The sequence below is a fragment of the Fructilactobacillus sp. X2R6C1 genome (genome assembly GCF_059901295.1).
The window spans coordinates 1-57,671 of sequence record NZ_JBWXUZ010000006.1 but is presented as its reverse complement, the minus strand read 5'-3'; the positions used below and the strand labels follow the sequence as shown (position 1 = coordinate 57,671).

General features: G+C 38.9%; 59 protein-coding genes, 1 other RNA gene and 1 other annotated feature (1 of these 61 running past the window's edge). Of the genes, 53 read left to right on the top strand and 7 right to left on the bottom strand.

Annotated features, from left to right (window positions below; genetic code table 11):
• Positions 1-124 carry the 3' portion of a 2,3-bisphosphoglycerate-dependent phosphoglycerate mutase gene (locus tag AC6UDF_RS06990; RefSeq protein ID WP_500724167.1) on the top strand. It extends 548 nt beyond the left edge of the window, so only the last 124 of its 672 coding nucleotides appear in the window; its start codon lies off the left edge, out of view; it ends in the stop codon at positions 122-124.
• Positions 125-215: 91 nt separating this feature from the next.
• Here the strand turns inward: AC6UDF_RS06990 and rpiA are convergent, their stop codons facing one another.
• Positions 216-905 carry a ribose-5-phosphate isomerase RpiA gene (rpiA, locus tag AC6UDF_RS06985; RefSeq protein ID WP_500696793.1) on the bottom strand — a complete coding sequence of 230 codons (690 nt, stop codon included), beginning with the start codon at positions 903-905 and terminating at the stop codon, positions 216-218.
• A 157-nt stretch (positions 906-1,062) separates the two neighbouring features.
• Here rpiA and AC6UDF_RS06980 point away from each other — a divergent pair, with 157 nt between their 5' ends.
• The 14 genes from AC6UDF_RS06980 to mprF all read left to right on the top strand — a co-directional run bounded on the left by AC6UDF_RS06980 (position 1,063) and on the right by mprF (position 12,661).
• Entirely contained in the window at positions 1,063-1,599 is a 537-nt protein-coding gene (locus AC6UDF_RS06980; RefSeq protein ID WP_500699879.1) for a dCTP deaminase/dUTPase family protein, read from the top strand.
• 15 nt (positions 1,600-1,614) lie between these two features.
• The gene (gene radA, locus AC6UDF_RS06975; protein WP_500699878.1) at positions 1,615-2,997 is read left to right on the top strand and encodes a DNA repair protein RadA; all 1,383 of its coding nucleotides are present in this window, start codon (positions 1,615-1,617) and stop codon (positions 2,995-2,997) included.
• An 87-nt stretch (positions 2,998-3,084) separates the two neighbouring features.
• Entirely contained in the window at positions 3,085-4,494 is a 1,410-nt protein-coding gene (gene cysS, locus AC6UDF_RS06970; protein ID WP_500724165.1) for a cysteine--tRNA ligase, read from the top strand.
• Between the two features lie 4 nt (positions 4,495-4,498).
• On the top strand, positions 4,499-4,924 hold the full coding sequence (locus AC6UDF_RS06965) for a Mini-ribonuclease 3 (protein ID WP_500696797.1): 426 nt from the start codon (positions 4,499-4,501) through the stop codon (positions 4,922-4,924).
• Positions 4,914-5,666 (top strand): 23S rRNA (guanosine(2251)-2'-O)-methyltransferase RlmB, encoded by a 753-nt coding sequence (gene rlmB, locus AC6UDF_RS06960; RefSeq protein ID WP_500701487.1) that lies wholly within the window; start codon positions 4,914-4,916, stop codon positions 5,664-5,666. The genes AC6UDF_RS06965 and rlmB overlap by 11 nt, the downstream gene beginning before the upstream one ends.
• 192 nt (positions 5,667-5,858) lie before the next feature.
• Positions 5,859-6,440, top strand: a complete 582-nt coding sequence (locus AC6UDF_RS06955; RefSeq protein ID WP_500709496.1) for a sigma-70 family RNA polymerase sigma factor — start codon at positions 5,859-5,861, stop codon at positions 6,438-6,440.
• A 48-nt stretch (positions 6,441-6,488) separates the two neighbouring features.
• Positions 6,489-6,638, top strand: a complete 150-nt coding sequence (rpmG, locus tag AC6UDF_RS06950) for a 50S ribosomal protein L33 (protein ID WP_500694478.1) — start codon at positions 6,489-6,491, stop codon at positions 6,636-6,638.
• Positions 6,639-6,652: 14 nt separating this feature from the next.
• Complete coding sequence (secE, locus tag AC6UDF_RS06945; protein ID WP_500694477.1) at positions 6,653-6,832, top strand: preprotein translocase subunit SecE; 180 nt, start codon at positions 6,653-6,655, stop codon at positions 6,830-6,832.
• A 102-nt stretch (positions 6,833-6,934) separates the two neighbouring features.
• Complete coding sequence (gene nusG, locus AC6UDF_RS06940; RefSeq protein WP_500696800.1) at positions 6,935-7,495, top strand: transcription termination/antitermination protein NusG; 561 nt, start codon at positions 6,935-6,937, stop codon at positions 7,493-7,495.
• Between the two features lie 124 nt (positions 7,496-7,619).
• Positions 7,620-8,045: a 50S ribosomal protein L11 gene (rplK, locus tag AC6UDF_RS06935; RefSeq protein ID WP_010021774.1), complete on the top strand. Its 426-nt coding sequence runs from the start codon at positions 7,620-7,622 to the stop codon at positions 8,043-8,045.
• Positions 8,046-8,136: 91 nt separating this feature from the next.
• A complete protein-coding gene (gene rplA / locus AC6UDF_RS06930; protein WP_500696148.1) occupies positions 8,137-8,829 on the top strand; it encodes a 50S ribosomal protein L1 in 693 nt (230 codons plus the stop codon).
• Positions 8,830-8,885: 56 nt separating this feature from the next.
• Positions 8,886-9,002, top strand: a sequence feature (ribosomal protein L10 leader region).
• 26 nt (positions 9,003-9,028) lie between these two features.
• Positions 9,029-9,547, top strand: coding sequence for a 50S ribosomal protein L10 (gene rplJ, locus AC6UDF_RS06925; RefSeq protein ID WP_500694474.1), 519 nt, complete (start codon positions 9,029-9,031; stop codon positions 9,545-9,547).
• Positions 9,548-9,585: 38 nt separating this feature from the next.
• Positions 9,586-9,951 carry a 50S ribosomal protein L7/L12 gene (gene rplL / locus AC6UDF_RS06920; RefSeq protein ID WP_500694473.1) on the top strand — a complete coding sequence of 122 codons (366 nt, stop codon included), beginning with the start codon at positions 9,586-9,588 and terminating at the stop codon, positions 9,949-9,951.
• A 124-nt stretch (positions 9,952-10,075) separates the two neighbouring features.
• On the top strand, positions 10,076-12,661 hold the full coding sequence (mprF, locus tag AC6UDF_RS06915) for a bifunctional lysylphosphatidylglycerol flippase/synthetase MprF (protein ID WP_500724163.1): 2,586 nt from the start codon (positions 10,076-10,078) through the stop codon (positions 12,659-12,661).
• Positions 12,662-12,708: 47 nt separating this feature from the next.
• On the opposite strand, the gene nrdF is transcribed toward mprF, so the two are convergent.
• From nrdF to nrdH, 3 genes are all read right to left on the bottom strand, one after another.
• A complete protein-coding gene (gene nrdF / locus AC6UDF_RS06910) occupies positions 12,709-13,716 on the bottom strand; it encodes a class 1b ribonucleoside-diphosphate reductase subunit beta (protein ID WP_500694471.1) in 1,008 nt (335 codons plus the stop codon).
• A gap of 17 nt (positions 13,717-13,733) precedes the next feature.
• Positions 13,734-15,899, bottom strand: a complete 2,166-nt coding sequence (nrdE, locus tag AC6UDF_RS06905; RefSeq protein WP_500694470.1) for a class 1b ribonucleoside-diphosphate reductase subunit alpha — start codon at positions 15,897-15,899, stop codon at positions 13,734-13,736.
• Between the two features lie 79 nt (positions 15,900-15,978).
• Positions 15,979-16,209, bottom strand: a complete 231-nt coding sequence (nrdH, locus tag AC6UDF_RS06900) for a glutaredoxin-like protein NrdH (RefSeq protein WP_500694469.1) — start codon at positions 16,207-16,209, stop codon at positions 15,979-15,981.
• A 159-nt stretch (positions 16,210-16,368) separates the two neighbouring features.
• On the opposite strand from nrdH, the gene AC6UDF_RS06895 reads away from it, so the two are divergent.
• The 20 genes from AC6UDF_RS06895 to kimA all read left to right on the top strand — a co-directional run bounded on the left by AC6UDF_RS06895 (position 16,369) and on the right by kimA (position 32,057).
• The gene (locus AC6UDF_RS06895) at positions 16,369-16,983 is read left to right on the top strand and encodes a class I SAM-dependent methyltransferase (protein ID WP_500724161.1); all 615 of its coding nucleotides are present in this window, start codon (positions 16,369-16,371) and stop codon (positions 16,981-16,983) included.
• Positions 16,976-17,437, top strand: coding sequence for a tRNA adenosine(34) deaminase TadA (gene tadA, locus AC6UDF_RS06890; RefSeq protein WP_500694467.1), 462 nt, complete (start codon positions 16,976-16,978; stop codon positions 17,435-17,437). Before AC6UDF_RS06895 ends, tadA begins: the two co-directional genes overlap by 8 nt.
• A gap of 50 nt (positions 17,438-17,487) precedes the next feature.
• An RNA gene (gene ffs / locus AC6UDF_RS06885) (signal recognition particle sRNA small type) lies at positions 17,488-17,574 on the top strand.
• A gap of 132 nt (positions 17,575-17,706) precedes the next feature.
• Complete coding sequence (gene dnaX / locus AC6UDF_RS06880; RefSeq protein ID WP_500694466.1) at positions 17,707-19,506, top strand: DNA polymerase III subunit gamma/tau; 1,800 nt, start codon at positions 17,707-17,709, stop codon at positions 19,504-19,506.
• Between the two features lie 14 nt (positions 19,507-19,520).
• Entirely contained in the window at positions 19,521-19,838 is a 318-nt protein-coding gene (locus AC6UDF_RS06875) for a YbaB/EbfC family nucleoid-associated protein (protein WP_500694501.1), read from the top strand.
• A 14-nt stretch (positions 19,839-19,852) separates the two neighbouring features.
• Positions 19,853-20,452 (top strand): recombination mediator RecR, encoded by a 600-nt coding sequence (recR, locus tag AC6UDF_RS06870; protein WP_500694465.1) that lies wholly within the window; start codon positions 19,853-19,855, stop codon positions 20,450-20,452.
• A gap of 37 nt (positions 20,453-20,489) precedes the next feature.
• Positions 20,490-20,708 carry a YaaL family protein gene (locus AC6UDF_RS06865; protein ID WP_500694464.1) on the top strand — a complete coding sequence of 73 codons (219 nt, stop codon included), beginning with the start codon at positions 20,490-20,492 and terminating at the stop codon, positions 20,706-20,708.
• 97 nt (positions 20,709-20,805) lie between these two features.
• Positions 20,806-21,456, top strand: coding sequence for a dTMP kinase (tmk, locus tag AC6UDF_RS06860; protein ID WP_500694463.1), 651 nt, complete (start codon positions 20,806-20,808; stop codon positions 21,454-21,456).
• Positions 21,457-21,467: 11 nt separating this feature from the next.
• Positions 21,468-21,794: a cyclic di-AMP receptor DarA gene (gene darA, locus AC6UDF_RS06855; RefSeq protein ID WP_500694462.1), complete on the top strand. Its 327-nt coding sequence runs from the start codon at positions 21,468-21,470 to the stop codon at positions 21,792-21,794.
• A gap of 12 nt (positions 21,795-21,806) precedes the next feature.
• Entirely contained in the window at positions 21,807-22,847 is a 1,041-nt protein-coding gene (holB, locus tag AC6UDF_RS06850; protein WP_500694461.1) for a DNA polymerase III subunit delta', read from the top strand.
• Positions 22,844-23,170, top strand: coding sequence for a DNA replication initiation control protein YabA (locus tag AC6UDF_RS06845; RefSeq protein ID WP_500694460.1), 327 nt, complete (start codon positions 22,844-22,846; stop codon positions 23,168-23,170). Before holB ends, AC6UDF_RS06845 begins: the two co-directional genes overlap by 4 nt.
• 5 nt (positions 23,171-23,175) lie before the next feature.
• Entirely contained in the window at positions 23,176-24,057 is an 882-nt protein-coding gene (gene rsmI, locus AC6UDF_RS06840) for a 16S rRNA (cytidine(1402)-2'-O)-methyltransferase (protein ID WP_500694459.1), read from the top strand.
• Positions 24,058-24,073: 16 nt separating this feature from the next.
• Positions 24,074-24,841, top strand: a complete 768-nt coding sequence (locus AC6UDF_RS06835) for an acyl-[acyl-carrier-protein] thioesterase (protein WP_500724159.1) — start codon at positions 24,074-24,076, stop codon at positions 24,839-24,841.
• 1 nt (position 24,842) lies between these two features.
• The gene (gene tsaB, locus AC6UDF_RS06830; protein ID WP_500694457.1) at positions 24,843-25,568 is read left to right on the top strand and encodes a tRNA (adenosine(37)-N6)-threonylcarbamoyltransferase complex dimerization subunit type 1 TsaB; all 726 of its coding nucleotides are present in this window, start codon (positions 24,843-24,845) and stop codon (positions 25,566-25,568) included.
• Positions 25,552-26,148 carry a ribosomal protein S18-alanine N-acetyltransferase gene (gene rimI / locus AC6UDF_RS06825; RefSeq protein WP_500694456.1) on the top strand — a complete coding sequence of 199 codons (597 nt, stop codon included), beginning with the start codon at positions 25,552-25,554 and terminating at the stop codon, positions 26,146-26,148. The genes tsaB and rimI overlap by 17 nt, the downstream gene beginning before the upstream one ends.
• 20 nt (positions 26,149-26,168) lie before the next feature.
• Positions 26,169-27,197, top strand: coding sequence for a tRNA (adenosine(37)-N6)-threonylcarbamoyltransferase complex transferase subunit TsaD (tsaD, locus tag AC6UDF_RS06820; protein WP_500724157.1), 1,029 nt, complete (start codon positions 26,169-26,171; stop codon positions 27,195-27,197).
• 151 nt (positions 27,198-27,348) lie between these two features.
• On the top strand, positions 27,349-27,984 hold the full coding sequence (locus AC6UDF_RS06815; protein ID WP_010021811.1) for a redox-sensing transcriptional repressor Rex: 636 nt from the start codon (positions 27,349-27,351) through the stop codon (positions 27,982-27,984).
• Positions 27,985-28,128: 144 nt separating this feature from the next.
• A complete protein-coding gene (groES, locus tag AC6UDF_RS06810) occupies positions 28,129-28,413 on the top strand; it encodes a co-chaperone GroES (RefSeq protein WP_500694454.1) in 285 nt (94 codons plus the stop codon).
• A gap of 33 nt (positions 28,414-28,446) precedes the next feature.
• Complete coding sequence (gene groL / locus AC6UDF_RS06805) at positions 28,447-30,072, top strand: chaperonin GroEL (RefSeq protein WP_500694453.1); 1,626 nt, start codon at positions 28,447-28,449, stop codon at positions 30,070-30,072.
• A gap of 149 nt (positions 30,073-30,221) precedes the next feature.
• Positions 30,222-32,057, top strand: a complete 1,836-nt coding sequence (kimA, locus tag AC6UDF_RS06800; protein WP_500724155.1) for a potassium transporter KimA — start codon at positions 30,222-30,224, stop codon at positions 32,055-32,057.
• A gap of 53 nt (positions 32,058-32,110) precedes the next feature.
• Here kimA and lrgB read toward each other — a convergent pair whose 3' ends face one another.
• Together lrgB and AC6UDF_RS06790 are read right to left on the bottom strand one after the other, a co-directional pair.
• On the bottom strand, positions 32,111-32,848 hold the full coding sequence (lrgB, locus tag AC6UDF_RS06795) for an antiholin-like protein LrgB (protein WP_500696128.1): 738 nt from the start codon (positions 32,846-32,848) through the stop codon (positions 32,111-32,113).
• Positions 32,849-32,854: 6 nt separating this feature from the next.
• The gene (locus AC6UDF_RS06790; RefSeq protein ID WP_500696812.1) at positions 32,855-33,277 is read right to left on the bottom strand and encodes a CidA/LrgA family protein; all 423 of its coding nucleotides are present in this window, start codon (positions 33,275-33,277) and stop codon (positions 32,855-32,857) included.
• 203 nt (positions 33,278-33,480) lie between these two features.
• Here AC6UDF_RS06790 and AC6UDF_RS06785 point away from each other — a divergent pair, with 203 nt between their 5' ends.
• Positions 33,481-34,632, top strand: coding sequence for a glycosyltransferase family 4 protein (locus AC6UDF_RS06785; protein WP_500696127.1), 1,152 nt, complete (start codon positions 33,481-33,483; stop codon positions 34,630-34,632).
• A 29-nt stretch (positions 34,633-34,661) separates the two neighbouring features.
• On the opposite strand, the gene AC6UDF_RS06780 is transcribed toward AC6UDF_RS06785, so the two are convergent.
• The gene (locus AC6UDF_RS06780; protein ID WP_500724152.1) at positions 34,662-35,294 is read right to left on the bottom strand and encodes a YigZ family protein; all 633 of its coding nucleotides are present in this window, start codon (positions 35,292-35,294) and stop codon (positions 34,662-34,664) included.
• 46 nt (positions 35,295-35,340) lie between these two features.
• On the opposite strand from AC6UDF_RS06780, the gene AC6UDF_RS06775 reads away from it, so the two are divergent.
• From AC6UDF_RS06775 to AC6UDF_RS06695, 17 genes are all read left to right on the top strand, one after another.
• Positions 35,341-36,681 carry an ATP-dependent helicase ComFA gene (locus AC6UDF_RS06775; protein WP_500724150.1) on the top strand — a complete coding sequence of 447 codons (1,341 nt, stop codon included), beginning with the start codon at positions 35,341-35,343 and terminating at the stop codon, positions 36,679-36,681.
• Positions 36,682-36,763: 82 nt separating this feature from the next.
• Entirely contained in the window at positions 36,764-37,363 is a 600-nt protein-coding gene (locus AC6UDF_RS06770; RefSeq protein WP_500724148.1) for a ComF family protein, read from the top strand.
• An 88-nt stretch (positions 37,364-37,451) separates the two neighbouring features.
• Positions 37,452-37,985, top strand: a complete 534-nt coding sequence (hpf, locus tag AC6UDF_RS06765) for a ribosome hibernation-promoting factor, HPF/YfiA family (protein ID WP_500724146.1) — start codon at positions 37,452-37,454, stop codon at positions 37,983-37,985.
• Positions 37,986-38,117: 132 nt separating this feature from the next.
• Positions 38,118-40,484, top strand: coding sequence for a preprotein translocase subunit SecA (gene secA / locus AC6UDF_RS06760; protein ID WP_500694444.1), 2,367 nt, complete (start codon positions 38,118-38,120; stop codon positions 40,482-40,484).
• Positions 40,485-40,536: 52 nt separating this feature from the next.
• Positions 40,537-41,653, top strand: a protein-coding gene (gene prfB / locus AC6UDF_RS06755; RefSeq protein ID WP_500694443.1) for a peptide chain release factor 2 whose coding sequence is annotated in 2 segments (ribosomal slippage) — positions 40,537-40,608 and positions 40,610-41,653 — 1,116 coding nt in all. Because the reading frame shifts where the segments join, the coding sequence is not laid out codon by codon here.
• A gap of 18 nt (positions 41,654-41,671) precedes the next feature.
• On the top strand, positions 41,672-42,829 hold the full coding sequence (locus tag AC6UDF_RS06750) for a PDZ domain-containing protein (RefSeq protein ID WP_500694442.1): 1,158 nt from the start codon (positions 41,672-41,674) through the stop codon (positions 42,827-42,829).
• Between the two features lie 116 nt (positions 42,830-42,945).
• The gene (gene hprK, locus AC6UDF_RS06745; RefSeq protein ID WP_500694441.1) at positions 42,946-43,962 is read left to right on the top strand and encodes an HPr(Ser) kinase/phosphatase; all 1,017 of its coding nucleotides are present in this window, start codon (positions 42,946-42,948) and stop codon (positions 43,960-43,962) included.
• A gap of 11 nt (positions 43,963-43,973) precedes the next feature.
• Positions 43,974-44,786, top strand: coding sequence for a prolipoprotein diacylglyceryl transferase (gene lgt / locus AC6UDF_RS06740; protein WP_500694440.1), 813 nt, complete (start codon positions 43,974-43,976; stop codon positions 44,784-44,786).
• Positions 44,787-44,812: 26 nt separating this feature from the next.
• Positions 44,813-45,829 (top strand): NAD(P)H-dependent glycerol-3-phosphate dehydrogenase, encoded by a 1,017-nt coding sequence (locus AC6UDF_RS06735; protein ID WP_500706801.1) that lies wholly within the window; start codon positions 44,813-44,815, stop codon positions 45,827-45,829.
• 23 nt (positions 45,830-45,852) lie between these two features.
• Positions 45,853-46,752: a UTP--glucose-1-phosphate uridylyltransferase GalU gene (galU, locus tag AC6UDF_RS06730; protein WP_500694438.1), complete on the top strand. Its 900-nt coding sequence runs from the start codon at positions 45,853-45,855 to the stop codon at positions 46,750-46,752.
• A gap of 118 nt (positions 46,753-46,870) precedes the next feature.
• On the top strand, positions 46,871-47,380 hold the full coding sequence (locus tag AC6UDF_RS06725) for a thiol peroxidase (RefSeq protein ID WP_500694437.1): 510 nt from the start codon (positions 46,871-46,873) through the stop codon (positions 47,378-47,380).
• 16 nt (positions 47,381-47,396) lie between these two features.
• Entirely contained in the window at positions 47,397-48,329 is a 933-nt protein-coding gene (trxB, locus tag AC6UDF_RS06720) for a thioredoxin-disulfide reductase (RefSeq protein ID WP_500694436.1), read from the top strand.
• A gap of 152 nt (positions 48,330-48,481) precedes the next feature.
• Positions 48,482-50,497: an excinuclease ABC subunit UvrB gene (uvrB, locus tag AC6UDF_RS06715; RefSeq protein WP_500694435.1), complete on the top strand. Its 2,016-nt coding sequence runs from the start codon at positions 48,482-48,484 to the stop codon at positions 50,495-50,497.
• A 9-nt stretch (positions 50,498-50,506) separates the two neighbouring features.
• Positions 50,507-53,368 carry an excinuclease ABC subunit UvrA gene (gene uvrA, locus AC6UDF_RS06710; protein ID WP_500696823.1) on the top strand — a complete coding sequence of 954 codons (2,862 nt, stop codon included), beginning with the start codon at positions 50,507-50,509 and terminating at the stop codon, positions 53,366-53,368.
• A 50-nt stretch (positions 53,369-53,418) separates the two neighbouring features.
• Positions 53,419-53,958, top strand: coding sequence for an HdeD family acid-resistance protein (locus AC6UDF_RS06705; RefSeq protein WP_500694433.1), 540 nt, complete (start codon positions 53,419-53,421; stop codon positions 53,956-53,958).
• 148 nt (positions 53,959-54,106) lie between these two features.
• A complete protein-coding gene (locus AC6UDF_RS06700) occupies positions 54,107-54,376 on the top strand; it encodes a CsbD family protein (protein WP_500694432.1) in 270 nt (89 codons plus the stop codon).
• A gap of 773 nt (positions 54,377-55,149) precedes the next feature.
• The coding region (locus AC6UDF_RS06695; protein WP_500694431.1) for a mucin-binding protein at positions 55,150-57,671 on the top strand (2,522 nt) is incomplete at its 3' end.

Here is a 57,671-nt window from a genome sequence, read left to right as displayed (position 1 = left end):
AATTAAATATTTAGAAAATATCAGTGATAAAGGAATTGATGGCGTGGAAGTTAAAAACGGGAAGCCGATCATTTATACCTTTGACCCAGATTTAGATATTTTAGATAAGACCTACCTTAAATAACAAAAGGACGAAAACTCAATCAAAGTTTTCGTCCTTTTGTTATTTAGATTTTGATGATAGTTGCGTAGTTATTTTTGGGTCGGTTAAATCATTAGCGAGCTTCAATTGTTTCCGGTCCGTCGGGATGTTCTACGATAATGGTATTTACGATGTTCAAGAACAGCCCATGTTCCACAATTCCTGTCATACTATCAAGTTTTTTGCCCAGTTGAACGGGAGTCGTGATTTCAGGTAAGCCTAAGTCAATAATGTAGTCACCAGAATCGGTTGTTAATTTCCCTCCATTCGTGCTTTGACGAAATTTCGGATGAAGTCCCATCCGATTGAGACGACGATATAGTTGGCCACTGCCATAAGGGATTACTTCAAGCGGAAGTGGAAAATTGAGTTTTTTAACCATCTTACTTTCGTCAACAATCCACATGTTACGATCAGAATTAATGGCAACGATTTTTTCCATCAGGTGAGCGGCTCCACCGCCTTTAATTCCCTGAAAATTTTTGTCAATTTGATCGGCCCCATCAATGGTTAAATCAATGTGGTCGACTTCGTCAACATCCTTAGTAGTGATGCCTAAGCTTTCCGCGTGACGCTTAGTTTTACTGGAAGTGGGCACACCGATAATATCTAGATGTTCATTTTTGATGCGCTCTCCCAGTGCGTCTACCATGTACTTGATGGTGGTACCAGATCCAAGACCCAGTACCATCCCATCCTTAACGTGCTTAACAGCTTCTTTTCCAACGTGTTTCTTTAATTCTCGCTGATCTGCTGAATTCATTTGATTGTTCCCCTTCAAATTAAGTCGTTACTTTTAGTAACTTGACCACTATTATTAATTTTCAATGGTCTTTATGATTTTGTCAAGCAATGTCAAAATTTAAGAAATACTGGTAAAATAATAGTAGGAATTTTTGAGAATAAAGGGGTATTAGAAGATGCAAAGAGGCTTTGAGATTGTTTCAAAATATCAGAATGACGGCTTGACTTTGCCAAAACGAGCAACTGAAAAGGCTGCCGGATATGACTTTGCCAGTGCCGTTGACATGGTTATTCCGTCAATCTGGAAAACTGGTTTAATTCGGTCATTTGGTATCATTAAGGCTAGAAGAAAGTTAGATCAACAAGACATCATGGATTCAGAGAATGCTTTAAAGCCCTTTTTGGTTCCAACGGGAATTAAGGCTTACATGCAGCCAAATGAAGTGTTGATAATCGCGAATCGCTCAAGTAATCCTTTAAAACGAAACTTGGTAATTCCAAACGGGATCGGTGTTATTGACGCTGATTATTACAATAATGAAAGTAATGAGGGTGAAATTTTTGTCCAGATTCTAAACTTTGGAATCGTCGACCGTAAGATTAAAAAAGGTGATCGAATTGGACAAGGAATCTTTATGCCTTATTTACTTGCGGATCAAGATGAGGGACCAAAGCTGACTCGAAATGGGGGATTTGGTTCTTCTGGCAAATAGTTAGGAAATGATTTAATGGCTAAAGCAAAAACGCAATATGTTTGTTCCAACTGTGGATATATATCACCACGATATCTAGGTCGTTGTCCTAACTGTGGTGAATGGAACACGATGGTTGAACAAACGGTCCAAAAAAATGATACCAAAAAGGCGAACGTGAGTCGGGTTTCACTGAGCGGGACTAAGTCGCAACCCCAGCTAATTAGACAAGTTAGCGCTGAAAGTGCTCCGAGGATTCAGGTTGATTCAAATGAACTGAATCGGGTGCTTGGCGGAGGCGTGGTTCCAGGTTCACTGGTCCTAATCGGTGGTGATCCGGGGATTGGTAAGTCAACGTTACTTCTCCAAGTCTCCGGTCAATTAGCAGCCTCAGGACAAAAGGTACTGTACGTCTCAGGAGAAGAGAGTGCCGATCAAATTAAGATGAGAGCTGATCGCCTCAATGTTTCTGAAAAAGGGAACTTATACCTTTATCCAGAAACGGATATGACTTCAATCAGGAAGGCAATTGAAGAAGTGAAGCCGGACACCGTTATCATTGACTCCGTTCAAACCATGCAAGAAGATGAGATCCCGTCTGCGATTGGGTCTGTTACGCAGGTTCGAGGCGTTACCTCGGATTTAATGAACATCGCAAAAACCAATGGTATCACCATTTTCTTGGTGGGACACGTTACTAAGGGTGGTACTCTTGCCGGCCCAAAGACTTTAGAGCACATGGTTGACACCGTTCTTTATTTTGAAGGGGACAAACATCATTCTTATCGATTACTACGCGCCGTTAAAAACCGATTTGGATCTACGAATGAGCTCGGAATTTTTCAAATGGATGAAGATGGGCTAAAAGAAGTCAAGAATCCATCTGAGATTTTTTTAGAGGAGCGTTTGAAGAACGCTACCGGATCAGCAATTGTGGTAGCAATGGAAGGAACTCGTCCGATTCTGGTTGAACTTCAAGCCTTAATTGTTCCCTCGGTTTTTGGGAATGCGCAAAGAACTGCGTCTGGACTGGATCGAAATCGTGTTTCACTGATTATGGCGGTTCTTGAGAAACGGGCTGGATTGATGTTACAAAACCAGGATGCTTATTTAAAAGCTGCTGGTGGGGTCAAACTTAATGAACCAGCCATTGATTTGGCAATGGCAATTAGCATTGCGTCAAGTTATGAGAATATTGGAACCGATCCAAAAGAGTGTTACATTGGTGAACTTGGTTTGACTGGTGAGATTAGAAGGGTCAATCGAATTGAGCAACGCGTTATTGAGGCCCAGAAACTAGGTTTTAAGCGCGTATTGGTTCCTAAATATAATCTAAAGGGATGGACTCCACCTAAAAATATTCAGGTCATAGGAGTTTCAACCATTACCGAAGCTCTCAAAACAGCATTAAAAAAGTAAAATATTTTCATTTCAATTGGTCTAGTTCATAATGAACTGAAGGGTTAATTATGATGTTAATATTGAACAATCATTAGGAGGTTGGACATGTTAAAAGTTTATAATTCACTTACAAATGAAAAAGAAAAGTTTGAACCAATCACACCGGGTGTGGTTAACATGTACGTCTGTGGTCCAACTGTTTATAACTATATTCACATTGGCAATGCGCGAAGTGTAGTGGCATTTGATACCATTCGTCGTTATCTTGAATATTGTGGTTATAAGGTGAATTATGTGTCTAATTTTACCGATGTTGATGATAAAATGATTAACGAAGCCAAAAAAGAGGGAACCACGGTTTCTAAATTAGCCGATAAATACATTAAGGCTTTTATGGAAGATACGAAAGCGTTAAACGTGCAACCTGCAACCGTGAATCCGCGTGCCACGGATAATATTAAGGACATTATTACCTTTGTTTCTGACTTAATTAAAAAGGGATATGCTTATAACGTTGACGGGACGGTTTACTATCGGGCTCGTAAGTTTAAATCTTATGGCTTACTAGGACACGAAAACATCGATGACCTTGAGAGTGGTGCAAGTGAGCACGTTTCAAGTGAAGAATTAGCCCAAAAAGAAGACCCGATTGATTTTGCACTTTGGAAAAAAGCTAAACCAGACGAAATTTCCTGGGATTCTCCGTGGGGAAAAGGCCGTCCCGGTTGGCACATTGAGTGCTCGGTAATGTCAACTAAGTACCTTGGTAACACCTTTGACATTCACGGTGGTGGGATTGATTTAGAGTTCCCTCATCATGAAAATGAACGGGCACAGAGCGAGGCCAAAACGGGTCAAAAGTTTGTTAATTACTGGCTTCACAATGGTTTTGTGACCGTCGGTGATGAAGACGAGAAGATGAGCAAATCTAAAGGGAACTTTGTTACGGTTCATGATTTGCTTAAGAAAGATAATCCTCAAGCCTTGCGTTTTCTCATTTCGACCACTCAGTATCGCCGTCCAATTCGTTTTAGCCAGCAGGGAGTTGATGAAGCTGCCACCAATCTGCAAAAAATACAGACGGCTTACGATAATTTGAACTATCGGTTAAAAGACGCTGATCCTTATAACGATCCGAAATTAGACCAAGAGATTCGTCAAATTCAGGCTGATTTTCAGGATGCCATGGATGATGACTTTAACGTTCAAAATGGGATTGCCAAGGTCTATGAGCTGGCTAAGCTTGGAAACGTTTATGCGGAACGACCAGTGGTTTTTAAGGATTCGATTAAGTTACTTATGAAACGGTTAGAACAGTTGTCCGCTATCTTTGGAATTAAACTACAAAGTAGTGAGTTAAATGACGACAAAGTTAAGAAATTAATTAAGCAAAGAAACGATGCGCGAGCTAACAAGCAGTTTGCTAGAAGTGATGAAATTCGGGATGAATTAAAAAATAAGGGTATTATTTTAGAAGACACACCACAGGGGACCCGATTCAGAAGGGAAAATTAGTTTAATGAGTGAAGCGGACGATAATATTCAATATCGACAGTTAAATGGTATTGTACTAGCTTATTTAGGTGATGCGGTTTATGAGGTATACGTGAGACGGCATTTGATTGACGAGGGCATCGCTAGGCCAAATCAATTGCAGCATTTTGCTACTAAATATGTGTCAGCCAAGGCTCAGGCCGGACTGATTGCTTTGATGAATCAGGATGCAATCTTAAGTGATGAAGAAGAGTACTTTTTTAAACGGGGACGTAACGCCAAGAGCTATACTCACGCCAAGAATACGAGTGTTGTTACCTATCGGATTTCCACTGGCTTTGAAGCCCTCTTTGGTTTCCTGTCCCTTAGTGGCCAAGATAAAAGACTCAATGAACTGGCGCAGTGGTGCATTGATCAAGTTGATTCTGGGAGGGTTGAGTATGAGAGATAATGAAGATTTTATTATTGGGAGACACCCGGCAGTCTCAGCACTGCGCAATGAAAATCAAGAAATTAACAAGGTATTTTTACAAAATGGAGTCAGTCAAGAAGATGACACCATTAAGGCGGTTATTCGTTTGGCCAAGGGTCGTCATTTAGTAATTTCTAAGGTGCCAAAGCAAAAGTTAGACTTGATGTCAGACCACCAGAATCATCAGGGAGTCATGTTATCAATTGCATCCTTTAATTATGCATCGATTGATGATTTATTTAAAAATGCTGAATCAAAGGGTGAACCACCATACTTCATTGTTCTGGATAACATTGCCGATCCTCATAATTTGGGGTCAATTATTAGAACCGCAGATGCTGCCGGCGTTCATGGGGTGATCATTCCCAAGCGTCGTGCTGTTGGATTAACATCAACGGTAGCGAAAACCTCTGCGGGGGCAATTGAACGTGTTCCGGTCGCCAGAGTAACTAACTTGGTCAACACCGTTAAAGAATTAAAAGAACGTGGGTTGTGGGTCTTTGGTACTGATATGAAAGGAACTGATTATCGGCGCTGGGATGCTAAAAGTCCGAGTGCTCTTATCGTTGGCAGTGAAGGTAAGGGGATTTCGCCTTTACTTAAAAAACAGGTTGATGAAACACTTACCATTCCAATGGTGGGGGATATTCAGAGCTTGAATGCGTCGGTTGCTGCCGGATTAGTTATGTATCAAGGTTTTAACTCGCGCCATCCTTTATAATGAAATGACTGAACTAAAGAACAATGCCAGCACATTGTTCTTTTTTATTGGGCCGTTTAATATCGTAAATTCGATATTAAAAATTGGTTAGCAGATAATATCACATATCGAACGTTTGTTCGCTTGTTTGAGCTCAACTCGTTTCGATACGATACTAAGTGTTAATTAATTGATTAAGAGGAGGGCCAATTGATGAATAAAGAAGAGAAACGGGCTAAAGAATTAGAAATGGTTGAGGATGCAAAAAAGAACGATGTCGGTTTCATCAAATTGTTTAAAAAATATGCGCCAATTTATCTAAAGTTGTGGAACGATTTCTACTTATCAGGTATGGAACTCTCAGATTGGAAACAGGAAGCGGCCATTGTGCTTAGTCGAACAATTATTAGGTATGATGCCAGTCGTAAGGTTACCTTTGGCAGTTACTATAAAGTTAACTTAAAAAACCGCTTATATGATATTTTAAGAAAAAAGCGAGCTCAAAAGCGCGTGCCCGATTCTAAAAAAGCTTCTCTTAGTGCGTATTTTCAATTTTATTCTGATACCATTGCCGATATTCATGCTGCCAGTCCAGAACGAGTTCTTTCAACGTATGAGAACTTACAAGGCTTGATGAAAAGGAGTTCAGTAGTTGAGAGAATGGTGATTATTCGTTCGCTTGAGAATTATTCGTTTGAAAAAATGGCCCAGGTTTCTGATGTGAATGTTGTGAAGTTGAAAAATGCGATTGCACGTTGTCGGCAGAAGTACTATAGATTTAATAAAATTGACTAACGTTGAAATTGATGATACGATTAGTTAGTTATTAAGGAGGTGCAGCTTATGGCACAGAAAAAGGTAGCATTAGCTTGTTCTGTATGTGGTTCAAGAAACTACACCATTTCCAGCAATCCGAATCGCGTCAAACGATTGGAAGTAAAGAAATTTTGTAAGCATTGTGGAAAATATACGTTGCACCGAGAAACTCGTTAAGAGGGGAATTTTACATGAAACGATTATGGAACTTTTTTAAGAGCGTTATTGCAGAGATGAAGGTGGTTGTTTGGCCGAACGCTAAGCAAACTAGAACCGATACTTCAATCGTTATCTGGACTACCATCTTTTTTGCAATCTTTCTTGGTGTAATTGATTGGGCAATTCAAACCATTTTGAAGTTACTAGCCTAAACTAGATTAGTGTGATAATTTCTGTTATAGTTAGTTTGATGATAAGAACTTCGTTTACGCGAGGTTTTTTTATTTTGCTTTAAGTTAAAGGAGATAATCATTGTGGTAGAGACTGCAGAAAAGCAATGGTATGTATTACATACATACTCTGGCTATGAAAACAAAGTTAAAATGAATCTTGAATCTAGAAAAGAATCCATGGGAATGGAAGACTATATTTTTGACATTGTTGTTCCAGAAACCGAAGAACACGAGGTTAAAAACGGTAAAGAGAAAGTGGTTATGAACAAGACCTTCCCAGGATACGTGCTGGTTCAAATGGTAATGACTGATAGAGCCTGGTATGTCGTTCGAAATACTCCCGGAGTGACTGGATTTATTGGTTCTCACGGTCAAGGTTCAAAGCCCAATCCGTTGTTACCCGAAGAGGTTGAAAACGTTATGTCAACGATTGGGGTAAAGAAGCGAGTTAAACCATTGGATAGCCGGGTTGGTGATACGGTTACCATCGTTGAGGGAGCCTTTAAGGGACTTTCTGGCAAGATCACTGAGATTGACAACACTAAGGGTAAACTCAAGGTTAATATTGACATGTTTGGTAGAGAGACTAGTACTGAACTGGAATTTGACCAAGTTAAGCCCCTAGAAGCCGATTCTGAGTAAAATATTCATTGTCACGTTTCAATAAACGTGGTATATTTAACTAGTATGCGTATTGCATAAATTAACGTGGGAGAAGAAATTTTGATCTTCATTTACCACACACGGACTTAAGGAGGTATGTCTCGTGGCTAAAAAAGTAGCTAATGTAGTTAAACTACAAATACCTGCGGGTAAAGCAACACCCGCTCCTCCAGTTGGACCTGCTTTAGGTCAAGCTGGAATTAATATTATGGGATTCACTAAGGAATTTAATGCACGTACTGCTGATCAAGCAGGAATGCTGATTCCAGTTGTGATTACTGTTTACGAAGATCGTTCATTTGACTTTGTAACCAAGACCCCTCCAGCTGCTGTCCTATTAAAGAAAGCCGCTGGTGTTGAACACGGTTCCGGTGAACCTAACACTAACAAGGTCGCAAAAGTTACCAAAGACCAAGTTAAGCAGATTGCCGAAACCAAAATGCAAGATCTAAACGCAGCTGATGTAGAAGCAGCTATGCGCATGGTTGAAGGTACGGCACGTAGTATGGGATTCACCGTTGAAGGTTAATTTCACTATGCCCGGACAGCACAATGTCGAAAGATAATGTGCTAGTGGGAGGAAATTCCGTTATAACCACAATTGCAAGGAGGAAGACACAATGGCTCGTAAGAGAGGTAAGAAGTACGAAGATGCTTCAAAGCAAATTGACAAGAGTAAAAAATACGCTGCTCAAGATGCTGTAGAATTAGTTCAAAAATTAGATTCAGTAAACTTTGATGACACTATCAGAGTTGTTTATAAATTAAACGTTGATACTAAACAAGCTGATCAACAATTACGTGGTGCCGTGGTTTTACCTAATGGTACTGGTAAAGATCAAACAGTTGTAGTATTTGCCAAGGGTGAAAAGGCTCAAGATGCTAAGAACGCAGGTGCCGATTTTGTCGGTGATGACGACTTAGCTCAAAAAATTCAAGACGGATGGCTCGACTTTGATGTCGCAATTGCTACTCCTGACATGATGGCTCAAGTTGGTCGTTTAGGTCGTGTTCTTGGACCTAAGGGATTAATGCCAAACCCTAAGACTGGAACTGTTACCATGGATGTTTCAAAAGCGGTTTCTGATGCTAAGGCCGGTAAGGTTACTTACAGAACTGATCGTGATGGAAATGTCGCAGTTTCAATCGGTAAAGATTCATTTGACGCAGACAAGTTGGCCGAAAACCTTAACACCATCAACGATGTGATTGTTAAGAATCGTCCAGCATCTGTTCGTGGAACTTACATTAGTAACATCTCAGTTTCATCAACAATGGGACCTGGTGTCTCAGTTGATCCTGAATCATTTTAGTTACTAACTAATTAAATAATCCCTAATTGACTAATTTTTATCATTATGATAGATTATTAGTTGAATATGATTCGCCTAAGACTCAGGTGGTTTTTGACCTTAATTATGCCTGCCGAGGAGTAATACACTCTTTCTCTATGTTTTGGCGAACATAGGGATTTTTTATTAAGTCCCAAAATACATTGGGAGGTGAAATAATATGCCAAAAAAAGAAGTTATTGATACTAAAGCCAAAAAGGTTGATGAAGTTGCTGACCAATTTCAAAAAGCTGTATCAGCAATTGTTGTTGATTACCGAGGTTTAAGTGTTGCTCAAGATACTGATTTACGTAAACAATTGCGTGATAATGATGTCTCAATGAGTGTTATTAAAAATAAAATTTTAGAGCGTGCTGCTGATAAAGCAGACGTTAAGGATTTGAAAGATACTTTTGTTGGACCTACTGCTATTGCATTTTCTGATGAAGACCCAGTTGCTCCAGCCAAGATTTTGAAGAACTTCGCTGATGATAATCCTGAACTTGAAATCAAGGGTGGAATTATCGAAGGAAAGATCGCTTCACTTGATGAAATCAATGAATTTGCTGCTCTACCAAGCCGTGAAGAATTGCTTTCAACTCTTGCTAACATCTTGAAAGATCCTATCCGTAAGGTTGCTTATGCTGTTAATGCCGTTGTTGATAAAGATGACAATGGTGACGATAGTGATGCAGCTTAATAAAAATAGATTAAATGTCCTAATAGGAGGAAATTAAAATGGCTTTTGATAAAGATAATATTATTGCTCAATTAAAAGAAGCTTCAATCACTGATTTAAACGACTTGGTTAAGTCAATCGAAGATGAATTTGATGTTTCTGCTGCTGCTCCAGTTGCAGCTGCAGGTGCTGCTGGTGGTGAAGGTGCTGCTAAGGATTCATACGACGTTGAACTTACTGAAGCAGGTCAAGAAAAGATTAAGGTTATCAAGGCAGTTAGAGATATCACTGGTCTTGGTTTGAAAGACGCTAAAGACTTAGTTGATGGCGCTCCTAAAGCTATTAAAGAAGGCGCTTCAGAATCAGATGCTAACGACATCAAGGACAAGCTTGAAGCCGTTGGTGCTACTGTAACTCTTAAGTAGTCGATGACTAAAAAGAACGTGCAAAAGCACGTTCTTTTTTTTGCCTTAATATTGTTTAAATAAAGTTGTTTTATGTCATAAAAATTGAGAGAATGAAGTTAGCCGATTTTTTGGGGGTTAACAATTGAAAAAAGCATTAAATAAAGTTATAGATTTCTATAACAAATATTCTGCCTGGATTAAGGGGATTTTTGTCACCCTGGTCCTTGTGTTTGTTGTTTACGAGGCGACCCACGTACTTTCTGAGATTAACGGAAAGGAAATGCGAGCGAGCCTTGCGTCACAGTCACCAACAACGTTAATTATTTTAACGATTTTAGGATTTGTGGCTGTGTTACCAATGTTAATATATGATTTTACCATTACGGAGTTTCTGCCTGGCAAGTTTAAACCGTCCTACATCGTCAAGAGCGGGTGGATCGTTAACACATTTACTAATATTGCTGGGTTTGGTGGCTTTCTTGGTGCTAGTTTGAGAGCCATGTTTTACAGTAAAAATGCTAGTAAGAAACAGGTATTATATGCCATTTCTAAGATTGCCTTGTTCTTACTGGCAGGACTTTCCACCTATTGTTTGGTTTCGTTAGTTTTGATCTTTGGATTTGGCATTGGATATCAGTATGCAAAGGATTGGATTTGGTTAGTAGGTGGAGGAGTTTATTTTCCAGTGATTTTCCTAGTTACTAGATTCAGTAATTCTGAGTTTTTTAGTGATTTGACCTTAAAACGGGAGTTTCAACTGATCCTCGGTTCCTGCCTCGAATGGGGGAGCTGTGCCATGTTGTTTTTAATTATTGGATACTTCATGAAACTTAACATTAACCTTTGGGACGTTTTCCCCATTTTTATTGCTGCTAATGTTTTTGGAGTTGTCTCAATGCTTCCGGGTGGTCTTGGGTCGTTTGATACGATGATGATTGGTAGCCTGAGTTTACTTGGGGTGTCACCGACAATTGCTGCCGTGTGGGTGCTATTGTACCGAATTTTCTACTATTTTCTCCCGTTTTTCGTGGGGGCCTTTCTCTTTTTCCACGAAATGGGAGCACGAATTAACAATTTTCTGGATGATATTCCGAAAACGATTGTTCACAGGTCGGCTCAGTTGATCATTACGATTTTTATGTACTTTTCGGGAATCATGATGATTTTGTATGCGACTATTCCTAATTTGGCTCTTGTTAATCCACTCTATTTATCACTGGCACCATACACGCTGTTCTTTTTAGGACAGTTGTCGAACGTGATTATTGGAATTTTACTAATTGGATTAGCACGTGGGGTAGGATCAAGAGTCCACAAAGCTTTCTGGCCGACCGTTATCATTTTGTTGTTTGCCATTGCTAACACCCTGTGGAAAGAGGACTTTCCACTAAAACTAACGTTACTGTTAGGATTTATCATTATTTGTTTGTGGTTATCAAGAAAGGGCATGTATCGGCAAAAACTCACGTACTCGTGGGGAAATGCAATTTTTGACGGCATCATTTTTATTGGAACTTTCTTAATGTATTCCATCATCGGAATCTACATGAGTAATCATAACTTGTCTAGTAGACACGCTCCCATCAAAATGATGAATGTGTATCTTTTACCATCTGAACAGGTCTGGTTAACCGGATTTGTGGGCATTATCATTGCCTTTATTATCCTGTTTATGTTGTACAAGTACTTAACGTACGCTCGCATCCCATGGTTGAATCAACCCTTTGATGAAGTTAGAATTCGCAATGTTATTCGCAAATTTGGTGGAAACGAAGTTAGTCACTTAGTCTTCTTGCGTGATAAAAAGGTTTACTTCTATGCTGAAGATAGTGAAGACGAAGTCATTTTCATGTATAAACAGAAGGCGAATAAGTTAATTGTGATGGGTGAACCAATTGGAAATCAGGATAAATTAGATCCAGCGATTGACCAGTTCATGAGTGATGCTGATAAAGCCGATTTCTCCCTGGTATTTTACGAAGTTGGAGAATCACTAACAATGCTACTTCACGAAAAAGGCTTTGACTTTATTAAAGCTGGAGAGGAAGGTCACGTTGATTTAACGGATTTTTCGCTTACCGGTAAGCGACATCGAGGTGAACGGGCGTTAATGCACAAGTTCGATCGGGAAGGCTATCATTTTGAGGTTTTAGATCCACCATTTTCTAAAGAACAGATGGGTGAATTTAAACGAATTTCTGATGAGTGGCTCAATGGACGTGATGAAAAGGGCTTCTCTCTGGGCTTCTTTGATCCATATTACTTAAACCAGGCTCCAATTGCGGTCATTCGCGATAAAAATGATGCGATTGTAGCTTTTGCTAACATCATGCCAACGGGTGATCGAGTGATGACTTCGGTTGACTTAATGCGGTCGGGAAATGATGCTCCGTCTGGAATTATGGATGGAATCTTCATTCATCTCTTCAGGTATTCAAAGGATGAGGGTTACAAGTGGTTTAACTTAGGAATGGCACCCCTAGCTAATGTGGGTGAATCAAAATTTAGTTTTATTAACGAAAAAATTGCTCACTTAATTTATCAGTATGGTGATGCGTTCTATAGCTTTCAAGGATTGCGGTCTTATAAGCAGAAATACGTCGATAACTGGGTGTCTAAGTACTTCGTATACCGTAAGGATAATTCATTGGTATTCACGATGCTACAGCTCTTATCGGTGGTTAGTGAACGTCCCACGATTGAAAATGTTGAAGAAAATATGCCATAAAAAAGAGGTTTCAGAATTAATTCTGAAACCTCTTTTTAGTTGAACAATTATTTTGGGTTCTTTTTATTACCAATATCGTAGTCGGAATCGCTCATTGCTTCAACGTTACCAAGTCGATAACCGTTACCGACTTGGGAGAAGAAGTCATGATTGACCGTAGCGGTGGAGATTCCGTTCATAACGATTGGGTTAACGTCTGCTTCAGTATCAGGGAACATTGGATCTTGTCCTAGATTCATGAGGGCCTTATTGGCGTTATATCTAATGAAAGTTAAAACATCTTCAGACCATCCCACTTGGTCGTAAAGCAAATGGGTGTACTTTTCCTCATTTTGATAAAGGTCGTACAAGAAGTTATACATCCAATCCTTTAAATCATTTTGTTCATTTTCACCTAATTGGTTGAACTGAACTTGGAATTTATAGCCAATGTATGTTCCGTGGACCGATTCGTCACGAATAATTAATTTAATGATTTCAGCAACGTTTGGAAGCTCGTTATGACCGAGGTACCAGATGGGAGTATAGAATCCAGAGTAGAAAAGAAAAGTTTCAAGGAACACACTAGAAATTTTCTTTTTTAATGGATGACCATCGTCATGGTATAACGAATAGATCTTTTTCGTTTTGTTTTGGAGGAATTCTTCTGTATCACTCCAATGAAAGATTTCATCAATTTCATCAGGGGTGTTTAAAGTTGAAAAAATGGATGAATAGCTTTTGGCGTGAACGGATTCCATAAACTGAATGTTATTTAAAACCGCAATTTCATGTTGGGTAACAGCATCATTTCTAAGGGCGGCCATTCCGTCTTGAGACTGTAAGGTATCCAGTAAAGTTAAGCCACCAAAAACGTGACCAACAATCCATTTATGATCATCGTCAAGCGAACGCCAATCCTTTAAATCATTTGACAAAGGAATTCTGGTATCAAGCCAGAACTGTTCGGTTAGTTTTTCCCAGGTGGCTTTATCAATCTCGTCGCCAATGGAATTCCAATTAATGGCCTTGTAGTTTCCCTGTAACTTTCCGGTTAAAACTTTATTAATGTCCATAAATTCCCTCCTAAAGATTAAATTACACAGCTTTCACACTCGTTAGCACCAACTTCAGTGTTGTCATCGGTAAATGTCCGAACATAGTAGAGCGATTTAATTCCCTTTTTGTAGGCGTAATTGCGAAGGATCGTTAAATCTCTGGTGGACATTTTGTTACTTCGACTGTCTTTCCATTCGTATAGCCCTTCAGGAATGGTTGAGCGCATGAAGAGAGTCAAACTCATTCCCTGATCGACGTGTTTTTGAGCGGCGGCGTAAACGTCAATCACCTTTCGCATGTCCGTGTCGTAAGCTGATTCGTAGTAAGGAATGGTGTCATTAGAAAGGTAGGGGGCCGGATAGTAAATTGTTCCGATTTTGGACTCTTGTCTGGCTTCAATTTTTTGAACAATCGGGTGCAGACTAGCGGTAGCATCACCGATGTAAGCGGTGGAACCGTTTGGAGCAACTGCCATTCGGTTTTGATGGTACAAACCATATTCCATGATTGACTTCTTTAAATCTTCCCAATCTTTTTCAGTTGGAATAAAGACGCCATCAAACAATGACTTGACTTTTTTGGAAGTTGGCGCCCAACTTTTATTTACGTATTGATCAAAATAAGAACCGTCAGCGTACTTACTCTTGTCGAAGTTATGAAAGACCTTACCGCGATCCTTGGCCATTTGATTTGAGGCCTTTAAGGTCCAGTAATTTAATAACATGAAATAGGTGCTGGTAAATTCAATGGATTCTTTTGAACCATAATACATATGATTTTTAGCAAAATAAGAGTGAAGACCCATAGCTCCTAAACCAATTGAGTGACTTAATTCATTGCCACGTCTGACTGATGGAACAACGTTAATTGATGAATGATCGGTCACAAAAGTTAGAGCTTTGACCATGGCTTCGACTGATTTACCGAAGTCGGGAGAAGCCATCAAATTGACAACGTTCGTTGACCCTAAATTACAAGAAACATCGGTTCCAAGCTGTTCGTAATTTTGTTCATCATCAACAATTGATGGGGTTTGGACTTGCATAATTTCAGTACATAAGTTACTCATGACGATTTTTCCATCAACTGGATTATCGCGATTGGCGGTGTCGATATTGATAATGTATGGGTAGCCGGACTCTTGTTGTAACTTACCAATTTCTGTTTCTAGTTCACGTGCCCTGATCTTCTTTTTGCGAATATTCTTGTTGTTGACCATGTTGTCGTATTCTTTAGTGATATCGACGTAAGAAAAGGGAACGCCATACTCACGTTCAACGTCGTACGGACTAAATAAGTACATATCTTCATTGTTTTTAGCTAGTTCATAGAATTTATCTGGGACAACTACACCCAGGGAAAGAGTGTTAACCCGAATTTTTTCGTCGGCATTTTCCTTTTTAACCCCTAAGAACTCGATGATGTCGGGATGGAAGACACTTAAATAAACAACCCCAGCACCGTTTCTTTGGCCTAATTGATTAGAATAGGTAAAACTATCCTCTAGTAACTTCATTACTGGAAGAACGCCGCTAGCTGCTCCTTGAATGTGTTTAATAGGGTCGCCGGCCGCTCTAAGGTTAGAAAGGTTGATCCCAACTCCACCACCAATTTTGGATAATTGAAGGGCCGAATTAATGGTACGACCGATGGTATTCATGTTATCGGTGGTTTGAAGTAGAAAACACGAAATCAACTCCCCCCGACGTTTCTTTCCAGCATTTAAAAAAGTTGGAGTAGCTGGTTGAAAGCGTTGATGAATTAATTCATCAGCAAGATCCATGGCAAGCTTTTGATCGCCATCAGCAAGAAACAAGGCGTTCATTGCGGTTCTGTCTATGTAGCTTTCTAAGTACATGGAATTGTCATCAGTTTTCATGGCGTATTGAGCATAAAACTTGTATGCAGCCATAAATGATTTGAAGTGAAAATCTTGTTTTTCCAAATACTTGTATAATTTTTCAATGAATGAAAAAGGATATTTATTTACAAAATCCTCTTCAATGTAATTATGCTTAATTAGATAATCAAAACGATCTTTTAAAGAATCAAACTTAACGGTATTTGGATTAACGTTTTCTTTGAAAAAGGCTTTTAAAGCTTCCTGATCTTTTTCCAATTGGATTCTGCCATCGACAGGGATATTAATTTCATTATTTAGTTCGTAATACGTAACATCGTGCAAATCTTTTAAAGACATATTGGATTACTCTCCCTTAATCGTGTCGTACGAAATATCTGAAACGTTGGTTTTGTATTATACTATAAATATGAAAAATTTAACCAACTAGTTTCTTTAATTGGTCAGGTTGAAACCCACTAAATGCTTCAAGTGCTTGACTCTCAACAACTGGAACAGCTTGAAAGCCTTCACCCTTCAGGTAAGCGACGTATTCCGGATTTTCGGATGTGTTTTTTTCAACGAAGTCAACGTTGTGTTCGCTAAGGAAACGTTTTGTCATCTTGCATTGGATACAATTGTTCTTGGTAAATACAGTAATTTTTTTCATTTTGTTTCATCTCCTTGATATCTTTCACTTGATGAGTTTACTCTCAAAAAGTGAAATTTTCAACAGAAAAAAACACCATATATAGTGAAATTGATAGGAATTAGACGCTATATATAGTGCTTATGGTTTAAATATTATTTTTTTAGGATGTGATTAATTTTGAACGACTTTTATTATACCGCAAATCCTGATGTTAAACATGAGGAAAAGCATTGGAACTTTTCTTTACTTAAAACCACGCTAAGTTTTGTGACAGACAACGGTGTGTTTTCTAAAAATACCGTGGATTATGGTTCGCGGGTTTTGATTAATAATGTCGATGTTAATGAAATGCCTCAGGGAGCAATCTTAGACATGGGATGTGGTTACGGCCCGATTGGTCTGTTTTTGGCCAAGACAAATCCAGAACGGCATTTTACTATGGTAGACGTCAATAATTTAGCGTTAAAACTGGCTAAACAGAATGCGGATCTCAATCAGATTGATAACGTAGATATCTTTGTTTCTGATGGGTATCAGAATATTTCCCAAAAGTATGCGGGCATTGTAACTAATCCCCCCGTTCGTGCCGGAAAAAAAGTTGTCGATGAAATGATTACGGGTTCTTATGACCACCTGGTTAATGATGGAACGTTGACGGTGGTTTTACAAAAGAAGCAGGGAGCACCCTCGGCTAAAAAATTAATGAATAGGGTTTTTGGTAACGTACAAATCGTTAAACGTGATAAGGGATATTACATTTTAAAGAGTAGAAAGGAAGTCATAAATGAATGAAAATGATGCGTATTTTATGGACCAAGCTTTAAATGAAGCTAACCATGCTTACGTCATTGGTGAAGTACCGATTGGAGCATTAATCGTTAAGGACGGTCAAATTGTTGGGAAGGGACATAATCTGCGTGAACACACGGAGATTGGAACCGAGCATGCTGAAATCATTGCGATTGAAGAAGCGTGTATCAATTTAAAGAGTTGGCGTTTAAATGATTGTGAGATGTACGTGACGGTTGAGCCTTGTTTAATGTGTGCTGGTGCGATTATTAATACCAGGATTAAAAGATTAGTATATGGAGCAAAAAATGAGAAAGCAGGAGCCGTTGAAAGTCTTTATCATACCCTGAATGATTCAAGACAAAACCATCAGGTTCAAGTTACAAGTGGATTGAAAGCCACCCAATCTGGTAATATGATGAAGAAATTCTTTAAAGATAAACGCAAATCACGGTAATATTCCTAGACATTTGTGGATTTTTCGGTTATGATAATTAATGCCGTAAGGCCCTGAAGCAAGGGCAGACTTACGAACCGTGTCAGGTCCGGAAGGAAGCAGCACTAAGTATCTTTTGCCTTGTGCTTCTCGTTTTTAGAAATTAAACTCCTAGTCGTTTGACTGGGAGATTTTTTTTGGACAAATTGTCGTTTAAAGTTATTAGCATTTCGTCAATTTTCAAGATATAATAATTAATGGTATCAATTTTCAGTGAAAGGAAGCATTTCATGAGTTATCAAGCACTATATCGGACCTGGCGTCCACAAAGATTTGATGAAATTGTCGGGCAGCCGGTTATTACTCAGACTTTAAAAAACGCATTGATAACTAACCAGATTAGTCATGCGTATTTATTTACAGGTCCCCGTGGAACGGGAAAAACTTCCGCCGCTAAAATTTTGGCTAAAGCGGTTAACTGTCCTAATTTAAAGGATGGAGAACCCTGTAATGAGTGTGAAACGTGCTTAGCAATTAATAAGGGTGCGTTTAATGATGTCATTGAAATTGATGCTGCTTCTAATAATGGGGTCGAAGAGATCAGAAATATTCGCGATAAGGCGAAGTATTCCCCAACGGAAGGTAAATATAAAGTTTATATCATTGATGAAGTGCATATGTTGTCGACGGGGGCCTTTAATGCCTTGCTTAAAACACTAGAAGAGCCGCCGGAGCACGTCATTTTCATATTGGCTACCACTGAACCCCAAAAGATTCCTGCTACCATCATTTCACGAACACAACGTTTTGATTTCAAGCGAATCAAGGCTAGTGATATCCTGCAACGAATGGAATACATCCTTTCAAAAAAGGGCATTGAGTACGATGACAAGGCGCTAAAGGTAATCGCTAAAAGTGCTGAGGGTGGAATGCGTGATGCACTTAGTATCCTTGACCAAGCTCTTTCCTACAGTAATGATAAGGTGACATATGAAAGTGCCTTGTCAGTCACTGGCAGTGTCACCAGGGATCGAATTCAGTCGTACTTTGAGGCCGTTTTTAATTCAGACGTTTCGACGGGTTTAAAAATGGTTCAAGAAATTCTTGATGACGGCAAAGATGCTAATCAGTTTATTGAGGACTTAATTGATTATTGTCAGAATATTTTGTTATATCATCAGGATCCAGAAATGGTCCAAAAGAGCGAACTTGGACTTTTAGGCGACAATTTTAAGGCGATTGCTGATAAGGTGGATAGTAATTTAATATATCATTACGTTGAAATTATGAGTGACGTTCAAAATCAAATGCGTTATTCTTCTCATCCCGATGTTTATTTGGATATTTTAACGGTTAAACTGGCAAATCAAAAAGAAAGTGACCCAGATAACGAATCAAAAAGCGATGATAAGGATACGAAAGTTTTAAAAAAGCAACTGTCTGAGCTGCAAAATCAAGTTAGTGAGTTAAAGTCGGAACTGGGCAATGGGTCAACGTCAACTGATGATGATAAGCAACCTAAATCAACTAAATCTAAGCCAATCGCTGATTCCTCTCATTATGATTCCACCAAACAGGTCCGAGTTAATTTGACGAAAGTTTACGATATCCTAGAAAAGGCCACTAGAAAAGATCTGACTACTTATCAGGATATCTGGCAGGAATTACTTCAGTCGTTGTCGGTCACGCAACGAGCCGTGATGCATGTCTCAAACCCAGTTGCTGCGAGTGATAAGGGAGTTGTTGTTGCCTTTGATTATGGCTTTTTGTATCAGAAGGCTGGAACCGATGGTGATTTGATGGATGCACTTCAAAATGGCCTTGATCGTATTTTAGGATTTGTTCCAACGGTTGTGTTTGTACCAAATGATGAATGGCCACAACTTAGAAGTGACTACCTTAAAAATCACCGGTCTCATAATGAAAAAATTCAGTCAACCCCCAAGTCAGAAAAAGCGACTTCTAATACGAACGAAGCTTACGAAAAGCAAGAACAAACTGAAACGACCAAAGATAAAGATAACAATGATTCGGTTAATACTGCCAAGCAGATGTTTGGTGATGATATAATTGATGTTAAAGATGATTAATTAAAAGGAGAATAATTATGAACGGAATGAACATGGGAAAGATGATGCAAAAAGCTCGTAAGATGCAACAACAAATGCAAAATGAACAAGAAGAAATTGAGAAGAGTGAATTCACTGGAAAAGCTCCAGAAGATATAGTGACCGTTACCTTTACTGGTGATCGCAAGATGAAGGATATGAACGTCAAACCAGAGGCCATTGATCCAGATGATCCAGACATGCTCTCAGATCTAGTGATCAGTGCGGTTAACGATGCACTTTCACAGATTGAAAAGACCACTCAAGATAAGATGGGGAAGTATACCAAGGGAATGAATATTCCAGGTATGTAGAAGAAGGGATTTAAATGCAATACCCAGAACCAATTGCTAAGCTAATCGATAGTTACATGCATTTGCCAGGAATTGGCAGAAAGACCGCTACTAGATTGGCGTTTTATACGGTTGATATGAATAAAACCGATGTAAAAAACTTTGCGGATGCCTTAACTTCAACTAAGAATGATTTGCGTTTTTGTTCAATTTGCGGCAATATCACCGAGACCGATCCCTGTGAGATCTGTACCGATGAAAGTCGTGATCAAAGTAAGATTATGGTAGTGGAACAGTCTAAAGATGTGATGACGATGGAAAAAATGAAGGATTATAATGGTCTTTATCACGTTTTACACGGAGTGCTTTCCCCAATTGAGGGGAAGGGTCCTGAAGACATCAATATCAGCTCTTTAATCAAACGACTGCAAAAAAACGAAGAAGTTAAAGAAGTCATCATTGCTACTAATGCCACTCCCGAGGGAGAAGCAACGGCAATGTATTTGGCAAAGTTAATTAAGCCAGCAGGCATTAAAGTTACCAGATTGTCTCATGGACTGTCAGTCGGAAGTGACATCGAATATGCAGATGAGATGACCCTTTCAAAGGCAGTTTCTGGACGCACCGAAATGTGAGGGATGAACGATGTTTTCGTTATTTAGATATAGTTCTATGAAGCAAAATTATGATGACCAATTGCTTGATACCATCAATTTTTTAAAAAATGATTGGGATCAGGCCGTGCAAACTGAACAAGCCGTTTCCGAAACGGACAGTCACTTATTTGCACAAACGATGCTTACAAAGCAAAAATACATGTTTATGTATCGGCAAGCACGAAAACGAAACATTAAAAATGATCGGATTCAACCGTCAGTATATGAAAACTAAACGTAAGCCAGCTAGATCCTAGCTGGCTTTTTAAATAGACAATAAATATAACTTAAAGTACAATGAAAATAGCAAAAATGCTGGGACTGAATCTAATATGACTGGACAATTTATTACATTTGAAGGCACTGATGGTGCTGGAAAAACCACCGTTTTAAATCAGGTGGTTGATAAAATTAAACCAATGCTTAAAGACCAATTGCTAACTACTCGTGAACCAGGTGGGAACCAAGTCTCCGAGCAAATTCGGCAGATAATTTTGAATAAAAACGAGTCAGATATGGATGACCGTTGTGAGGCGCTTTTGTTTGCGGCGGCCAGAAGAGAGCATTTAGTTAAAACTATTTTGCCAGCTTTAAAGTCCGGTCAATTAGTTTTGTGCGACCGCTATCTTGACAGTTCAATTGCGTATCAAGGAGCGGGCCGAGAACTTGGTGAAAGCGCCGTTTTATCAATGAATCAGTTTGCTACTGAGGGTTTAATGCCTGATACCACCATTTATTTTGACGTCCCAGTCGACGTTGGATTAGACCGCATTGCTGAACATCGGAGTGGGGAAGTTAATCGTTTGGATCTTCAAGAACACGATTTTTACGTTCGGGTTCATGAAGCTTATGATGAAATTGCCAAACAGAACCCCAAGCGGGTTATTAAGGTTGATGCTACTAAGCCAATTGAACAAGTAGTAGATCAGGTCATTTCCGTGTTGTATAAGAGAGCAGCTAGATATTTTAACGAAAGTAAATAGGAGGATCAGTTATGAAGTTAATTATTGCAATTGTCCAAGATAAGGATGCAGCCAAATTACAATCTGAATTCATCAAACATAAGATCCAAGCAACCCAATTATCCACTAAAGGTGGATTCTTGAAGGCTAAAAACGTCACTTATTTGATTGGAGCTAAAGATGATAAGGTCGACGAGATTTTGGATATCATTAAAACAACCTGTGAAACTAGAAAACAATACATGACACCACCGGTTAGTTTAGCTGGAAGCATTAGTGAGACGTCTTATCCGGTTGAAGTTCAGGTTGGAGGAGCAACGGTTATGATTTTGCCAATGGAATCATTAAATCGCTTCTAGTTAGTTAATATAATGGTAGAAGAAACTTTAGCTCAGACCATAATTAAACAGGCTACCCAAAAACAAGCTACTTTAACACAACACTTTATGGGCGTTATTTCGGCTCAAGATCTCAGTCACTCGTATCTTTTTTCGGGTTCGGATGGTTTGGGAAAATTAGCGGTTGCAAAGACGATTGCAATGCGTTTGTTTTGTAATAACGTTCAAAATGGCATGCCATGTGGCATCTGTAATGAGTGTGTCCGGATCGCAGAAGACGAACATCCTGATGTGGTGATGATCAAACCCGATGGCAGAAGTATCAAAGTTGATTCAATTCGACATTTAAAACATGAATTTTCTAAAAGTGCGGTTGAAGGAAACAAGAAGGTTTTCATTATTGACGGGGCCGATACGATGACTACTAGTGCTGCTAATAGTCTTTTGAAGTTTATTGAAGAGCCAAATGGGCAAGTTAATTCCTTTTTACTTACCAATGACTATCGAAAGATATTACCAACCATCATATCTAGAACGCAGTTAGTAGAATTTCCAAAAATTAACGAAGATAACTTGATTAAGTACGTAACTGATAGAGGGTTATCGAAAACGTCTAGTAATCTTATTTTAGAATTAACTGAGGACTTATCTTCAATTGATAAAATGCTTGAAGACGGTTGGTTTAACAAGGTTAAAGAGATAGTTGAGCACTGGTTTAATGAATTAGTTAATGATGATTATCGCGCTTTTACGAGCGTTCAAATTAGCTTTATGCCTAATATAACGGGTCGGTTTGAACAACAGATGACTTTAAAAATGATTTATCAAATTTTTAAGGATGTCTTTGATGTCAAGTTTAGGGAATTAAAGCCTGATAGTTTAGGGTTTGGTGATCAGTATTCCCTTTTGAAACAGATGGCTAACCAGTTATCAGATGATCAATTAATTGAAATCATCACAACGTTCTTGAACAGTGCCAAAAAACAAGATCTAAACGTTAGCTTCCAAAATATTTTGGAGGTTATTACCCTGAAATGTTTAGCAGTCATTGAAGGAGGAGCAAAAGTCGATTGAAAGAATCAGATGTTAACGAAGAATTTAATAATTTGGAATCACAATCGGAATTAATGAGTGAAAAAATTGGTGATCTTCGGGATGAAATTGATAAAGTCATCGAGGAAAATTCAGAACTGAAGATTGAAAATGAACATCTTCGAGAGTTAATTTCGGGAAAAGATGGGAAAAACAAAAAGAAGCAGCAACTTTCGATGTCCAAGAAAAACTTGGAAAAATTGTATAACGAAGGATTTCATGTTTGCACACAGTTTTATGGAAAACGGCGTAATAGTAATAGTAGTTGTATGTTTTGTACCGATATCATTTACGGAGAAAGGTAATTCCATTGGATTTATCAGTTCAAAAAAGTTTTGCAGATCATAACAAGGGCAGTTTATATCTGGTTCCTACACCAATTGGTAATCTTGATGATATGACGATTAGAGCCATCAATATTTTAAAAGATGTTGATTTGATTGCTGCTGAAGATACGAGGAATACCCAGAAACTTTTAAATCATTTTGATATTACGACCAAACAAATTAGTTTTCATGAGCATAATACTGAACAACGAGCACCTGAATTAGTTGAAAAATTAATCAATGGGATTTCAATTGCACAAGTCAGTGATGCAGGGATGCCTTCAATTAGTGATCCTGGACGTGAGTTAGTAAAGCAATGCATTGAACATGATATTTCCGTGATAAGCATTCCGGGACCAAACGCTGGCCTTACTAGTTTAATTGCTTCAGGACTTAAACCTCAACCGTTTTTGTTTTATGGATTTTTAAAACGGAAACCCAAAGAGCAGGTTGATGAACTAAAGATTTTAGCACAAGAATATCCGACCTTGATTTTTTATGAAGCTCCTCATCGACTTAAAAAGACGCTCTTAAACATGCAAAAGGTTTTTGGCAATCGGCAGGCAGTGCTTGCAAGAGAGCTCACTAAAAAGTTTGAAGAATACGTTCGTGGTGGTCTTGACGATTTAGTGGAATGGTCCAAACAAAATGAGATTAGAGGAGAGTTTGTCATTCTAGTTTCTGGGAATCCAGACGGGTTTAAACTTCATGAAGAGAAGCAAAATGAAGCTCAATTATCGGTTTACGAGCAGGTTGATCAATTAATTAGTAACGGTGAAAAGCCCAATGGCGCGATTAAGCAAGTCGCTAAGCAAAATGGGTTAGTCCGTCAGGATGTTTATAATCAATACCACCACATAGAATAAGATAAGAGGAATTAAGATGACTGGAGATATTTTTTCTGAAGACCATGTAGTTGAGTACTATGAAACCAATTTACTGGGTAACATTACTCTTTCAATGTTAATTGACGTGATCATTATGATTTCACAGGACCAAGCAAAAGCACTCGGTGTAAGTACCAGACATGTGATTGAACATGGCGTAACTTGGGTTGTTGTTCAAACCGACATGGATATTACGCGTCTTCCTAAAGTTCATGAAAAAATTCAGGTTCAAACGAGGGGAACTTCATACACTAAGTACTTTGCGTACCGTGAATTCTGGGTTAGAGACGTTAACGGGAATGAATTAGTTCATGTTGGCAGTTTGTGGGTCATGATGGACATTAAATCCAGAAAAATGGTTCGATTAGAGGAAGATATGATTACTCCCTATCACTGTGATCGAGTAAGAAGGATTCAACGGTTAAGAAAGATTCCTCAAATTCATGATGAACAAAATCTTATGAAGACTGAGTATCACGTTCGTTTTACTGACATTGATTGGAATTCTCATGTCAATAATGCCAAATACATTGGATGGATGGTTGATGATTTATCCTATGATTTTTTGGCAACTCACGTTCCAAAGCAAGTAAGTATTAAGTATGAAGATGAAGTTACATATGGTGATCCGGTCGTAAGTCGAAGCAAACTCATTAAGACCGGTGATCAAATTCAATCGATCCACGATATTTCGGTCAACGATGATACTAAATCGATTGCCGAAATTAAATGGAAGAAGCTGAATAAAGAAGGAAGTAAATAACATGCACGTTTTAGCAGTTGATACCTCTAATCAACCATTAACTGTGGCAGTTTTAAAAGACGAACAGGTGCTAGCAACAACCACGATGACAACGCATAGAAAACATGCTGAATACTTAATGCCGGTGGTTGAAAAGTTGGTTAAGTATGCCAATTTAACTCCACAAGATCTGGATCGGGTAGTCGTAAGTAATGGTCCTGGTTCATACACTGGGATTAGAATTGCCACCACGGTTGGAAAAGTTTTGGCCGATACATTGAATATTGATTTGGTTGGCATTTCAAGTCTCATGGCGCTTGTTTTAAACGTGCAAAAACACGACCAGTTGGTAGTGCCATTATTTGATGGTAGAAACGATAATTTGTTTACTGGTCTGTACCGTACTTCCGATCGTGGTCCCGAGTCGGTAATTAAAGATCAACACGTTAATTTTTATAAGTGGATGACCGAACTGGACAAGTTTGATGAGCCCATCGTATTCGTTGGAAGTGATGTTGCTCATTTTTCCGAGCGCTTAAAACAACATTTCGGGAAAGATTTTAAATATATGACTGGAATTGATAACCTGCCACAGGCAGCTAAAATTGGTATCTATGGGGAAAAGCAAGAACCAGTTGCTGATGTTAACAATTTTAATCCCAATTATCTTCGTTTAACCAAAGCACAAGCAGACTGGCAAAAGTTAAACCCGGGGAGGGAAAACGAGTCTTATGTTGAAGAAAATTGAGGCATGGTTAAAAAAGAACGTTAAAAAAAAGGAAGAAGCCAAAATTCAGCGTGGACTTCAGATTAAAAATCACATTGTTGATGTGAATGGAGTCGATTACTATTTTGGCAAGGGTTCTATTACTGACATCCCTGACATTGTGAATGTTGAAGAAGAGGTTTACGACAAAAAGGCAGCTTGGGATCGAGAACGTTTCCTAAATGATCTAAAAAAGCACAAAAACAGTTTATACTTGGTAATTAGGAAAGCCGACGAATTGATTGCTTTTGTCGGTTGTTCGATTTCTCGTGATAGTAAGAATTGTCACGTTGAAAATATTGCGGTGTTACCCAAATTCCAAAATCGCGGATTGGGATATTTTTTGCTTACCATGATTATCAGAAGAGCCCGACTGATGAGACTTAAAAGTGTTTCAATCGAAATTCGATTAGGAAATATTAAAGCTCAAGATTTGAATCGGGATCTTGGGTTTGTTCAGGTTGGAATTGATCCAGATTACTATAATGATGGTGAAGATGCTGTGGTAATGAAACTGGATTTATCCAAGCAAAAAGTGGCACCAAATAATTTTGGAAGATAATTAGAGACGGGTGAGTATTAATGCAAGATAATAGTGTGATCTTGGCGTTTGAGAGTAGTTGTGATGAAACAAGTGTTGCTGTTATCAAGGATGGTAAAGAAATTTTATCAAACGTTGTTGCAACTCAGATTAAAAGTCATCAGCGATTTGGTGGTGTGGTACCAGAAGTGGCTAGTCGTCATCATATTGAAGAGATTACCATTTGTATAAATGATGCTTTGAAACGTGCAAACGTCACATACGATGATTTAACGGCAGTAGCTGTGACCTATGGCCCAGGATTGGTTGGTGCACTTTTGATTGGAGTCACCGCTGCCAAAGTGGTAGCTTGGGCTCATCATCTACCCCTTATTCCAATTAATCACATTGCAGGACATATTTATGCTACTAACTTTATTAAGCCAATTGAGTTTCCAGCAATGGCACTTGTGGTATCTGGTGGTCATACGGAGCTTGTTTTTATGCCTGAAGAAGGTAGGTTTGAGATCATCGGTGAGACTAGAGACGATGCCGCGGGTGAAGCGTTTGACAAAATTGGGAGAGTTTTAGGAATTAATTATCCAGCTGGTCCAACCGTTGACAAAATGGCTCAAAAGGGAAAGGATACTTTTAATTTTCCACGCGCGATGGAATCAGATGGTAATTATGATTTTAGTTTTAGCGGACTTAAAAGTGCTTTTATCAATACCGTTCACCATGCCGATCAGATTGGAAAGACTCTAAATAAGAACGATTTAGCTGCTAGTTTTGAAGCTGCCGTAGTGGACGTTTTGGCAAAAAAATCACAAAGTGCGCTTGAAAATTATCCTGTAAAAGAGTTTATTTTAGCTGGCGGAGTTGCCGCGAATAAGGGCATTAGAAATCGACTAGATGCAATTGCTAGTAAGGAAAATGTGGAATTTGTCAAGGCTCCGCTTAAGTTGTGTGGAGATAATGCAGCCATGATAGGAGCTGCTGCAGCGGCAATGCAGCACCATCAGGAAAAAGGAAAAGCTTCACTAAATGCTGATCCAGGATTAGAATTTGAGTGGGCTCAAAATGAAAAATAAATCGTTAACAACAAATTATTAAATTAATTTATCCTGCCCTGTGGGGCTTTTCAGCTGATTTCATTTTTATATTATTTCACAAACAATTTCTTTATGTTAGAATTAATTTTGTGACTTATTAATCTCGACAATAATAATAGGAGATTTGAAAATGGCTGAGACAAAAATTCCACGTGCAACCGCGAAACGATTGCCGCTTTACTATCGTTATTTAAATATTTTACATGACGGTGGAAAGAAACGAATATCATCAAATGAATTGGCCGACGCAATTCAAGTGGATTCTGCTACAATTCGTCGTGACTTTTCATATTTTGGTGCCCTTGGTAAGCGAGGTTATGGATATGACGTAGACAGTTTACTAGAATTTTTCAAGAAGATCTTGAACCAAGATCAATTAACCAATGTAGCATTGATTGGTGTTGGTAACTTGGGTCATGCCCTTTTGAATTTTAACTTCCACATGGATAGTAATATTAGAATTTCCGCTGCTTTTGACGTTAATCCTAAAAATGTTAATACCATTCAAGGTGGGGTTCCAATTTACCCAATGGATCAATTGGTAAAACAGCTTAAAGATCAACAAATCAGTGTTGTGATTCTCACAGTTCCTGGTAAAGTTGCTCAACAAGTTGCTGATCAAGTTGCCAAAGCGGGTGTAAAAGGAATTTTAAACTTCACATCAGTCCGATTATCGGTTCCAAAGGAAATTAGAGTTCATAATGTTGATTTGACTAATGAACTGCAAACATTGATCTATTTTATTGATCACTATGATAAAGATTAAGCATCCAAGTTTGGATGCTTTTTTATTTTTATCGGGCAAAGTTCTTGCATTAGTTGTGAAAACATAATATATTAAGAATGTAAGTTAGCACTTGATAAGTGCAAGTGCTAAAATTTAATAAAGATATTTATTGGAGGGATTAACGTGTTAGAACCATTAGGAGATCGCGTAATTGTCGAAGTGCAAGAACCAGAAGAAAAAAACGTCGGTGGAATTGTTTTAGCAAATAACGCTAAAGAAAAACCACAGATGGGTAAAGTTGTCGCTGTAGGCGAGGGTCGAGTTCTTGATAACGGACAAAAAGTTGCCCCTTCTGTTAAAGAAGACGACATGGTCATGTTTGATAAGTATGCAGGGACAAAGGTTGAATATGATGGTACTCCATACCTTGTAATGCACGAAAAAGATTTACTTGCAATCGTTAAATAATAAAAATAAATTAATTAATATGAGGTGATAATAATGGCTAAAGAAATTAAGTTTTCTGAAAATGCTAGAAATTCGATGTTAAATGGTGTTGACAAATTAGCTGACACTGTAAAAACAACTATGGGTCCAAAGGGACGTAACGTTGTTCTAGAAGAAAAAGCTGGAGATCCAACAATCACAAATGATGGTGTTACCATTGCTAAAGCAATTGATCTTCCAGATCACTTTGAAAATATGGGTGCTAAGTTAGTATCTGAAGTTGCTTCTAAAACCAATGATGTTGCCGGTGATGGTACTACTACTGCTACTGTTCTTGCCCAAGCAATCGTTAAAGAGGGTATGAAGAACGTTACCGCTGGTGCTAATCCCGTTGGAGTTCGTCAAGGAATCGAAAAGGCTACTAGAACAGCCGTTGACAGTCTTCACAAGATGAGTCACCAAGTAACTAGCAAGGAAGATATCGCTCAAATTGCTTCAATCTCATCAGCTAACGAAAAGGTTGGTAATTTGATTGCCGATGCAATGGAAAAAGTTGGTAATGATGGTGTTATTACGATTGAAGAATCACGTGGTGTTGACACTAGTTTAGACGTTGTTGAAGGTATGGAATTTGATCGTGGATACATGTCACAATACATGGTTACCGACCAAGAAAAAATGGAAGCTAACCTAGATAATCCCTACATTTTAATTACTGACAAGAAAATCACTAATATCCAAGACATTTTGCCATTACTTCAATCAGTCGTACAACAAGGTCGTTCACTCTTGATCATTGCTGATGATATTGGTGGAGAAGCTCTTCCAACCTTAGTTTTGAACAAGATGCGTGGAACCTTTAATGTTGTAGCTGTTAAGGCTCCCGGCTTTGGTGATCGTCGTAAAGAACAACTCCAAGACATCGCTACTTTGACTGGTGGTACTGTAATTACTTCTGATCTTGGATTAGATCTAAAAGACACTACCATTGATCAGTTAGGTCAAGCTAATAAGGTTAACGTTACTAAAGACAGCACAACTATCGTTGAAGGTAAGGGTAGCAAAGAAGCTATCGACAAACGAATTGATGAAATCAAACAACAAATTGATGCCACTGATTCTGACTTTGACCGTGATAAGTTGAAGGAACGTTTAGCTAAGTTGGCTGGTGGAGTTGCTGTTATCAAAGTTGGTGCAGCCACTGAAACTGAACTTAAAGAACGTAAGTACCGAATTGAAGATGCTTTGAATGCTACTAGAGCCGCTGTTGAGGAAGGATTTGTTCCCGGTGGTGGTACAGCCTTTATCAACATCTTGAATGACGTTGATAAAATCCCTGCTGAAGGTGATGAAGCAACTGGAGTTAACATTGTTGTTAAAGCCCTAGAAGCGCCAGTAAGACAAATTGCTGAAAATGCTGGGATTGACGGTTCAGTTATTGTTGATCATTTGAAAGACGAAAAACCAGGCATTGGTTACAATGCATTGACTGGCAAGTACGAAGACATGATCAAGGCTGGTGTCGTTGACCCAACTAAGGTAAGCCGTTCAGCTCTTCAAAACGCTGCATCTGTTTCAGCTCTTCTATTAACTACTGAAGCCGTTGTTGCCGAACAACCAAAAAATGATAATGATCAACCAGCTGCTCCACAACAACCTGGAATGGGTGGAATGATGTAATTTAAGTTTTAACCAAAAAGAGTCCGAATGGACTCTTTTTTATTTCCAATTATGATGAATTATCTACTTTAATGTAGTACAATTGCATTTGACTTTAAAATTACGGTTTTACTAGGTTAAATATGACATATTAAAGGAGTATGGATTAAATGTGGCGGTATTTAAAAAGATTAATTATTGGACGTCCGCTTAAGACAACGGAAGGCTCTGGTCAATCTCTCACTAAGTTCAAAGGTTTAGCATTGTTATCATCTGATGCCTTATCATCAGTTGCTTATGGTACTGAACAGATCACTGCCGTTTTGATTACCTTATCGACCGCGGCATTAATGTATCAAATGTGGGTCGCACTACTAGTGTTGGTTCTGTTAGCCGCAATCACATTATCTTATCGACAGATTATTTATGCTTATCCATCTGGTGGAGGTGCCTACGTTGTTGCCCGAACCAATTGGGGTGACACTGCTGGTTTAGTTGCTGGTGGGTCCCTATTAGTTGATTATATGTTAACGGTTGCCGTTTCAACGACTTCTGGGACTGAAGCAATTACTTCTGCCATCCCTGCGCTATATAATTATCAGGTTCCGATCGCAATCTTAATTGTAATATTTATCATGATTTTGAATCTTCGTGGAATGCATGATTCAGCTTCATTCCTAGTTATTCCAGTGTACCTATTTATTGTGATGATTATCATTTTAATCATTGTTGGTGCTTATAATATTTTAACTAATAAAATTACTTATCATGCGTATGCTCCACTGAATATCTCAGTTAAGGGAATGACCTTGGTATTATTCTTTAAGGCATTCTCATCTGGTTCAGCATCGTTAACTGGAGTTGAAGCCATTAGTAATGCGGTTCCAAACTTTAAACAACCAAAACGAAAGAACGCTGCCAATACATTAGGTATCATGGCCATTATTTTAGGAATCTTCTTTGCTGGGATTACCTTTCTAAGTTACTACATGGGAGTTATTCCTAACGCTAAGGATACTGTCTTATCACAGATTGGTACCAATGTCTTTGGTCACGGAATCATGTACTACTTACTTCAGCTTGCAACTGCCTTGATTTTAGCTGTTGCTGCTAACACTGGTTTCTCTGCCTTTCCAATTTTGGCCTACAACATGGCTAAAGATAAATATTTGCCACATGCCTACCTGGATAAGGGTGACCGACTAGGTTATTCAAATGGAATTATTTCGTTAGCTTTAGGTGCGATTGTTTTAATTGTCCTCTTTAAAGGTAAAACTAATCTCTTAATTCCACTCTATGCTGTTGGTGTGTTTGTTCCATTTACGTTGTCTCAATCTGGAATGATTGTTCACTGGTTCAGAAATAAAGATGGCTTGTGGCCGGTGAAGGCTGTCATTAATTTTATTGGAGCGTTCATCTCAGTGATGTTAGTCTTCTTCCTGTTTGCACTTCATTTTGCAAACGTTTGGCCATATCTCATTATCATGCCGTTGCTCCTTTTGATGTTTTACAAAATTCATCTTCACTATCAGCGAATTGCTGAGCAGCTGCGTATTTCAACTGATCCTAATTATGAGAATCATACCTATGCTGGTTCAACGGTAATCGTGTTAGTGGGAAATGTTACCCAAGTTACTAGACAAGCAATTAACTATGCGAGATCGATTGGTGACAATGTCATTGCCATGCACGTTTCGTTTGCCGATAATCCGCAAAAAGAAGAGAAAATTTCAACGAAGTTTAAAGAAGAGTATCCAGACATTCGATTTGTCGATATTCATACCTCGTATCGTTCGGTTGTCGATCCGGTGCTTCGTTTCTGTGATGTTATTGCGAAACAGGATGAGGATCGTAATTATACTACGACGGTTCTGGTTCCTCAGTTTGTACCAAAACACTACTGGCAACAAGTCCTTCATAATCAGACTGCTGTTCGATTAAGAAGTGCCTTGAATTCACGTCAGGACATCATTGTATCGACGTATAACTATCATTTAAGTGAATAATAGAACAAAAAGCTAGGCTATGTTAAACATAGCCTAGCTTTTTTGATTTGGATTTAAAGGTGCACAATATGAGCAAATAGTGGGACGATGATATCAACGACCACCGAAATAATGACCACCGCAATCGCAGCCATGGAGCCCTGAACTTCACCAAGTTCAAGGGCTTTAGCTGATCCAAGGGTGTGTCCTGCTGTTCCAAGCCCCAATCCAATTCCGATGGGGTTCTTCAATCTGAATATTTTAATGATCCAGTCGCCAAGTGCGTAAATAATAACAGCGTTTAAAATACATGCCATAGCGGTAATTGCTGGCACACCGTTAATGCCTTGGGCGATTGGCATTGCAACTGCGGTAGTGGCAGCCTGCGGAAGCATGGAAGCGATTTCCGACTTGTTTAATCCAATTAACTTGGAGACAAAGTACATGATGATTACCGAAATGGTTAAACCGATTATTAGTGATAACAAAATTTCAAACCAGTACTTTTTCACGATGTCGTTTCGCTTGAAGAGTGGGACTGCGAAAGCAATCGTGGTAGGGAAGAGGAACCAAAAAATAATATCACCACCTGGCTTATACAAGTTGGTGTAAATCCAGGTAATGTTAATCCCCGTTGCTTTGCTCATTAACCAGAGAACAAAGATCCCGAGCACCATTCCAACAAATAATGGTTGAAAAAGAAAAAAGCCGTTAAATTTTTTAAATAGAAATGATCCAATCAGATAGACCACCAATGATAGAGCAATTCCAAACATTGGATTGCCTAAAAATTTTAATAGTTCCGTTTGCATATTTGGTTACTCCTTATCGATATCTTGTTTTTTGCCAAAAATTTTATTGCGGGCCCATATCAAAAAAGTAGCAACTAAAGCCACCGACACCAACATGACAACTGTCGAGATAATGATCATAATCACTAGTTTGACGCCAGAATGTTTCATAATGTCGAGGGAGGCCGCTAATTGAATTCCAGAAGGGACAAAAAGGAATCCTAGGATTCCAATAAAAAATGATCCGACCTTTTCGACCTGTTCTGGTTTAATGACTTTAAAGGTCAATAACAAATATAATATCACCAACCCAATTACTGGGGTTGGAACTGGAAAGTTGGCTGGAAAGAGTGCTGAGATTAGACTTGAGACGAATAAAATGACCCCAAAGATACCGAGTTGAGTTAACAATGGAGCATCTTTTTGAGATTTTTCTTCTTTATTTTGCATGTTTGACTCCTTTCAAAAGTATGTGATTGATTTAGCTATTTCTATATTTAATATAATATATGAAATGAACTAAAAAACAAACCAAAATTTTAATTGTTATCATTAGATTTAATTATCATTAAATTAAATAAAGGGAAGCTTGTGTTTGTTATTTTCCGTTTGTATAATTGAATATAAACTTAATCGTGGAAGGCCATACTTAATTGAAATTTGAAATATTCGTCTATTTGTTTGCAACGATGATAATGTCGGCGGTTTTAACCCCTTTTATCAGAATTTTAGCATTCAAAATTGGCGCCATTGATAAACCGAATAAAAGACGTGTAAATAAAATTCCAATGCCAACGTTGGGTGGTCTGGCAATTTTTATTGCTTATACCATTACGACTTGCGTTTTTTTGCGGAACCAAATTCCATCTAGTAAGTTGTGGGGAATTCTGGGCGGAGAAATTATTATCATTATGACGGGGGTCATTGATGATATTTTTGAATTGAAGCCACGGCAAAAGGTGATTGGGATCTCGCTAGCAGCACTATGGGTATACATTTTTGCGGGCATTCAGATGAGCTCCATTACGCTCCCATTCTTTGGTGATGTTAGTCTGGGATGGTTAAGTCTACCAATTACCTGGATATGGATTCTCGGGATTACGAACTCAATTAATTTAATCGATGGACTGGATGGACTAGCGACGGGGATTGCCATTATTGCTCTGACTACCATGGGAATCATCGGGTTATTCTTTTTAAACGTCGGTAACGTTTACGTGTCAATCATGATTTTTACCTTTGCCGCTTCCTGTTTGGGCTTTTTACCGTATAATTTTTTCCCAGCTCGAATCTATCTAGGTGATACCGGATCCCTATTAATTGGCTTTATGATCTCGGTCTTTTCTTTACAAGGTCTTAAAAATGCCACCTTCATATCGGTCATTATTCCCGTTGTGATTTTGGGAGTCCCAATCTCGGATACCGCTTATGCAATTTTACGGCGGATTTTGAACAAGCAACCCATCTCTCACGCTGATAAGCACCATTTACATCATCGGTTGATGCAGATTGGTTTGACCCACCGGCAAACGGTTTTGGTGATTTACGGAATTGCGTTAATTTTCGCTTTCATCTCTTTACTCTATCCATTGTCCAGTTTCTGGGGATCAGTGTTGTTGACGGTTGCCACTTTGATTGGGATTGAGCTTTTTGTGGAAGCCATTGGATTAGTCGGAAAGAACCGGCAACCCTTGCTTAATTTGATTAAACGCGTTGTGACTGGAACAACCAGTAAGGCTAATCACGAAACCGAAATCACTAAAACCAAGGCAAAGCATAAAACCAAATCAAACAAAAAAGAGTAGTTCATTGAAGGTGAACTACTCTTTTTAGACTAAACTGGACTCTCAAAATAAGCTTCCTTACCAATCTTGAATTGAACGTCTCCTGCAAGCAAATTGTTGATTTTTGTTTTGAAGTCATCAATCACATGATTTGAAATGGCGGTGCTTACCCGAACACTGGTGTCATATTCAACGTTAGTAATTGGTAGATTATTTTGTTTAAGAAAATATTGGAGTTTATCATTTAACTTATAGGATACTGAAATAGTAAGTGCAGTTTTAAGCGTCATTTTGCTGATTCCAACCCTTTCAATCACATCCGATGCCGAGTTACTATATGCTCGGATTAGGCCACCAGCACCTAGTTTGATGCCACCAAAGTACCTTGTTACTACGATTACTGTGTCGTGAAGTTCCATATTTTTAATGGCATCCAGGATTGGAATCCCGGCAGTCCCACTGGGTTCGCCGTTGTCACTTTCACGCTGGACACCATCATTTGGGCCAATGACATAGGCGAAACAATTGTGGTTGGCCTTTTTATTTTGATTTTTGATACTGGCGATGAATGCTTGAGCACTCGCTTCGTCCGTGACACGAGATACGGAAGCAATAAACTTTGATTTTTTGATAATAATTTCATTTTGACCAACTTGTTTAATGGTTAAAAAAGAATTTTGCATTAAATTATTCCTGTTCTTCGTATTTAAAAATGGAGGCGGATAGTTAATGATCAAAGATCAAAAAGAACTAATGGGAAGACTTACGCCAAGCACTTTGATTGATCCGATACTTTTAAGTGATCCACTTCTTAATTTTGAATTAGCGGTAACGGTTAATCAAACTACTATTCATTGTAACCGATGTGGATTCAATTGTGAAAAATCAAAATGTGAACTTCCCAATCATATTTTTTACTGCCCCAATTGCATCGAAATGGGGCGAATTGATTCGTCGATGAAACTGGTTAGTGTCCTAGAAACAAATCGTTTTGTGGTTCCAAGTAATGTTTTGACTTGGGATGGGACGCTAACTGTAAATCAAAAAGACTGTGCGTTAAGGATGATTGAATCAGTAAAACATCACCGTGATCATCTACTGTGGGCGGTTACTGGGGCTGGTAAGACCGAGATGCTTTTTCCGGTATTAACATGGGCAATTAAACGTAAATTTCGAATTGCCATTGCTTCTCCCAGAGTTGACGTGTGTTCGGAACTTTATCCGCGTCTTAAAGCGGCTTTTTCTAACCTTGATATGGTTTTATTACATGGTAAAAGTAAGGATGATTACCGATATTGTCAACTAACTGTCTGTACTACCCACCAACTCATGCGTTTCTTTCATGCTTTTGATTTATTGATTATTGATGAAGTTGATGCGTTTCCATTCGTTAACAACGTTAACCTGGAGTTTGCCGTAAAGCATGCCTTAAAGACTACGGGACAAAGAATCATGTTAAGTGCCACTCCAAGTAAACGACTGAGAACCCAAATCACGCGTGGAAATGGAGATATGAGTTATTTGCCAATCAGGTTTCATGGTCATTTGTTGCCCGTGATTAAAGTTCACTTGTCAAGAAAATGGCGGATGCAATTATCAAAGGGAAGGTTACCCCATCAATTAATTAAAATGTGTCAGCGTAACGTTGCAATTGGAAGAAGATTTTTATTGTTTGTTCCTAAGATTAAAGATTTACCGGTGGTTGATCGGATTTTAAGCAAACAAATCCGTGGTCCAAAGGTATGGGAATGTGTTTATTTTGCTGACAAGAAACGAATGGAAAAGGTTCAAGCCATGCGTAACCAGCAAGTGTTATTTTTGGTTACTACGACCATCTTAGAACGAGGAGTAACGTTTCCAGATATTGATGTAATGGTACTGGGGGCTGACGATGAGGTCTTTTCTACGTCGTCATTAGTTCAGATGGCAGGAAGAGTGGGTCGAAAAAGGACCAGACCGACCGGTAACGTTGATTTTTTTGTGGGCAGTTTTTCAAGACGAATTACTAGCGCCCAAAATGAGATTAAGGCTATGAATCGCAGAGGGATGAAATTAAAAAGTCATGAATAAATGTTTATGGTGTAATCAAATTATTAGAAGTGATGTGAGGATTTCCTTTATTTTAAGTTTTCGTTCCTTTGTCCCGCCAATTATGTGTGATGAATGTCAAAAACTTTTTTGTCCCATTGATTTAAAAACGGCGTGTCCAGATTGTGGCAAGCAGCAAGTGAAATTAGAGTTGTGTGATGATTGTAAAATTTGGGAAGATCAATCTGGTCCCAAATTAATTAACCACGCGTTGTTTCCATACGATGAAGTGAGTAATTATATGGCTCGGTACAAGTTTCAGGGTGATTATCGGTTAAGGCGATTATTTCAAAGTCAGTTTCAGTCTTTTATATTTGAACATAACGACGGCGGTATGATTGTTCCCATCCCGATTAGTAAGAAAACGTTTGAGGTGCGAAAGTTTAATCAGGTTGAGGGGTGGTTAGCTGGTGTGAAATATCAAAAGGTCTTAGGAGCGGTGTCAAAAAAGGGCTTACCCCAGTCTAAAAAAGATAAATTTGATAGGATGCATTTAAAACAACCATTTTACGTTGAGCCGGAGTGGTCGACTAACAACCTACGTGGGAGAAAGGTTTGTTTGATTGATGATGTGTATACGACTGGAACCACCCTGCACTTAGCGGCCAAACTGTTATATTCGTATGGGGTTAAGAAAGTCTCAAGTATTACCCTTGCACGTTAGTATTGATTGTTATTTAATCGATTAGAATTTATAATAGTTATAAGAGATTCGTTTGAAGACAATGATACTAAGCATAGGAGAGATTAAAATGCTTGAAACTAAATTAAGAGGTGATGATGTTGAAATCACCAGTGATCTCCGTGATTACATTAATCATCACGTCAAAACAATTGATAAACGTTTTGATGTAAACGTGAAAGGGACTGCTCATGTTGATCTTATGAACTATTCTAACGAACGAATCAAAGCTGAAATCACTATTATCCTACCGAACTTTTTACTGCGAGGTGAGGGCAACTCTGATGATATTCACAAAAGCATTGATATCGCGATTCACGATATCCAGCAACAGATCGATAAATATGGCTCAAAGGTAAATGAAGAATTAACTGAGCATAAGTTATCCCACGTGTTTAATGATCCCAATAAACGATTAGCCGAATCTAAGATCGTTAGGAAAAAGCGGATTCCTTTACAGAAGATGACTTCGGAAGATGCCATTATTCAGATGAATTTGATTGGGCATGATTTTTTTGTCTATGTTGATGTCACCGATGGCACCACTGACATTGTTTATCGAAGACATGATGGAGACTATGGACTAATTAAAACCGATCGTTAAAAAAACAGAAATATGATATTTCTGTTTTTTTGTGATGAATTTTTAATTGATTTGATAAAATGTTAGAATAAGAAAATAGACTGAGAATTCGAGAAACAAAAACGGTTTAGACACTAGAGGAGAAATCAATCAATGGCAACAAACCTTTTAAAGAAATGGGTTGAAAGCGACAAAAGCGAACTGAAACGATTAGGAAAGCTCGCCGATAAGGTCAGCTCATACTCAGAACAATATCGAAAATTAAGTGATAAGGAATTACAAGCTAAAACTCCAGAATTTCAAAAGCGTTATCAAAATGGTGAAAGCTTAGATGACATGTTACCTGAGGCTTTTGCGGTTGCCCGTGAAGGTGCCAGACGAGTGCTCGGACTAAATCCATTTCGAGTCCAGATTATGGGTGGAATTGTCCTTCATGAGGGTAATATTGCTGAGATGAAGACTGGTGAAGGGAAAACGTTAACGGCTACAATGCCCGTCTACCTGAATGCTTTATCAGGAAAAGGTGTTCATGTCGTTACGGTTAATGAATACCTATCACAACGTGATGCCACTCAAATGGGCCAGTTATACAATTGGCTGGGCTTAACGGTCGGGGTGAACTCGGCTGATAAGAATCCGGAAGAAAAACGAGCTGCCTATGATAGCGACATCACTTATTCAACTAATAGTGAGATTGGATTTGATTATTTAAGGGATAACATGGTGGTTTATAAAGAAGATCGGGTTCAACGCCCACTTAATTTTGCCATCGTCGACGAAGTTGATTCGATCTTAATCGATGAAGCCAGAACCCCATTGATCATTTCTGGTGAAGCTCGTGGGTCAAACAAGCTTTACATGCAGGCCGATAAATTTGCTAAGACACTAAATCCTAAAACGGATTTTAAAGTTGATTTAGAGACTAAAACGGTCTCTTTGAAGGATGTTGGAATTGAAAAAGCTGAAAAGTACTTCAATTTAAATAACCTTTACGATACGGAAAACACTGCTTTAACCCACCATTTGGATCAGGCTTTACGTGCCAATTACGTGATGGAAAAGGATAAAGATTACGTTGTCTCAAAAGACGAGGTTTTAATCGTTGATTCCTTTACCGGAAGAATCATGGAAGGTCGTCGTTTTTCAGATGGGCTTCACCAAGCACTTGAGGCTAAAGAGGGTGTTACCATCCAAGAAGAAAGCAAGACGATGGCTAACATCACCTATCAAAACCTATTTAGACAGTACAGTAAGTTAGCTGGAATGACTGGTACCGCTAAGACAGAACAGGATGAGTTTCGAGAAATTTACAACATGGATGTCATTGCGGTTCCAACCAATAAACCGGTTGTTAGAATTGATGAGCCAGATGTTTTGTATCCAAGTTTGGAATCAAAATTTGACGCCGTTATTGCCAAAATTAAAGATTTACACAAACGGGGACAACCAATCCTGATTGGTACGGTTGCGGTTGAAACTTCTGAATATCTTTCAGAGCGACTTGATGAAGAAAAAATTCCTCACGTAGTTTTGAATGCAAAAAATCATGCCAAAGAAGCTGACATTGTTGCTAACGCCGGTCAAAAGGGAGCTGTTACCATTGCAACCAACATGGCCGGTCGTGGAACTGATATTAAGCTTGGACCTGGAGTGGTCAAATTAGGTGGATTAGCGGTTATCGGGACCGAACGACACGAGTCACGAAGAATTGATAATCAATTACGTGGACGTTCTGGAAGACAAGGTGATCCTGGTTATTCCCAATTCTATCTTTCACTTGAAGATGATTTGATGCGTCGATTTGGGTCTGATAAGGTTAAAAGCATTCTCGATTCGATGAAAGTTGAGGGCGATGATGCGGTTATCCGGAGTCACATGATCACGAAGCAGGTCGAATCGGCTCAAAAACGAGTTGAAGGTAATAACTATGATTCACGTAAAAACGTGTTAAAGTACGATGATGTGATGCGTCAACAACGTGATGTAATCTATGGCGAGCGTAGTAAGGTGATTGACGAAAATAAGTCACTTAAGTGGGTTATTATGCCAATGATCAAACGAACGGTTAATCGAATTGTCAACTTGCACACTCAGGGAGATCAAAAGAAATGGGATCTCCAAACCATCCTTGATTTTGCGATTAATTCATTAGTTAGTCCCGATCAAATCAGCATTGATGACTTGAAAGGAAAATCAAGTGATGAAATTAAGGCATACTTGATGGGACTCGTTGATACTGAGTATGATAAGAAAGAAAAAGAGCTCCAGGATCCCGAACAGATGCTTGAATTTGAAAAAGTGGTTGTGCTTAGGGTGGTTGATTCACACTGGACTGACCACATCGATTCAATGGACCAATTACGAGAGTCAATCGGTCTTCGTGGTTATGGTCAATTAAACCCATTAGTTGAGTATCAACGTGAAGGATTTAGAATGTTTGAAGAAATGGTCTCTGATATTGACTACGATGTCACTAGGTTGTTTATGAAAGCTGAGATCAGACAAAATATGGAAAGATAGTTTAAGAACGGAGGACTTTTGGTCTCCGTTTTTTCATCTTCAGGAGTATGAAATGGAATTAAGTGAAGCACGTGGACAGATCGAAAAGATTAAAAAAGCCGTAGCTGGCTTTAGGGGGTCACTTTGACCTGGATCAACTAAGTGAAAATATTTCGGTTAATGAGGCTAAAATGGCTGAACCGGGATTTTGGGATGACCAGAGAAAAGCCCAGAAATTAATTGATGAGAACAATCGATTAAAATTAAAATATGATAATTTTAATTCACTGGCTAAAAAGGTGGAAGATTTAAAGGTTAATCTCGAACTCCTTGAAGAAGTTAGTGATGATGATTTAAAGAAAGAGTTCGATGACGAATTAGCCAAGACCCAAAAGGAACTTAGTAGTTATCAGCTGAGTTTACTTTTGAATGGGAAATACGATGAAAATAATGCAATTGTTGAGATCCATCCTGGAGCTGGTGGAACTGAATCACAAGACTGGGGGTCCATGTTATTTCGGATGTATCAACGATGGGCCGAACAAAACGGCTTTTCGGTTTCAGTCGAAGACTATCAACCAGGTGACGTTGCTGGGATCAACAGTGTGACATTTTTAGTATCTGGAACCAACGCCTATGGTTACCTGAAATCAGAAAAAGGCGTTCACCGGTTAGTGCGGATCTCACCCTTCGATTCAGCAGGGCGGCGTCATACGTCGTTTGCCTCTGTTGATGTTATGCCAGAGCTTGATGAAACTGTGAACGTTGACATTAACCCAGAAGATCTCCGGATTGATGTTTTTCGGTCAAGTGGGGCTGGTGGTCAGCATATTAATAAAACCTCTTCAGCGGTTCGAATTACCCACTTACCAACTGGAATTGTCACCTCAAGTCAGGCCCAACGTTCACAATTACAGAATAGAGTTACAGCGATGAATATGTTAAAATCAAAGTTGTACGAACGTGAACAAGAGAAAAAAGAAGAAGAGAAAGCCAAGATTGAGGGTAAGCAGCTTGATATTGGTTGGGGTTCACAAATTCGTTCTTATGTTTTTCATCCCTATACAATGGTTAAGGATCATCGGACCAATTATGAGACTGGTAATGGTCAAGCAGTGATGGATGGTGATTTGAATCCATTCATTAACGCGTATTTGCAGTGGAATTTAAAACAGAAGAACCCAAAATAACGGAAAAGGAAGTTCATTATGTCAGTTGCGACTAATATTTTGTTTTTTGTCTTTATGCCAGCTTTTTGGTTTGCACTTATTCGCGTTTTCTTCGTTTACAATCGAAGAGTAAATCGAGAACGACGCTTATTTGAAAGTGCTGTTAACCCTAAATTTCACGAAGGATGGGTCTTTTTTAAATCATTAATTGTGCTGGGAATTGTTGGATCAATTTTAACTGCTTTGGTTGGGATTGAAGTGTCCTTAAATTGGATTTTATTATATGAATTATTGATCGCCATTAGTTTACTGATCCCAGGAATCTTAGTGCCGACATTGATTTTATTTGGATCAGTTTTTGTTGGGGTCTTCTTCAATGATTATTCAATCCCGATGATTAAGGGTGGCGACTTTATTGGTGCCGTGAATATGAACGCATCAAGATCGGCCAATTACTTAGCCTTAATCACAATCATGCTGGTTCTAATGTTTATCTTTTTGAAGATGAATGGTAGGACAATTAACTCTCCTCAGGTTTCAAAGAATCGGCGCGGAAACCGAGTGGCATCTTATGGATACAATGAGTTAGCTGTGATTCCGCTGGTACTGATGATTCCTGGTAAATTAATCGAAACGATCGTACCAATGTGGCCAGTTTTTAATATTTTTGGTGCACATGTAACCTTCTTGGTTGTTCCGTTTTTGATTGGTTTTCGCTTCAAGTTTGTTAACCATTTGCCAAATGAATTAATGCCACGGATTTCAAACGCGATTGGAGAACTCGCATTGTTAGCCATTTTACTAACGGCGGGTGCTTACTTTATGAGAAATAGTTACTACGTTATCATCGCGATTGCTTTATTGGCAGTGGTTTATGTAATCATCATGTATCACTTCCATCGCGTTGACCGAAAGACCGGAAATCAGATTAGTCAAGCGGTTAACGGAATCCGAATCATTGGGATTAAACCCCGCACTCCAGCCGATAAGATGGGACTTAAAACGGGTGACTTAATTGTTGAAGTTAACAACGTTCCGGTAAATTCGGAAAGTCAATTGTATTCTGCTTTACAAGATGATCCGACCTTTGTTCACATGAAGGTTAAAAATCGTAAGAATCAATTAGAGATTAAAGAAACGGCAATTTACGATGGTTCACCGCATGAGATTGGAATTGAAATGTTTCAAAATAATTAGTTAGAAGCACCCAGTTAATGGGCGCTTCTTTTATTTTGCATAAAATTAAGAACCGCCTAAATTAGGTCTGATTGTGTTAGAATTAAGTAAATTAATTTTATTTGGAGGTAGGTCCAATGGCTCAGAGTGTAACGGTAGCTGATTTAGTAAAGAACACTCATCTTAGTGTCTTTTGGGGTCGTGAATATTTAGACCGTCCCATTACCACTAGTGACATTTCACGTCCGGGATTGGAATTGACTGGATATTTTAACTACTACCCAGCCAAGCGAATTCAGATCTTTGGGATAACTGAAACCTCATTTGCAAAGGGAATGAGTGATGAAAAATTAAAAGAAGTAATGACCAAAATGTGTCAACCAGAAACGCCTGCATTTGTTATTTCTACTCAACTAGAACCACCTGAGCAGTTAGTGGCAGCCGCCAAAAAGGCTCACATTCCAATCTTAGGTTCAAAGTTAACCACCTCTAGAATTCTAAGTAATATGACGACGTATCTTGAAGCTAAGTTAGCCGAACGAAAGTCCATTCATGGTGTTTTGGTTGAAGTTTATGGACTTGGTGTTTTAATTACCGGTGATTCTGGAATTGGTAAGAGTGAAACGGCGCTAGAACTTGTTAAGCGTGGTCATCGTTTAATTGCTGATGATCGAGTTGAGGTTTATCAACAAGATGAGCAAACCTTGATTGGTCAAGCTCCCAAGATTCTTAATCACTTACTAGAAATTCGTGGGATTGGCATTATTGATGTAATGAACCTATTTGGTGCGGGTGCCGTTCGTTCCCAATCAAAAGTGGACTTAATCGTTCATTTGGACCAGTGGAACAAAGATACTAAGTATGATCGGCTTGGGACCGACCGTGAAACAACTCGAATCTTTGACGTTGATTTGAAGAAATTGACGATTCCGGTAAAACCCGGACGAAACTTAGCCATTATTATTGAAACCGCTGCGATGAATTTTAGGGCTCGTTCAATGGGATACGATGCGACTAAGGTCTTTGATAACAACTTAAATGAGTTAATCAAAGAAAATGCTTCTAAAAACAACCAGGAGCAAAAACACGAAGAACAAGCAGTTGAACAAAATAAGAAAGATATTAGCCAAGATGCTAATAAGGATCCTGAATAGGAGTGGAAGTTGTGTTTAGCATATTGGCATTAAATCCGGTTGCGATTCATCTCGGACCAATTGCGGTCCACTGGTATGGTATTTTTATCGCTGCCGCTGTCTTGATTGCCGTTTACCTTTCAATGAAAGAAGCTAAGCGACAACACTTAAATGAAGATGTTTTATATGATTTGATTTTGTGGGCGATTCCAATTGCGATTATTTCGGCTCGAATCTATTATGTGGTTTTTCAATGGAGCTATTATCGCCATCATTTAGATGAGATTATTCAAATTTGGGATGGTGGAATCGCCATTTATGGAGCTTTAATCGGGGCTGGATTATTTATTTGGTGGTTTTGTTTTAAACATCATTTGTCAGTCTGGCAGATTTTAGATATTGCCGCTCCAACCGTCATTATGGCTCAAGGAATTGGTCGTTGGGGTAATTTCATGAATCAGGAAGCATTTGGAGCGGTAACATCACTTCAATTTTTACAGCATTTACATTTACCTGACGTTATCATCAATCAAATGTTTATTAGCGGGGCGTACCGCCAACCAACGTTTTTATATGAGTCACTTTGGGATTTAGCAGGATTTGCTGTCTTGATGATTATGAGACATGCCCCGCAGTTCTTTAAGCGTGGGGAAGTCTTTTTAAGTTACGTGATGTGGTATTCGTTTGGACGTTTTTTCACCGAGGGCATGCGGACCGATAGTTTAATGTTATTCGGGGTAATCCGGGTATCACAGTTGCTTTCCATTTTATTATTCGTAGTAGCACTATTTGTTTTAATTTATCGTAGACGAAACGACCAGTTAGTCTGGTACTACGGTAGTTAAGTGATTTGTAGGAGATAATTTAAATAATGACAGAAAAAATCGCAGTACTCGGTGCAGGATCATGGGGCAGCATGCTCGCCGATATTTTAGTTGAAAATGGGCATGAAGTTAAAATTTGGTCGAAAAGCAAGGAACAGGTGGATGAGTTAAATAATCAGCACACTAATTCCCATTACATCAAGAACTTTACCTTTCCAAAAGAGATGAAAGCTTATGCTGACATGGAAGAGGCACTTAAAGGAGCCGATGATGTTTTATTCATTGTTCCATCACAGGCAACTCGTTCGGTTGCAAATCAAGCTAACAAAATTTTGGGCAAGTTAGAAATGAAACCATATATCATCCATGGAAGTAAGGGCATTGAAAAGGGTACCTATGATCGAATGTCTCAGGTATTGCAAGAAGAAATTGATCCTCAAAATCGTAAGTCGATTTCAGCCCTTTCTGGACCTAGTCAAGCTGAAGATGTTGCTAGACGTGATATTACCTTAGTTACGGTTGCGAGCGATGATATGCCATCTGCTGAGCATTTTCAAAAATTATTTATGAATGATTATTTTAGAATCTACACTAATAACGACATTATTGGGGTTGAACTTGGTGGGGCTTTAAAAAATATTATTGCATTAGGAGCTGGAGCCTTGGTAGGTTTAGGTTACGGTGATAATGCAAAAGCAGCCCTCATGACTCGTGGTATTGCGGAAATATCACGTTTAGGTGTATCATTTGGTGCGGACCCATTAACTTTTAGCGGATTGTCTGGTGTAGGTGATGTGATTGTTACCGCAACTAGTTCTGATTCTCGTAATTGGCGGGCTGGTTATCAGCTTGGCAAGGGCAAGAAATTGGATGACGTTGTTAAAGACATGGGCATGGTGATCGAGGGAATCGACACCAATCAAGCTGCATTTGAATTATCAAAACAACGTGGGGTAGAAATGCCCATTACATCCGCAATTCATGCAGTAATTAATAATGAAGAAACCGTTTCTGACGCGATTTCTAATTTAATGTCTAGAGAGGGACGTTCAGAACAAGGTTAATTCTAAAAGGGGTATATAAGAAGATGAAAAAAGTAACTAAAGCTGTTATTCCTGCCGCTGGTTTAGGAACAAGATTTTTACCTGAAACGAAAGCACTTCCAAAGGAAATGTTACCAATTGTTGATATTCCAACCATTCAATACATTGTTGAAGAAGCTAAGGCTTCTGGAATCAAAGACATTGTCATTGTGATTGGTAAGGGCAAGCGTGCCATTGAAGATCATTTTGATTCAAACGTAATGCTTGAAGAAAACCTTGAAAAAAAGGGTAAAGAAAAGATGCTCAAGTCAATTCAGAAGACTAATGATATGAACATTTACTTTATTAGACAATCTTATCCACGTGGACTTGGCGACGCTGTTTTAACGGCCAAAAGTTTCATTGGAAATGATCCATTTGTGGTTATGCTTGGAGACGACTTGATGGAAGATACGACTCCGCTCACCAAACAATTGATGAATAGTTACGAAAAGACGGGAGCTTCAACCCTTGCCGTTATGAAAGTCCCTCATAAGGAGACTTCTAAATACGGAGTAATTGAACCAGTTAGCGAGGTTTCAAAGGGACTTTATAATGTGAGAAACTTCGTTGAAAAGCCAGATCCTAAGGACGCTCCTAGTGATTTAGCAATTATTGGACGTTACTTGTTAACTCCACAGATCTTTGACGTTTTGGAACACACTAAGCCAGGTAAGGGGAATGAAGTTCAGCTAACCGATGCCATCAATACCTTAAATCAAACTCAAAGAGTGTTTGCTCATGAGTTTAAGGGTGATCGTTACGATACCGGCAATAAGCTTAGCTGGCTTGAGACTAACATTACCTTTGGTTTAAAACACCCTGAAATTGAGCAAGAATTACGTGAATACATTAAGAATCTTGGTCAAAAGCTGACTAAGGAAGACGAACAACAGAAAAATTAGATTAAAATGCCGACTTTTGCCGGCATTTTTTATTTTGAAGTATAATGATTAAACATTTAATTCAGTTTATGATAATATAATTTTGTACAATTGATATTAGTCAAGGAGGTTTTTGGTTATGAAAATTAAATTAGGTGGACTACCAGTATCATGGTTAATGGGTGATGATCAACCAAAGGTTGGAGATTATCTACCAAAATTTACCGTAAAAAATGCTGAAGGGAAAGATGTTACGACTGATGATTTAAAGGGTCAGACAACGTTGATTAGTGTGGTTCCTAACTTAAAGACAAAGGTATGTAGTTTAGAAACTGCTCGTTTTAACCAGGAAGCATCAAAGTTTAAGGGAATTAAATTTGTTACCATTTCAAATAACCCAATTGAATACCAAAAAAATTGGTGTGCCGCTCATGGTGTCAACAACATGGAAATTCTTTCTGATTTTAATGGTTCATTTGGAAAAGCCATGCACTTATACATCCCGGCTTTTGGTCACTTAGCTCGGGTGGTTTACTTGGTAAATGCTGAAGGCAAAATTTTGTACTGCCAAGCAGTTCCAGAAATTACTCATCAACCAAACTATGAACCAGTTCTTGACGAGTTAAAGAAAGTAACAAACAATAAATAATGATTGAGGCGATATAATGGCAAAAAAGTATGATGTAATTGTAATCGGTGCTGGTCCAGCCGGAATGACGGCGGCATTGTATGCATCACGAGCCGAACTATCTGTATTAATGCTTGATCGTGGGATCTATGGTGGACAGATGAACAACACTGCCGAAATTGAGAATTATCCTGGATTTAAATCAGTCTTAGGACCAGATCTATCTAAAAAAATGTACGATGGGAGTACTCAGTTTGGTGCTGAGTATGGCTACGGAACCGTTACTGGCATTGACATTGATGGCGATAAGCGGATTGTTAAGACTGAAGACGGTGACTATGAGGCTCCTTCTGTAATTATTGGTGCTGGTTCTGAGTACAAGAAACTCGGGGTTCCCGGTGAGCAAGATTACAGTGGAAAAGGTGTTTCTTACTGTGCGGTTTGTGATGGCGCCTTCTTTAAAGGCGAAGACGTTGTTGTCGTTGGTGGCGGTGACTCTGCGATTGAGGAAGCTACTTATCTATCCAATATCGTAAAGCACGTTACGGTCATTCACAGACGTGATCAACTTCGGGCCCAGAAGATTCTGCAGAAGCGGGCCTTTGATAAGGACAATATCGATTTTGTCTGGAACAGTAACGTTACTGATATTGAAGGTGACGGTCAAAAAGTAACCGGGGTTGCGATTAAAAACAATCAGACCGGTGAAACTTCAAATATCAAAGCTTCTGGTGTCTTTATTTACGTTGGTATTTTACCAATGACTGATGCGTTCAAGAACCTTGGAATTACTGATGAACAAGGTTGGATTGACACCGATGATGAAATGAAGACTAAGATTCCCGGTGTCTTCGCGGTTGGTGACGTACGAAAGAAACATCTACGTCAAATCACGACTGCGGTCGGCGATGGCGGAACTGCAGGTCAGGGCGTCTTCAATTACGTCGAAGAGCTGAAAACTAAAGATTAAACGAAAAAGAGCAGAGTCGATCTGCTCTTTTTGTATGGAAGCTTTGGTCTAATTGCTTTGCGAAAGTATGTTCGTATGCTAGAATTATTATAAGTAATGGGAGAAAGTTAATACTTTCTCCTTTTTTTCCGAGTTTAAGAAGAGGTGCCAATATGATTAAAAAAACGAATAATAATTTTGACCTAGTTTCGAAATTTACTCCAACTGGTGATCAGCCGGAAGCCATTAAGGAATTGACTCAAGGAATCAAAAATGGAGATCGTGATCAGGTCCTTTTGGGTGCTACTGGAACTGGTAAAACCTACACCATGGCAAATGTCATTAAGAACATTAACAAGCCAACGCTGGTTTTATCGCACAATAAAACTTTAGCTGGGCAACTTTATAGTGAGCTCAAGCAGTTGTTTCCTAATAATGCGGTCGAATATTTTGTGAGTTATTATGATTTTTATCAGCCTGAGGCCTATGTTCCTTCCAGTGATACCTATATTGAAAAGGATGCTTCGATTAATGACGAGATTGATCAACTCCGCCACGCAGCAACGAGTGCTCTACTAGAACGAAACGATGTTATCGTTGTGGCTTCAGTTTCCTCAATCTTTGGTTTAGGAAGTCCAAAAGAATATCAGGACCATACGGTTTCGTTGCACGTTGGACAACAACTAGAGCGCGATGTCTTTTTGCGTCAGTTGGTTAACATTCAATTCGATCGAAACGACATTGATTTTCAACGTGGTCGCTTTCGTGTACATGGTGATGTAGTAGAAGTCTTTCCGGCTTCTAGAAATGAACATGCCTACCGGATCGAATTTTTCGGTGACGAGATTGACCGAATTACTGAAGTTGACACGTTGACTGGTGAAGTTATCGGTGAACGAAAACAGATTACAATTTTTCCTGCCACTCACTTCTTGACTAACAAGGAAACGATGGATGTGGCTTTACCTGAAATCAAGGATGAAATGGTAAAACAGGTTGCTAACTTTGAGAAAAAGGGCAAACTACTTGAAGCTCAAAGATTGAAGCAACGGACCACCTATGACATTGAAATGATGCGTGAAATGGGATATACAACTGGGATTGAGAATTATTCTCGTTATATGGACCGCAGAAAACCTGGCGAAGCTCCATACACATTATTGGACTTTTTCCCCAAAGATTATTTGATGTTCATTGATGAATCACATCGAACGGTTCCGCAAATCGGTGGAATGTTTAACGGTGATAAGGCTAGAAAGCAGCAATTAATTGATTATGGATTTAGACTTCCCAGCGCGCTTGATAATCGACCATTAAAGTTACCTGAGTTTGAAAAACGGGTTAATCAAGTAGTTTATATGTCAGCCACTCCGGGTCCATATGAAGAGGACAAGACTAATCACGTTGTCCAACAAATTATTCGTCCAACTGGACTACTTGATCCAACCGTTGAAGTTCGTCCCACGAAAGATCAAATGGATGATTTGGTTGGTGAAATCAATAAACGAGTTCAAAATAACGAACGTACCTTCGTTACGACCTTAACCAAGAAGATGGCAGAAGATTTAACCGATTATCTAAAAGATTTGGGAATTAAAGTAAAATACTTGCACAGTGATATTAAAACCCTCGAAAGAACCCAAATTTTACGTGATTTGCGTTTGGGTAAGTTTGATGTTTTAGTTGGAATTAACCTGTTGCGTGAAGGGATTGACGTTCCCGAAACATCATTGATTGCAATCTTGGATGCTGATAAGGAAGGCTTTTTGCGTGACAAACGTTCCCTTGTACAAACAATTGGAAGAGCAGCTCGTAATTCACACGGACATGTTATTATGTACGCGGACAACGTTACCGATTCGATGAAGTACGCGATGGATGAAACTGCCCGTCGTCGTTCCATTCAGATGAAGTACAATCAGGAACACAACATTACCCCTAAGACCATTATCAAACCAATTCCTAAGGCCATTTCTGCGTATAAACAGGGCGAGAAAAACAACGATGATAATACTAATGGAAGCTTTGTTGAATCCGATTTTGACCAAATGAGTGCTAAGGATCAAAAGGAAATGATTGATAATTTAGAGGACGAAATGAGAGCTGCAGCCAAAAAACTTGATTTTGAGCAAGCTGCTAACTTAAGGGATACCGTGATGCAGCTTAAGGGTGAGAAAAAGAAAAAGTGAGGTGGTTAGATGGCAAATGACGTCATTAAAATTAAAGGCGCCCGTGAACATAATCTAAAAGACGTAAATGTTGATGTCCCCAAGAATAAAATGGTGGTAATGACCGGTTTATCTGGTTCAGGTAAGAGTTCTTTAGCTTTTGATACTCTGTATGCTGAAGGTCAACGTCGTTATGTCCAGAGTCTTTCCTCTTATGCTAGACAATTTTTGGGTCAAATGGATAAACCTGACGTTGATTCGATTGAGGGACTTAGTCCAGCCATTTCAATTGATCAGAAAACAACTTCAAAAAATCCTCGTTCAACCGTTGGAACTGTCACTGAGATTAATGATTATTTACGTTTATTGTGGGCAAGAGTTGGGACGCCAATTTGTCCAAATGATGGAACGGTCATTACTAGTCAATCCGTCGATCAAATGATTGACGAAATCATGGCCCTCCCTGAACGAACTAAATTGCAGATTATGTCACCAGTGGTCCGTGACAAAAAGGGGCAACACAAAAAAGTTTTTGAAAAGATTAAGCGGGAAGGCTTTGTAAGAGTCCGAGTAGATGGTGAAATCCATGATGCGACCGAAGATTTTGATTTAGATAAAAATAAGCGTCATAACATTGACGTGGTAGTGGACCGAATTGTCGTTAGAGACGGGATTAATTCACGATTGTCAGATTCACTTGAGACAGCTTTACGTCTAAGTGATGGATATGCCATTGCCGACTTTCTTGGTAAGCGAGAGCCGATGGTGTTTTCGGAACATTACTCTTGTCCGATTTGTGGTTTTACGGTTGGGAAACTTGAACCACGTCTTTTTTCATTTAATGCCCCATATGGAGCATGTCCTGAGTGTGATGGATTAGGAGTTAAGTTGGAAGTCGATAACGATTTAGTGGTCCCAGATCAAGATAAGACGCTTAATGAGGGAGCAATTGAACCATGGAATCCAATTAGCTCAAAATACTATCCAGCAATGTTAGAGCAGGCTTGTAAAGCCTTTAATATTGATATGGATACTCCATACCGTAAATTACCAAAGAAACAGCGTGATCTATTGATGAATGGTTCCAAGGGGAAAACGTTCCATTTTCACTACAAGAGTGATTTTGGTGGAGTTCGTGATGTTGATGCTCCCTTTGAAGGAGTCCTTAACAACGTTAAACGCCGTTATCATGAAACCAACAGTAATTTCACTCGAGAACAAATGGAAAAGTACATGACAGAATTAACTTGTCAGACTTGTCATGGGTACCGATTAAACGAAAAGGCTTTGGCAGTTAAGATTAATGGCAAACACATTGGGGAAGTTTCTGATATGAATATTGCCGATGAACGCCAATTCTTTAGTAAGCTTACTTTTGGTGAACAAGATACGGTTGTTGCTCATCCAATTATTAAGGAAATCTGTGACCGACTGGAATTTTTGGAAAACGTTGGATTAAATTACCTGACCCTTTCCAGATCAGCACGGACACTTTCTGGTGGTGAAGCCCAAAGAATTCGGCTTGCTACTCAGATTGGTTCAAATCTTTCAGGAATTTTGTATGTACTTGATGAACCATCCATTGGTCTTCATCAGCGTGATAATGATCGGTTAATTAAGTCCCTGAAAAAAATGCGTGATTTAGGTAATACATTGGTCATTGTTGAACATGATTCAGATACGATGCGTTCAGCCGATTATTTAATTGATGTTGGCCCAGGAGCAGGAGAGAAGGGTGGTAAGATTGTTGCCACCGGTACTCCAGAACAAGTGGCTCAAAATCCGAAATCATTAACTGGTCAATATCTCTCTGGAAAGAAGTTTATTCCCGTTCCCTTAAAACGACGAAAGGGGAACGGCAAAAACGTCACCCTAAAGGGTGCTTTAGAAAATAATCTCAAAGACATTAACGTTAAATTTCCACTTGGTAAGTTTGACGTGGTGACGGGAGTTTCTGGTTCCGGAAAGTCTACGTTGGTTAATGATATCTTAAAACGAGCCTTGGCCCAGAAGCTGAATCATAATTCGGAAAAACCAGGTAAGTATAAATCAATCACTGGATGGAAGAACATTGAAAAACTAGTAAGTATTGATCAAAGTCCGATTGGCCGAACCCCTCGAAGTAATCCAGCTACATACACTGGAGTCTTTGATGATATTCGGGGCTTGTTTGCCCAAACTAACGAGGCCAAGCTTCGCGGTTATAAAAAGGGACGGTTTAGTTTTAACATCAAGGGTGGTCGTTGTGAGACTTGTCATGGTGATGGAATCTTGAAGATTGAGATGAACTTTCTACCCGATGTTTACGTTCCGTGTGAAGTTTGTCATGGAAAACGGTATAATTCTGAAACGCTTGAGATTCAATACAAGGGAAAAAATATCGCTGAAGTTCTTGACATGACCGTGAATGAGTCGTTAGAGTTTTTCAAAGCCATCCCAAAGATTACGCGAAAGTTGCAGACCATTTCTGACGTGGGACTTGGTTACGTGAAATTAGGTCAACCAGCTAATACCTTGTCAGGTGGAGAAGCACAACGAATGAAGTTAGCTTCTGAACTCCATAAGCGTTCAACTGGAAATAACTTTTATATTCTTGACGAACCCACCACGGGACTTCATACTGATGACATCAAACGATTAATTGGGGTCCTTTCTAAATTAGTTGATAAGGGAAATACCGTTCTGATCATTGAACACAATTTAAACGTTATTAAAGAGGCTGACCACGTGATCGACTTAGGTCCAGAAGGTGGCGCTGCCGGCGGATACGTGGTTGGAACCGGAACACCCGAACAGATTGTTAAACTGAAAAATAGTTATACTGGTGAATATTTAAAACCCGTCCTAGAGCGTGACACCAAGCGAACCATTGAGGCCGAAAAGCATCAGTAAAATTAGATGTGGTAAAATATGGTTGTAACAAACAATTGGAGGTCATATTTATGATGTACGAAGATAAAAAATGGGGATTTGATTGGTTTGAATGTCTATTTGGTGTTGTCTTATTATTAGCCGCCGTTTTGATGTTCTTCCACCCAACTGCTAGTGCTGCTGTCTTGGCGATCATATTCGCCGTCGTTGCATTAGTTGCCGGAGTAAAATCAATTTGGGTCTACCGAAAGTTAAGTCAAGAAATTGGCTATCGAAGTTTTACGATGTTAATTGGTGGTGCGATTGAAATCTTGTTAGCACTATTGTTCCTGTTTAACATTCACGCTGGGACCTTTACCCTAGGGATCCTATTTGCAGTTTGGATTCTGGTTTACTCAATCTGTCAGTTGATTGTAGTTGATCACATTCGTAATTTTAACGGTGGGGTCTTCTGGACATCACTTGTTTTTGATCTTATTACACTATTTTTAGGAATTTTCTTACTGTTAGACCCAAGTCTAGCTGCTAAGGTTTTAGCTATAATTGTGGGAATTGTCCTGTTAGTGGCAGGAATTAACATGATTATGCTGGCATTTGCTCATAAACTATAAAATTAATTAAGACACCTTAAATTAATGAGGTGTCTTTTTTTGGATTAATTCTTAATTAATATCTTAATGGGGGAAGTCTTTACTAGTTATTATTTTACAGGCATGATACTATTATATTGAATTATTAATCAATATTAGGAGGGTCATTATGAAGAATTTACTTTTAGGTTTTAGTTTGGGTGCAAACATCGTGTTAGGTTACTTAGTACTTGAAGATCGTTATGATTTAGACGATATTGCTGACCGCATCGATAACTTGAGTGACGTTGCCCAAGGTAAGGCACAGCAAATTAAGGGTGCTATCTCTGGTGACACCATGGATAAGATCAAAGGTGACCTACAAAGCAGTAAGGGGAACTTTATGAACAAAGCCCAAGATGTTAAAGATGACATCGACAGTGACCTTGATAACGAATAATTAGATAGGAAAAAAGCAATTTGCAATAATAAAGTGTCGTATAATATTTAGATTTTTTATATAAATCTATACTTCTAAGGATTCATACCGATTTAAATTGGTATGAATCCTTTTTTTTAGAAATTCGTTTATCATCAAACCGTTTGAAGAGAGTTATTCACTAGCGAGAGTTGTTCTAACTCTTTCGGATAATTAAGGCTTTTTACACATTAAGAGAATAATGAATGTGAATTTAATTATAATTAATATAATGTGATTTCTTTTATAATTTTATTCACAAACAGCCACGTAATCCAGTAAAAACCAATGTTGGTAAACATCACAAGGAATGATTTTATGTTTTGCTAATGATTTATTAGTAAATTAATTTTCACGGTAATTCTCACATAGTGCGATTAAACGGGGCTGGCGGAGCATCTTGTTGCTATACTTGGCGTTGAATTTGGCTGTCATTTTCATTATGTACAATCACTAATTAACATTTAAAATTATTATTAGGAAAAAGTAAGAATTACGTTGCTATCATTGGACATACACGGCTAATGTTACAAAACCATTACGATTTTTCGTTTTATTTACACACAATGAGAAACAATTACCTCCATGCATTGGTTAATCGTGAAAAACACTGCCATGTATGCCTTTGTTTTACTCATATTGTATAAAATACGATTGTGTTCAATTTAATTTCAGATTGTGCAATAATTACTTAAGGCTAAGTAGGCCGGTAAGTATAGATTAATTTGAAATTAGAAGGGCAGGTTTTTATTTATATGTTTAATCGTGATAGCAAAACACATTATAAGATGTATAAGGCTGGTAAACGATGGCTGTTCAGTGCAATTACAGTCACGATGTTTTCAGCCGGGATTTCAGGCGGAATCCTTATGTCTAACCAACATAATGTGAAAGCGGACGTTACTAACAACACTCAGATGAATTCACAAAATAGTGATTCGTCTGATAAGCAAGTAACAGTACCGCAAAATCAGACTACCAATGATTCGGCAACTGAACAGAACGTCATCAAGAGTGATGAGGCAGCAAATACACAGGCTAATTCATCACAAAACGACACAACTGATCAAAATGTTACCAAGAATGATGATGTTTCAGCTAAGCAGACCGACTCATCACAAAATAAGTCCTCTGATGAAAACATAGCCAAAAATAATGACACCACATCAGATAAGCAGACTGACCAAAGTGCCACTAAAAATAATGATGCATCTGACCAAAAGAAAGATGCCGCACAAGATCAATCAGCTGACAAGCAGACTGACCAAGACGCCACCAAGAACGACGATGCTTCTAACCAGAAGAAAGATGCCACACAGGATCAATCAACTGATAAGAAACCTGACTCTGATGCCACTAAACAAGACGCAACTAAGAATGATGGCACTACTAGTAAAGTAGCCGATGCATTAAAAGATCAATCAGCTGATCAAAATTCCGATCAGAAAGCAACTACAAGTGATAACGCAGTAAACAAGCAAGACGCTGCGGTAGATGCTAACCAAAAGGCTGATGATCAAGCAGCAGCCATGAAGCAAACGGCGGCAGCTTTAGCCACCGATGATGGTCAAGCTAAAGTTGCAACTACCAATTTTGCCGAAAGACAACCATTCAACGTTGACATGCAAGATCCAGATTATAAGACACTAGGAGTTCCTTGGGTCGATCCTGATGAAGAGCACTATACTTACGGATATGTAAGTGTTAATGCCCCAGAAGGCACAACCAAAGTTAAGTGGTTAGTTTGGTCAACTGATCGTAATGGTGATGGAACTGTTTATGTAAACGAAATTGATGCTGATGGTAATGTAATTGGAACTTATCTATTAAAGGATAATGGTACAACTTTGTCTTCCACTAACGTTGATGGATTGCATTACTACAAGTGGGATGATCATAATACTGGAGTTGGTTTCAATGCCGACCAACCAGATGGTTATTCACTTATTAAAGAGTGGTTCTATAACAATTCTAGTGATAGTGCTGTTCCACTTGGTCAGATGTCAATTATAACTCCAGAGGTTGTTGATCAAGTAGTTACATGGACTAACCGTGATACCGGGCAAGTAATGGTTACTAAAACTTACAAGGGAATTGCTGGTCAACATTATACGATAAGTGGATTACCACCAGAAATCCCAACCACTTATTATATTTCTACACAACCTACTAACGCGTCCGGCTCTGTTTCAAACTTTGGTGTTCCTGGTACTGTGTGGACTGAATATTATAGAGAGGGTTATCGTCTTGTTTATACTGAGACTGATGATCATGGTGGTATGAAAGTTCAACTCTTTGATAAAGATGGTAATTTAATTCAAGGTAGTGATGGTCAAGATACTTATTACATTGATGCAAATTATATGTATGATCCTGCTAACAAGCAGTATTCTTGGAGTATTGATGGATACGGTAGAATTATCCTTTTGTCAATTTATGTGCCACAATCACGGAAAATTGACTTTGGAGTTGCTCAACTGGGAAAATTAGTTCCAGTTGATTCCAATGGCAATCCAATTGACAATGGATCCCATGATGTTCCATACGAAACGCAACCAGACGATCCTACTAAAGCACAACAACCTCAATTACCCAATATTCCTGGCATGATTCCAATGGACCCCCATGATCCAAGTCAACCATTAAAGCCAGGTCCAGATGGGACTTATCCATACCCAATTACGGATCCCGGTTCAGACACTAAAGTTCCTTATGGTCCTGCTACCAGTCAAGTGACTGATAATAGTGGTCAAGGTACCATTACCGTTCACTACAAGGACGCTAACGGCAACACTGTTTCACCAGATAAGCAAGTCAGCGTTCCGTTCACAAGAACCGGGACTAGAGATAATGAGACTGGTAACATCACTTGGGGCGATTGGGAACCAGCAGGAGATGCTCATCCAGTAATCACTTCACCAACCGTTCCTAATATGACTCCTGATCAGCCAACGGTTACTGGAACCGCCACTGAAGGTAAAGATGATGTGCATACCGTTATCTACAGTGACACCCTAACAACAGTAACTGATAATAGTGGTAAGGGAACCGTGACCGTTCACTATGTTGATGTTAATGGGAAGACCATGGCAAAAGACCAGGTTGTTACCGTTCCATTTACTAGAACGGGGACTAAGAACGAAAAGACTGGTTCAATTACTTGGGGTGACTGGAAGCCAGCCGATAACGCTAACCCAGTCATTAATTCTCCCAAAATTACTGGTTACACACCAAGTCAAGCTAGTGTAACGGGTGATGCTGCTGAAGGAAAAGACGA

Coding starts and splice junctions, on each gene's coding strand:
- tadA (WP_500694467.1), top strand. CDS start 16,976: ATGAATGAAAATGATGCGTATTTTATGGACCAAGCTTTAAATGAAGCT.
- AC6UDF_RS06815 (WP_010021811.1), top strand. CDS start 27,349: ATGGCTGAGACAAAAATTCCACGTGCAACCGCGAAACGATTGCCGCTT.
- dnaX (WP_500694466.1), top strand. CDS start 17,707: ATGAGTTATCAAGCACTATATCGGACCTGGCGTCCACAAAGATTTGAT.
- nrdE (WP_500694470.1), bottom strand. CDS start 15,899: ATGTCTTTAAAAGATTTGCACGATGTTACGTATTACGAACTAAATAAT.
- nrdH (WP_500694469.1), bottom strand. CDS start 16,209: ATGAAAAAAATTACTGTATTTACCAAGAACAATTGTATCCAATGCAAG.
- tsaD (WP_500724157.1), top strand. CDS start 26,169: ATGCAAGATAATAGTGTGATCTTGGCGTTTGAGAGTAGTTGTGATGAA.
- AC6UDF_RS06735 (WP_500706801.1), top strand. CDS start 44,813: ATGACAGAAAAAATCGCAGTACTCGGTGCAGGATCATGGGGCAGCATG.
- rplL (WP_500694473.1), top strand. CDS start 9,586: ATGGCTTTTGATAAAGATAATATTATTGCTCAATTAAAAGAAGCTTCA.
- rimI (WP_500694456.1), top strand. CDS start 25,552: ATGTTGAAGAAAATTGAGGCATGGTTAAAAAAGAACGTTAAAAAAAAG.
- holB (WP_500694461.1), top strand. CDS start 21,807: ATGGTAGAAGAAACTTTAGCTCAGACCATAATTAAACAGGCTACCCAA.
- AC6UDF_RS06705 (WP_500694433.1), top strand. CDS start 53,419: ATGATGTACGAAGATAAAAAATGGGGATTTGATTGGTTTGAATGTCTA.
- uvrA (WP_500696823.1), top strand. CDS start 50,507: ATGGCAAATGACGTCATTAAAATTAAAGGCGCCCGTGAACATAATCTA.
- AC6UDF_RS06770 (WP_500724148.1), top strand. CDS start 36,764: ATGTGTGATGAATGTCAAAAACTTTTTTGTCCCATTGATTTAAAAACG.
- trxB (WP_500694436.1), top strand. CDS start 47,397: ATGGCAAAAAAGTATGATGTAATTGTAATCGGTGCTGGTCCAGCCGGA.
- rplA (WP_500696148.1), top strand. CDS start 8,137: ATGGCTCGTAAGAGAGGTAAGAAGTACGAAGATGCTTCAAAGCAAATT.
- tmk (WP_500694463.1), top strand. CDS start 20,806: ATGACTGGACAATTTATTACATTTGAAGGCACTGATGGTGCTGGAAAA.
- groL (WP_500694453.1), top strand. CDS start 28,447: ATGGCTAAAGAAATTAAGTTTTCTGAAAATGCTAGAAATTCGATGTTA.
- AC6UDF_RS06980 (WP_500699879.1), top strand. CDS start 1,063: ATGCAAAGAGGCTTTGAGATTGTTTCAAAATATCAGAATGACGGCTTG.
- uvrB (WP_500694435.1), top strand. CDS start 48,482: ATGATTAAAAAAACGAATAATAATTTTGACCTAGTTTCGAAATTTACT.
- radA (WP_500699878.1), top strand. CDS start 1,615: ATGGCTAAAGCAAAAACGCAATATGTTTGTTCCAACTGTGGATATATA.
- AC6UDF_RS06955 (WP_500709496.1), top strand. CDS start 5,859: ATGAATAAAGAAGAGAAACGGGCTAAAGAATTAGAAATGGTTGAGGAT.
- rpiA (WP_500696793.1), bottom strand. CDS start 905: ATGAATTCAGCAGATCAGCGAGAATTAAAGAAACACGTTGGAAAAGAA.
- hpf (WP_500724146.1), top strand. CDS start 37,452: ATGCTTGAAACTAAATTAAGAGGTGATGATGTTGAAATCACCAGTGAT.
- recR (WP_500694465.1), top strand. CDS start 19,853: ATGCAATACCCAGAACCAATTGCTAAGCTAATCGATAGTTACATGCAT.
- nrdF (WP_500694471.1), bottom strand. CDS start 13,716: ATGGACATTAATAAAGTTTTAACCGGAAAGTTACAGGGAAACTACAAG.
- darA (WP_500694462.1), top strand. CDS start 21,468: ATGAAGTTAATTATTGCAATTGTCCAAGATAAGGATGCAGCCAAATTA.
- AC6UDF_RS06700 (WP_500694432.1), top strand. CDS start 54,107: ATGAAGAATTTACTTTTAGGTTTTAGTTTGGGTGCAAACATCGTGTTA.
- rlmB (WP_500701487.1), top strand. CDS start 4,914: ATGAGAGATAATGAAGATTTTATTATTGGGAGACACCCGGCAGTCTCA.
- kimA (WP_500724155.1), top strand. CDS start 30,222: ATGTGGCGGTATTTAAAAAGATTAATTATTGGACGTCCGCTTAAGACA.
- secA (WP_500694444.1), top strand. CDS start 38,118: ATGGCAACAAACCTTTTAAAGAAATGGGTTGAAAGCGACAAAAGCGAA.
- rpmG (WP_500694478.1), top strand. CDS start 6,489: ATGGCACAGAAAAAGGTAGCATTAGCTTGTTCTGTATGTGGTTCAAGA.
- lrgB (WP_500696128.1), bottom strand. CDS start 32,848: ATGCAAACGGAACTATTAAAATTTTTAGGCAATCCAATGTTTGGAATT.
- tsaB (WP_500694457.1), top strand. CDS start 24,843: ATGCACGTTTTAGCAGTTGATACCTCTAATCAACCATTAACTGTGGCA.
- AC6UDF_RS06750 (WP_500694442.1), top strand. CDS start 41,672: ATGTCAGTTGCGACTAATATTTTGTTTTTTGTCTTTATGCCAGCTTTT.
- secE (WP_500694477.1), top strand. CDS start 6,653: ATGAAACGATTATGGAACTTTTTTAAGAGCGTTATTGCAGAGATGAAG.
- AC6UDF_RS06790 (WP_500696812.1), bottom strand. CDS start 33,277: ATGCAAAATAAAGAAGAAAAATCTCAAAAAGATGCTCCATTGTTAACT.
- cysS (WP_500724165.1), top strand. CDS start 3,085: ATGTTAAAAGTTTATAATTCACTTACAAATGAAAAAGAAAAGTTTGAA.
- AC6UDF_RS06780 (WP_500724152.1), bottom strand. CDS start 35,294: ATGCAAAATTCTTTTTTAACCATTAAACAAGTTGGTCAAAATGAAATT.
- galU (WP_500694438.1), top strand. CDS start 45,853: ATGAAAAAAGTAACTAAAGCTGTTATTCCTGCCGCTGGTTTAGGAACA.
- hprK (WP_500694441.1), top strand. CDS start 42,946: ATGGCTCAGAGTGTAACGGTAGCTGATTTAGTAAAGAACACTCATCTT.
- AC6UDF_RS06965 (WP_500696797.1), top strand. CDS start 4,499: ATGAGTGAAGCGGACGATAATATTCAATATCGACAGTTAAATGGTATT.
- rplJ (WP_500694474.1), top strand. CDS start 9,029: ATGCCAAAAAAAGAAGTTATTGATACTAAAGCCAAAAAGGTTGATGAA.
- AC6UDF_RS06865 (WP_500694464.1), top strand. CDS start 20,490: ATGAAGCAAAATTATGATGACCAATTGCTTGATACCATCAATTTTTTA.
- AC6UDF_RS06835 (WP_500724159.1), top strand. CDS start 24,074: ATGACTGGAGATATTTTTTCTGAAGACCATGTAGTTGAGTACTATGAA.
- AC6UDF_RS06775 (WP_500724150.1), top strand. CDS start 35,341: ATGATCAAAGATCAAAAAGAACTAATGGGAAGACTTACGCCAAGCACT.
- AC6UDF_RS06725 (WP_500694437.1), top strand. CDS start 46,871: ATGAAAATTAAATTAGGTGGACTACCAGTATCATGGTTAATGGGTGAT.